Origin of the sequence: Sphingobium sp. YR768 (genome assembly GCF_900111125.1) — a bacterium.
GTDB lineage: Bacteria > Pseudomonadota > Alphaproteobacteria > Sphingomonadales > Sphingomonadaceae > Sphingobium.
This window is the reverse complement of sequence record NZ_FOGE01000010.1, coordinates 1-56639: the sequence shown is the minus strand read 5'-3', so window position 1 is coordinate 56639 and position 56639 is coordinate 1. Positions and strand designations below refer to the sequence as shown.

Annotated in this window: 55 protein-coding genes, 1 tRNA gene and 1 pseudogene (1 of these 57 running past the window's edge); 30 read left to right on the top strand and 27 right to left on the bottom strand. The window is 63.5% G+C overall.

What is annotated here, in order from left to right; genetic code table 11:
• Nucleotides 1–1370, top strand: partial view of an ATP-binding protein gene (locus BMX92_RS13040; protein WP_093017118.1) — the 3' portion only. 82 nt of this gene lie to the left of the window's left edge; 1370 of the gene's 1452 nt are visible here — the last part of the coding sequence; its start codon lies off the left edge, out of view; the stop codon is at nt 1368–1370.
• Nucleotides 1367–1837 carry a low molecular weight protein-tyrosine-phosphatase gene (locus tag BMX92_RS13035; RefSeq protein ID WP_093017116.1) on the top strand — a complete coding sequence of 157 codons (471 nt, stop codon included), beginning with the start codon at nt 1367–1369 and terminating at the stop codon, nt 1835–1837. The genes BMX92_RS13040 and BMX92_RS13035 overlap by 4 nt, the downstream gene beginning before the upstream one ends.
• Here the strand turns inward: BMX92_RS13035 and BMX92_RS13030 are convergent.
• The 4 genes from BMX92_RS13030 to BMX92_RS13015 are packed head-to-tail and all read right to left on the bottom strand — an operon-like array spanning nt 1834 to nt 6007.
• Nucleotides 1834–2637, bottom strand: coding sequence for an inositol monophosphatase family protein (locus tag BMX92_RS13030; RefSeq protein WP_093017114.1), 804 nt, complete (start codon nt 2635–2637; stop codon nt 1834–1836). The two genes, BMX92_RS13035 and BMX92_RS13030, sit on opposite strands and share 4 nt — an antisense overlap.
• Nucleotides 2624–3970, bottom strand: a complete 1347-nt coding sequence (locus tag BMX92_RS13025; RefSeq protein ID WP_093017112.1) for a TldD/PmbA family protein — start codon at nt 3968–3970, stop codon at nt 2624–2626. The genes BMX92_RS13030 and BMX92_RS13025 overlap by 14 nt, the downstream gene beginning before the upstream one ends.
• A gap of 44 nt (nt 3971–4014) precedes the next feature.
• A complete protein-coding gene (nudC, locus tag BMX92_RS13020; protein ID WP_093017110.1) occupies nt 4015–4965 on the bottom strand; it encodes an NAD(+) diphosphatase in 951 nt (316 codons plus the stop codon).
• Nucleotides 4952–6007, bottom strand: coding sequence for an A/G-specific adenine glycosylase (locus tag BMX92_RS13015; protein ID WP_093017108.1), 1056 nt, complete (start codon nt 6005–6007; stop codon nt 4952–4954). The genes nudC and BMX92_RS13015 overlap by 14 nt, the downstream gene beginning before the upstream one ends.
• A 26-nt stretch (nt 6008–6033) precedes the next feature.
• On the opposite strand from BMX92_RS13015, the gene BMX92_RS13010 reads away from it, so the two are divergent.
• The 5 genes from BMX92_RS13010 (at nt 6034) to BMX92_RS12990 (ending at nt 12770) form a co-directional block, all read left to right on the top strand.
• The gene (locus BMX92_RS13010) at nt 6034–6576 is read left to right on the top strand and encodes a DUF721 domain-containing protein (RefSeq protein WP_093017106.1); all 543 of its coding nucleotides are present in this window, start codon (nt 6034–6036) and stop codon (nt 6574–6576) included.
• 47 nt (nt 6577–6623) lie between these two features.
• Entirely contained in the window at nt 6624–7289 is a 666-nt protein-coding gene (locus tag BMX92_RS13005; protein WP_093017104.1) for a thioredoxin domain-containing protein, read from the top strand.
• Nucleotides 7290–7333: 44 nt separating this feature from the next.
• Entirely contained in the window at nt 7334–8065 is a 732-nt protein-coding gene (locus tag BMX92_RS13000; RefSeq protein ID WP_093017102.1) for a thioredoxin domain-containing protein, read from the top strand.
• Nucleotides 8066–8139: 74 nt separating this feature from the next.
• On the top strand, nt 8140–11583 hold the full coding sequence (gene smc / locus BMX92_RS12995; RefSeq protein ID WP_093017100.1) for a chromosome segregation protein SMC: 3444 nt from the start codon (nt 8140–8142) through the stop codon (nt 11581–11583).
• Nucleotides 11584–11660: 77 nt separating this feature from the next.
• A complete protein-coding gene (locus BMX92_RS12990) occupies nt 11661–12770 on the top strand; it encodes a pyridoxal phosphate-dependent aminotransferase (protein WP_256213416.1) in 1110 nt (369 codons plus the stop codon).
• Here BMX92_RS12990 and BMX92_RS12985 read toward each other — a convergent pair.
• Nucleotides 12767–14221, bottom strand: coding sequence for a phospholipase D-like domain-containing protein (locus BMX92_RS12985; protein ID WP_371262322.1), 1455 nt, complete (start codon nt 14219–14221; stop codon nt 12767–12769). The genes BMX92_RS12990 and BMX92_RS12985 overlap by 4 nt on opposite strands.
• A complete protein-coding gene (gene ubiA, locus BMX92_RS12980; protein WP_093017096.1) occupies nt 14218–15126 on the bottom strand; it encodes a 4-hydroxybenzoate octaprenyltransferase in 909 nt (302 codons plus the stop codon). The genes BMX92_RS12985 and ubiA overlap by 4 nt, the downstream gene beginning before the upstream one ends.
• A gap of 85 nt (nt 15127–15211) precedes the next feature.
• Between ubiA and BMX92_RS12975 the strand changes: the two genes are divergently transcribed.
• Entirely contained in the window at nt 15212–15958 is a 747-nt protein-coding gene (locus tag BMX92_RS12975) for a 16S rRNA (uracil(1498)-N(3))-methyltransferase (RefSeq protein ID WP_093017094.1), read from the top strand.
• Nucleotides 15959–16057: 99 nt separating this feature from the next.
• On the top strand, nt 16058–17431 hold the full coding sequence (locus BMX92_RS12970) for a glutamate--cysteine ligase (protein ID WP_093017092.1): 1374 nt from the start codon (nt 16058–16060) through the stop codon (nt 17429–17431).
• Between the two features lie 93 nt (nt 17432–17524).
• On the opposite strand, the gene BMX92_RS12965 is transcribed toward BMX92_RS12970, so the two are convergent.
• Nucleotides 17525–18826, bottom strand: coding sequence for a methyltransferase family protein (locus BMX92_RS12965; protein ID WP_093017300.1), 1302 nt, complete (start codon nt 18824–18826; stop codon nt 17525–17527).
• 155 nt (nt 18827–18981) lie between these two features.
• On the opposite strand from BMX92_RS12965, the gene BMX92_RS12960 reads away from it, so the two are divergent.
• Entirely contained in the window at nt 18982–19278 is a 297-nt protein-coding gene (locus BMX92_RS12960; RefSeq protein WP_093017090.1) for a hypothetical protein, read from the top strand.
• Here BMX92_RS12960 and BMX92_RS12955 read toward each other — a convergent pair.
• Nucleotides 19267–19914, bottom strand: a complete 648-nt coding sequence (locus BMX92_RS12955; protein ID WP_093017088.1) for a DUF1345 domain-containing protein — start codon at nt 19912–19914, stop codon at nt 19267–19269. The genes BMX92_RS12960 and BMX92_RS12955 overlap by 12 nt on opposite strands.
• Before the next feature lie 41 nt (nt 19915–19955).
• Complete coding sequence (locus BMX92_RS12950) at nt 19956–20531, bottom strand: peptidase S14 (protein WP_093017086.1); 576 nt, start codon at nt 20529–20531, stop codon at nt 19956–19958.
• Nucleotides 20532–20673: 142 nt separating this feature from the next.
• Between BMX92_RS12950 and ruvA the strand changes: the two genes are divergently transcribed.
• The 5 genes from ruvA (at nt 20674) to BMX92_RS12930 (ending at nt 24756) form a co-directional block, all read left to right on the top strand.
• Nucleotides 20674–21282, top strand: a complete 609-nt coding sequence (gene ruvA / locus BMX92_RS12945; RefSeq protein WP_093017084.1) for a Holliday junction branch migration protein RuvA — start codon at nt 20674–20676, stop codon at nt 21280–21282.
• 72 nt (nt 21283–21354) lie between these two features.
• Entirely contained in the window at nt 21355–21681 is a 327-nt protein-coding gene (locus BMX92_RS12940; protein WP_093017082.1) for a GIY-YIG nuclease family protein, read from the top strand.
• Nucleotides 21682–21709: 28 nt separating this feature from the next.
• Entirely contained in the window at nt 21710–21844 is a 135-nt protein-coding gene (locus BMX92_RS28015) for a ribbon-helix-helix domain-containing protein (RefSeq protein WP_256213415.1), read from the top strand.
• Complete coding sequence (gene ruvB, locus BMX92_RS12935) at nt 21841–22860, top strand: Holliday junction branch migration DNA helicase RuvB (RefSeq protein ID WP_093017080.1); 1020 nt, start codon at nt 21841–21843, stop codon at nt 22858–22860. The genes BMX92_RS28015 and ruvB overlap by 4 nt, the downstream gene beginning before the upstream one ends.
• A 141-nt stretch (nt 22861–23001) precedes the next feature.
• Nucleotides 23002–24756: an AMP-dependent synthetase/ligase gene (locus BMX92_RS12930; RefSeq protein WP_093017078.1), complete on the top strand. Its 1755-nt coding sequence runs from the start codon at nt 23002–23004 to the stop codon at nt 24754–24756.
• Nucleotides 24757–24760: 4 nt separating this feature from the next.
• On the opposite strand, the gene BMX92_RS12925 is transcribed toward BMX92_RS12930, so the two are convergent.
• From BMX92_RS12925 to BMX92_RS12915, 3 genes are read right to left on the bottom strand one after another with little or no spacing between them, the layout of a single operon-like run.
• Nucleotides 24761–25177, bottom strand: coding sequence for a hypothetical protein (locus BMX92_RS12925; RefSeq protein WP_093017076.1), 417 nt, complete (start codon nt 25175–25177; stop codon nt 24761–24763).
• A gap of 53 nt (nt 25178–25230) precedes the next feature.
• Nucleotides 25231–25965 (bottom strand): hydroxyacylglutathione hydrolase, encoded by a 735-nt coding sequence (gene gloB / locus BMX92_RS12920; RefSeq protein WP_093017074.1) that lies wholly within the window; start codon nt 25963–25965, stop codon nt 25231–25233.
• Nucleotides 25966–25969: 4 nt separating this feature from the next.
• The gene (locus BMX92_RS12915) at nt 25970–26404 is read right to left on the bottom strand and encodes a VOC family protein (RefSeq protein ID WP_093017298.1); all 435 of its coding nucleotides are present in this window, start codon (nt 26402–26404) and stop codon (nt 25970–25972) included.
• A gap of 104 nt (nt 26405–26508) precedes the next feature.
• On the opposite strand from BMX92_RS12915, the gene BMX92_RS12910 reads away from it, so the two are divergent.
• Nucleotides 26509–27216, top strand: a complete 708-nt coding sequence (locus tag BMX92_RS12910; RefSeq protein ID WP_093017296.1) for an SIMPL domain-containing protein — start codon at nt 26509–26511, stop codon at nt 27214–27216.
• 15 nt (nt 27217–27231) lie between these two features.
• Here BMX92_RS12910 and BMX92_RS12905 read toward each other — a convergent pair whose 3' ends face one another.
• The 3 genes from BMX92_RS12905 to BMX92_RS12895 form a co-directional block, all read right to left on the bottom strand.
• On the bottom strand, nt 27232–27474 hold the full coding sequence (locus BMX92_RS12905; RefSeq protein ID WP_093017072.1) for a hypothetical protein: 243 nt from the start codon (nt 27472–27474) through the stop codon (nt 27232–27234).
• 87 nt (nt 27475–27561) lie between these two features.
• The gene (locus tag BMX92_RS12900) at nt 27562–28455 is read right to left on the bottom strand and encodes a tetratricopeptide repeat protein (RefSeq protein ID WP_093017069.1); all 894 of its coding nucleotides are present in this window, start codon (nt 28453–28455) and stop codon (nt 27562–27564) included.
• A complete protein-coding gene (locus tag BMX92_RS12895) occupies nt 28455–29210 on the bottom strand; it encodes an alpha/beta fold hydrolase (RefSeq protein WP_093017294.1) in 756 nt (251 codons plus the stop codon). Before BMX92_RS12895 ends, BMX92_RS12900 begins: the two co-directional genes overlap by 1 nt.
• 130 nt (nt 29211–29340) lie before the next feature.
• Between BMX92_RS12895 and BMX92_RS12890 the strand changes: the two genes are divergently transcribed.
• Both BMX92_RS12890 and BMX92_RS12885 read left to right on the top strand, forming a co-directional pair.
• A tRNA-Leu gene (locus BMX92_RS12890) sits at nt 29341–29427 on the top strand.
• A gap of 162 nt (nt 29428–29589) precedes the next feature.
• Complete coding sequence (locus BMX92_RS12885) at nt 29590–30813, top strand: tyrosine-type recombinase/integrase (RefSeq protein ID WP_093017292.1); 1224 nt, start codon at nt 29590–29592, stop codon at nt 30811–30813.
• A gap of 10 nt (nt 30814–30823) precedes the next feature.
• Here the strand turns inward: BMX92_RS12885 and BMX92_RS12880 are convergent, their stop codons facing one another.
• Complete coding sequence (locus BMX92_RS12880; RefSeq protein WP_256213414.1) at nt 30824–31999, bottom strand: hypothetical protein; 1176 nt, start codon at nt 31997–31999, stop codon at nt 30824–30826.
• Nucleotides 32000–32352: 353 nt separating this feature from the next.
• Here BMX92_RS12880 and BMX92_RS12875 point away from each other — a divergent pair.
• The 3 genes and pseudogenes from BMX92_RS12875 to BMX92_RS12865 all read left to right on the top strand — a co-directional run.
• Nucleotides 32353–32625: pseudogene (locus BMX92_RS12875) on the top strand (TrbI/VirB10 family protein); the annotation flags it as partial.
• Nucleotides 32626–32634: 9 nt separating this feature from the next.
• On the top strand, nt 32635–32850 hold the full coding sequence (locus tag BMX92_RS12870) for a DUF2274 domain-containing protein (RefSeq protein ID WP_093017067.1): 216 nt from the start codon (nt 32635–32637) through the stop codon (nt 32848–32850).
• Entirely contained in the window at nt 32847–33083 is a 237-nt protein-coding gene (locus tag BMX92_RS12865; protein ID WP_093017065.1) for a helix-turn-helix domain-containing protein, read from the top strand. Before BMX92_RS12870 ends, BMX92_RS12865 begins: the two co-directional genes overlap by 4 nt.
• Here BMX92_RS12865 and BMX92_RS12860 read toward each other — a convergent pair.
• Entirely contained in the window at nt 33080–33694 is a 615-nt protein-coding gene (locus tag BMX92_RS12860) for a type IV toxin-antitoxin system AbiEi family antitoxin domain-containing protein (protein ID WP_093017063.1), read from the bottom strand. The genes BMX92_RS12865 and BMX92_RS12860 overlap by 4 nt on opposite strands.
• 183 nt (nt 33695–33877) lie before the next feature.
• On the opposite strand from BMX92_RS12860, the gene BMX92_RS12855 reads away from it, so the two are divergent.
• Together BMX92_RS12855 and BMX92_RS12850 are read left to right on the top strand one after the other, a co-directional pair.
• Nucleotides 33878–34108, top strand: a complete 231-nt coding sequence (locus BMX92_RS12855; protein WP_371262321.1) for a type II toxin-antitoxin system Y4mF family antitoxin — start codon at nt 33878–33880, stop codon at nt 34106–34108.
• Complete coding sequence (locus BMX92_RS12850) at nt 34105–35358, top strand: type II toxin-antitoxin system HipA family toxin (RefSeq protein ID WP_093017061.1); 1254 nt, start codon at nt 34105–34107, stop codon at nt 35356–35358. Before BMX92_RS12855 ends, BMX92_RS12850 begins: the two co-directional genes overlap by 4 nt.
• A gap of 749 nt (nt 35359–36107) precedes the next feature.
• Here the strand turns inward: BMX92_RS12850 and BMX92_RS12845 are convergent.
• From BMX92_RS12845 to BMX92_RS12825, 5 genes are read right to left on the bottom strand one after another with little or no spacing between them, the layout of a single operon-like run.
• Nucleotides 36108–37793, bottom strand: coding sequence for a peroxidase family protein (locus tag BMX92_RS12845; protein ID WP_093017059.1), 1686 nt, complete (start codon nt 37791–37793; stop codon nt 36108–36110).
• Between the two features lie 25 nt (nt 37794–37818).
• A complete protein-coding gene (locus BMX92_RS12840) occupies nt 37819–38562 on the bottom strand; it encodes a copper chaperone (RefSeq protein WP_143066788.1) in 744 nt (247 codons plus the stop codon).
• Entirely contained in the window at nt 38559–40058 is a 1500-nt protein-coding gene (locus BMX92_RS12835) for a tyrosinase family protein (protein ID WP_143066787.1), read from the bottom strand. The genes BMX92_RS12840 and BMX92_RS12835 overlap by 4 nt, the downstream gene beginning before the upstream one ends.
• Before the next feature lie 29 nt (nt 40059–40087).
• Entirely contained in the window at nt 40088–41395 is a 1308-nt protein-coding gene (locus BMX92_RS12830; RefSeq protein ID WP_093017053.1) for a hypothetical protein, read from the bottom strand.
• The gene (locus BMX92_RS12825; protein ID WP_093017051.1) at nt 41392–43140 is read right to left on the bottom strand and encodes a hypothetical protein; all 1749 of its coding nucleotides are present in this window, start codon (nt 43138–43140) and stop codon (nt 41392–41394) included. Before BMX92_RS12825 ends, BMX92_RS12830 begins: the two co-directional genes overlap by 4 nt.
• A gap of 541 nt (nt 43141–43681) precedes the next feature.
• Between BMX92_RS12825 and BMX92_RS12820 the strand changes: the two genes are divergently transcribed.
• From BMX92_RS12820 to BMX92_RS28405, 3 genes are all read left to right on the top strand, one after another.
• The gene (locus BMX92_RS12820) at nt 43682–44563 is read left to right on the top strand and encodes a DUF4384 domain-containing protein (RefSeq protein ID WP_143066786.1); all 882 of its coding nucleotides are present in this window, start codon (nt 43682–43684) and stop codon (nt 44561–44563) included.
• A 157-nt stretch (nt 44564–44720) separates the two neighbouring features.
• The gene (locus tag BMX92_RS12815) at nt 44721–47519 is read left to right on the top strand and encodes a CHAT domain-containing protein (protein WP_177185035.1); all 2799 of its coding nucleotides are present in this window, start codon (nt 44721–44723) and stop codon (nt 47517–47519) included.
• Nucleotides 47520–47551: 32 nt separating this feature from the next.
• The gene (locus BMX92_RS28405) at nt 47552–47665 is read left to right on the top strand and encodes a type IV secretory system conjugative DNA transfer family protein (protein WP_371262319.1); all 114 of its coding nucleotides are present in this window, start codon (nt 47552–47554) and stop codon (nt 47663–47665) included.
• Nucleotides 47666–47781: 116 nt separating this feature from the next.
• Here the strand turns inward: BMX92_RS28405 and BMX92_RS12810 are convergent, their stop codons facing one another.
• Both BMX92_RS12810 and BMX92_RS12805 read right to left on the bottom strand, forming a co-directional pair.
• On the bottom strand, nt 47782–48888 hold the full coding sequence (locus BMX92_RS12810; protein ID WP_093017045.1) for a Fic family protein: 1107 nt from the start codon (nt 48886–48888) through the stop codon (nt 47782–47784).
• A 459-nt stretch (nt 48889–49347) separates the two neighbouring features.
• On the bottom strand, nt 49348–51708 hold the full coding sequence (locus tag BMX92_RS12805; protein WP_177185034.1) for a CHAT domain-containing protein: 2361 nt from the start codon (nt 51706–51708) through the stop codon (nt 49348–49350).
• Between BMX92_RS12805 and BMX92_RS12800 the strand changes: the two genes are divergently transcribed.
• A complete protein-coding gene (locus BMX92_RS12800; protein ID WP_177185033.1) occupies nt 51692–53179 on the top strand; it encodes a hypothetical protein in 1488 nt (495 codons plus the stop codon). The two genes, BMX92_RS12805 and BMX92_RS12800, sit on opposite strands and share 17 nt — an antisense overlap.
• Here BMX92_RS12800 and BMX92_RS12795 read toward each other — a convergent pair.
• The gene (locus BMX92_RS12795) at nt 53176–53754 is read right to left on the bottom strand and encodes a hypothetical protein (RefSeq protein ID WP_093017039.1); all 579 of its coding nucleotides are present in this window, start codon (nt 53752–53754) and stop codon (nt 53176–53178) included. The two genes, BMX92_RS12800 and BMX92_RS12795, sit on opposite strands and share 4 nt — an antisense overlap.
• A gap of 61 nt (nt 53755–53815) precedes the next feature.
• A complete protein-coding gene (locus BMX92_RS12790; protein WP_093017037.1) occupies nt 53816–54061 on the bottom strand; it encodes a hypothetical protein in 246 nt (81 codons plus the stop codon).
• Between the two features lie 137 nt (nt 54062–54198).
• On the opposite strand from BMX92_RS12790, the gene BMX92_RS12785 reads away from it, so the two are divergent.
• Both BMX92_RS12785 and BMX92_RS12780 read left to right on the top strand, forming a co-directional pair.
• Nucleotides 54199–54393, top strand: a complete 195-nt coding sequence (locus BMX92_RS12785) for a helix-turn-helix domain-containing protein (protein WP_093017035.1) — start codon at nt 54199–54201, stop codon at nt 54391–54393.
• Between the two features lies 1 nt (nt 54394).
• Nucleotides 54395–54655, top strand: a complete 261-nt coding sequence (locus BMX92_RS12780) for a hypothetical protein (protein WP_093017033.1) — start codon at nt 54395–54397, stop codon at nt 54653–54655.
• Between the two features lie 339 nt (nt 54656–54994).
• Here the strand turns inward: BMX92_RS12780 and BMX92_RS12775 are convergent, their stop codons facing one another.
• Nucleotides 54995–55912 carry a rolling circle replication-associated protein gene (locus BMX92_RS12775; protein ID WP_093017031.1) on the bottom strand — a complete coding sequence of 306 codons (918 nt, stop codon included), beginning with the start codon at nt 55910–55912 and terminating at the stop codon, nt 54995–54997.
• Nucleotides 55913–56032: 120 nt separating this feature from the next.
• Between BMX92_RS12775 and BMX92_RS12770 the strand changes: the two genes are divergently transcribed.
• Nucleotides 56033–56639 (top strand): PGN_0703 family putative restriction endonuclease (locus BMX92_RS12770; protein WP_371262318.1); only part of this gene is annotated, 607 nt, incomplete at its 3' end.

The following is a 56639-nucleotide window of genomic DNA, read 5'->3' as shown; positions in this document are numbered from 1 at the left end:
TGCTCGTTCAGGGCAATTCCGGGTCGGGCAAGTCGCATCTGTTGCGCCGCCTGCTGGAGGAAAGCGCGCCGATGGTGCAGCAGGTTGTCATCGATCCCGAAGGCGATTTCGTGACGCTGGCCGACGAATATGGCCATGTGGTGATCGACGCAGGCGACTATAATGAGCGCGAGATCATCAAGATGGCGATGCGCATCCGCGAACATCGCGCGTCCGTGGTGCTCAGTCTCGAATCGCTGGAACTGGAGGCGCAGATGAAATGCGCCGCGACCTTTCTGTCGACCCTGTTCGATGCGCCGCGCGACCATTGGTATCCGGCGCTGGTGGTGGTGGACGAGGCGCAGATGTTCGCGCCCGTCTCCGCCGGCGATGTGTCGGACGAAGCGCGGAGGCTTTCACTGGCCGCCATGACCAATCTGATGTGCCGTGGCCGCAAGCGTGGGCTGGCTGGCGTGATCGCGACGCAGCGGCTGGCGAAACTGGCCAAGAATGTCGCGGCCGAAGCCTCCAACTTCCTGATGGGCCGCACCTTTCTGGACATCGACATGGCGCGTGCGGCCGACCTGCTGGGCATGGAACGGCGGCAGGCGGAGCAGATTCGCGATCTGGAGCGCGGGCGCTTTCTGGGCCTTGGTCCCGCCATCGCGCGGCGGCCGGTGGGGGTGAAGATCGGCACGGTGAAGACCGGGACGCGCGGCGGGACGCACAAGCTGATGCCGCCGCCGGTGACGACGGGCGGGGATTTTCAGGAGATGCTGTTCGCGCGGGTCGAGGAAGAGGCATTGCCGCCCCCCCCGCCGCGCGCCGAACCGACCGCGCGCCCGGCCGAGGAAATCATGCGTGCGCTGGCCGATACGCCATCGGCCAAGCCCGCCGCGCCGGAGCTGGATTTCGGCGAGAATGAACCGGTCGTCATTGCCGTGCTGGAGGATATCGTCGCCGATCTGGGCGATGCCGCGCCCAGTGTGGCGGCGCTGTATCAGGATTTCGGCGTCCGCTGCCGGATGAAGGGGCTGAAGCGATTGCCGCTGGACCTGCCTGCCTTCCGCAAGCGCTTCGCCATGGCGCAGGCGGGTATGGTCGATGCCGACGATCCGCGCTGGCAGGATGCTATCCGGGCGGCGGAACCGGTGCCGGAGGATATGCTGGCCCCCTTCCTGCTGATCGCGCGGGCAGCGCTGGACGGGCAGCCCTGCCCCGATGACAGCGCGCTGGCCCGCGCCTATGGCACATCATCGCCGGGTCGGGTGCGGCGGCTGATCGACTATATGGAGAAACTGGGCGTCATCGTCGCGCGAACCGATTTTTCGGGCAAGCGATCGATCGGCCTGCCGGGGCTGGGCCTGTCGACGGCGGCGGCCGAGGGATGAGCCAGCCGTCCATCCTGTTCGTGTGTCTGGGCAATATCTGCCGGTCGCCGCTGGCGGAAGCGGCCTTGCGGGCGGAAGCGGAGAAGGCCGGGCTGGACATCCTCGTCGATTCGGCCGGGACCGGGGACTGGCATGTCGATTGCCCGCCCGATGCGCGGGCGCAGCGGCAGGCGCTGTCCCACGGCATCGACATTTCCCATTATCGCGGACGGCAGGTGACGGCGCAGGATTTTCACCGCTTCACCCATGTCTATGCGCTGGATGCCGACAATCTGCGCAATTTGCGGCGCATCCGCCCGGCGGATGGGACGGCCGAGTTGCGCCTGTTGATGGACATGGTGCCGGGGCGCGAGGGCAGCGGCGTGACCGATCCCTATTTTGGCGACGAAGCCGGTTTTGCCGTGACCTGGGACGATGTCACCCGTGCCGCCCGCGCCATCGTCAGCAGGTTGCAGAGCGGCGCTTAGCTTCCGGGCTTGGCCAATATCTCTTTCGCACGGGGCGCCAGACGGTCGACCGCTGCGGCATGAATGCCCGGCGCGGCGCAGAGCAGGCCGAACGCCACGGGTTGGGGCCGGTTGAAGCGCAGCGGATCGCCCAGCGCGTCGGTGACGATCGCGCCTGCTTCGCTACAGATCAGCGCGGATGCGGCGACATCCCATTCATTGCCCCAGCGCACGGTGGCGACCAGATCGGCTTCGTCCGCAGCGACCATGGCCATGCGCAGGGCGATGCTGTTGGGCTTGTCCACCGCCACCAGATCGCGATCGGCCCTGGGCAACTGATCGGCGGGGACGCGGGCGCCGGGCAGGATGCTGCGGGCGCCCGCCCGCAAGGCCAGGCCATTGCGGGTCGCGCCTTCGCCCGCCTGCGCCACCCATAGTTCGTTGCGGGCAGGTGCGGCGAGAATGCCGATGCTGACCGCGCCATGCTCTACCAGCGCCACTGACACCGACCAGCCGGGGCGGCCACGCAGATAGTCGCGCGTGCCATCGATCGGGTCGACCACCCAGACGCGCGGCACGCCCAGCCTATGGACGGTATCCGCCGTTTCCTCCGACAGCCAGCCCGCTTCCGGATCGATCGCCGCCAGTCTTTCGCGCAGCATGACGTCGATCGCCAGATCGGCTTCGCACACCGGATGGCCGGGCACTTTTTCCCACTGGCGCACGCGGGTTTCCCCGCCCGCCCAGAGGGTCAGCGCATGATCGGCCGCATCCGCCACGGCGGACACGACGGCGCGTAATCGGGCGTCATCCCCCGGCAACGGTCATCCCGTCGATGCGCAGCGTCGGCACGTTCATGGCGTAGCGATATTGCAGGTCGTTGGCCGGCACCAGCGCCTTGAACATATCCTTCAAGTTACCGGCGATGGTGATTTCCGACACGGCATGGGCCACCGCGCCATTTTCGATCAGGAAGCCCGCCGCCCCCCGGCTATAGTCGCCGGTCACGCCATTGACGCCCATGCCGATCAGTTCGGTGACATAGAGGCCGCGCTTCACGTCCGCCATCAGATCGCCGGGCGAGACGCTACCCGCCTCCATATGGACATTGGTGACGCTGGCGCCGGGCGCTCCCGCCCCGCCCCGGCTGGCATGGCCGGTGGGTTCGAGGCCCAGTTGGCGCGCCGAGGCGCTGTCCATCAGCCAGCCGGTCAGCACGCCCTTGTCGATCAGCGCACGCCGCTCCACCGGCAGCCCCTCGCCATCGAAGGGGCGCGAGCGCAGGCCGCGCTGTAACAGCGGATCGTCGATGATGGTGACGCTGCTGTCGAAAATCGCTTCGCCCAGCATGTCGAGCAGGAAGCTGGACCGGCGCGCGATCGCCGGGCCGACCATACCGCCGATCAGATGGCCCATCATGCTGGAGCCGATGCGCGGATCGAAAATCACCGGCATGACGCCGCTTTCGACCTTCACCGGGTTGAGACGCGCGACCGCGCGCTGGCCGGCGCGAATGCCGATCGCCTCCGCATCGTCCAGATCTTCGAGGTGACGGACGCTGTGGCTGGCATGATCGCGCTGCATGTCGGCGCCTGCGCCCGCCAGCACGCTGGCCCAGGTCGCATGGCTGGTGCCGGCATAGGCGCCGGCAAAGCCGTGGCTGGTGGCCAGCGCGACCTGGCTGCGGCCGGTGGACGCACCGCCGCCCTCGCTGTTGGTGATGCCCGGCACGCCGCGCGCCGCTTCTTCCGCGATCAGCGCGCGTTCGCGCAGGGCGGCGGGTTCGGGCTCTTCCACATCGGCCAGATCGAGCGAGGGCGCGCGCTTCCTGAGCAGCCGGTCCTCCGGCGCCAGTCCGGCATAGGGATCTTCGGGCGCTTCGCGCGCCATGGCGATGCAGCGATCGACCAGAGTCGACAAGGTCGCCGGGTTCATGTCCGACGCGGAAATGCTGGCGGAGCGCTGGCCGACGAAAACGCGAAGGCCGATCTCCTCGCCTTCGGACCGCTCGACATCCTCCAGCGCGCCCAGCCGGACCGACACATTGGTCGACGCATTGCAGGCATAGATGGCGTCGGCCGCATCCGCGCCCGCCTTGCGCGCGGCGCTGACCAGATCCTGCGCGCGCGACTGGGCTTCTTCTAGGCTGAGCATGGAGGAGAGATAGTCCTTATTTGGGCGAAGATAAGAGCAGGGCCTTACGCGCTTGCTTCGGAGCGGACAAGCGGGGGCACTGGCGGAGGTAGGGGCGCTGGTCCTGCACCCGCCAGCCAATGGTCGAGCAGATGCCAGGCGACGGCCATGCGCGTGGGCGCAAGGAAGGGGGCGTCCGCCTCCCCCGCCATCGCCGCGCGGACGCCCGCCAGATCGCACCAGAAGGCGTCTTCAATCTCGGTCTGGTCCAGCGTCAGCCTCGGATCATCGGCCTGCGCGATGCAGGCGATCATCAGGGACGAGGGGAAGGGCCAGGGCTGGCTCATCACATAGCGGACATCGCGCACCCGGATGCCGGCTTCCTCGAACAATTCGCGCGCAACCGCTTCCTCGATCGTCTCGCCCGGTTCGACAAAGCCCGCCAGCGCCGAATAGCGTCCTTGCGGCCAGCTATGCTGACGGCCCAGCAGCACCCGCCCGCCATGTTCGGCCAGCATGATGACGACCGGGTCGGTGCGCGGGAAATGCTCCGATCCGCAGTCGGTACATTTGCGCGACCAGCCCGCCTTGACCGGATCGGTTGCGCCGCCGCAGACCGAGCAGAAGCGATGCCGGGCATGCCAGTGCACCAGACTGCGCGCCGTGCCGTAGAGCGCGACCTCCTCCGCCGGGACCTGATCGGCGATGGCGCGGCTGCGCGGTGTCGGGCTGAGGCCGGGGCCAAGATCGGCGATCAGGCGCGCAAAGATCGGTCGTCCGGAAGGGTCGACGCCCAGCAGCACATGATCCTCGACCCGCGCATCGGCGGCCAGAGGCTCCAGCACCAGATGGCCGTCCGCCTCGACCGGTTCCAGCCCGTCCAGCAGGAGCAGGCGGGCGGCAGGATCGGCAAATGTCTCCGCCAGCAGCGCGGCATTGGTGCGGATAGGGTCCACCCGGTCCAGCGTGCCGCCGACAAAGCCCGGCAGCACCTTATGCATCTCAGTCCCGTGCATCTTTTTCCTTTCTCACCGCGGCGACGGCGCGGGCGAACAGGGTGGGCAGGCCCGCCTCCTCGATCCGCGCGATCGGCCACCATTCGCCTTCCCCGGCTGGCGCGGCCTTCACATGGGCATGGTGGACGCTGAGCGCCAGCGAGAAATGGGTGAAGACATGGACGACCGGTTCTGCAATCGCGCTCCAGCGTGCGGGGACCGGCGGCATGCCATCGGGCGCGGCGCTCCATTCGGAGCTGGGAAGCGCGCGCATCCCGCCCAGCAATCCCTTGTCCGGCCGCCGGATCAGCCAGACATGATCGTCGCGCTCCATCCACCAGGCATGACCCAGGCGATGGGGCTTGGCCTTTTTCGGCGCCTTGACCGGAAAGGCAGCGGGATCGGCGGTCAGGACGGCATCGCAATCGTCCCGCAAAGGGCAGATGCCGCAGGCCGGATTGCGCGCCGTGCAGATGGTGGCGCCCAGATCCATCATCGCCTGCGCGAAATCGCCCGCGCGGGCATCGGGCGTGATCCGGTCGGCCGCCTCGCGGATCTCCGGCCGGGCAGCGGGCAGCGGCGTATCGATGGCGAAAAGCCGGGCCACCACCCGCTCGACATTGGCGTCGACCACCACCGCCCGCCGGCCAAAGGCGATCGCGGCGACGGCGGCGGCGGTATAGGCGCCCACGCCCGGCAACGCGCGCAGGCCATCCTCCGTATCGGGAAAGTCCCCCCCATGGTCGCGCACGACGGCGCGGGCACAGGCCAGCAGGTTGCGCGCGCGGGCATAATAGCCAAGCCCGGCCCAGGCGGCCATCAGATCGGCATCGGCGCTGGCGGCGAGATCCCCCACCGTCGGCCAGCGCTGGGTGAATTTCGCGAAATAGGGGCCGACCGCCGCCACCGTCGTCTGTTGCAGCATGACTTCCGACAGCCAGACCCGATAGGGATCAGCCGCATTGGCGCCGGGCGGCGCGCGCCAGGGCAGGCGGCGCGCATGGACGTCGTAATGAGCGAGCAGGTCGCTCGCGATTTTTGTTTCTCTACCCTCGACGCGCATGGCGGCCCTATGCCATTAAGCGCGCCATGACGGAACGCCCGGTCCCACCGAAAATGAAGAGTCGCAAAGTGCCGGCCGAAGAACGGCCACGCATCGGCGCGCCGCGCCGGATTTCCGACCTGATGCCCGATATCGGGCGGGCCGCCTTCCGCAAATTCGGCTTCGTCCAGTCCAGCATCGTGACCCGCTGGGCGGAAATTGTCGGGCCGCATTATGCCAGTATCAGCGCGCCCGAATCGATCCGCTTCCCGGTGGGCCAGAAGGCTGGCGGCACGCTGCAACTGACCGTCATGAGCGGCCATGCGCCGATGGTCCAGCATGTGCTGCCGGACATTGTCGAGCGGGTGAACCGCTTCTTCGGCTATGCCGCCGTCGCCAAGGTGGCGATGCGGCAGGGCGATGTGCGTCCTGCCAACGCCGAGCGCCGCCCGCCGCCACGCAACCTGAAGCCCATTCCGGTCGAACTGGGCGATTCGCTGCGCGACATTGGCGACCCGGAATTGCGCGCGGTGCTGGAATCGCTGGCGCAGGGGCTTGCCAACAGCAGCGGCTTGCCCAAGATCAACTGATATCAGTTCGGCTGTGGTTCAGCCGGCTCTTGTTACGGACCCGCCCCATGAAAAAACTCCTGTCGCTCGCCCTGATCGCCGTTCCCGCCGCCCTGATCGCCGCGCCCGCCGTCAACTGGGTCAGCCGCGTCACCATCACGCCGATCGGCGGCCATTTTATGGGCAATCCGGCGGCCCCCACGAAGCTGGTCGAATATGTAAGCTATACCTGTTCGCACTGCGCTCATTTCGTTGGTGAGGCGAGCGCACCGCTGAAAGCGGGCTATGTGAAGGGTGGCAAGGTCGCGGTCGAGGTGCGCAACGCCGTGCGCGACAAATATGACCTGACCGCCGCCCTGCTGGCCCGCTGCGGCGGCCCTGCCCGTTTCATGGGCAATCATGAAGCGTTGTTCGCCAACCAGACCGCCTGGATGGAGCAGTTGGAAACCTATGACCGCGACGCGACCAAGCCGACCGAGCAGGTGCCCGCATTGCAGGATATCGGCCAGAAGACCGGCCTTTATGCGCTGATGAACAAGCGCGGCTTCACCAATGCGCAGCTCAACGCCTGCATCGCCAGCCCGCAATCGATGAAGCAGGTTCTGGCCATGACCGACGAAGCGTGGAACAAGGTGAAGATCACCGGCACCCCCGGCTTCGTCGTCAACGGGACGCTGGTGCAGGGATCGACCTGGGCCATTCTTCAGGCCGCATTGCCCGCCGCTGCCCGCTGATCTAAACCCCCTTCCCCATAGCCATCATCGGAGCCTTGCCCGTCGTGAAAGCCCTTTCCGGTATCGCCCTTATCGCCCTGAGCCTCAGCCTGTCCGCCTGCAACAAGAGCGAGGAAGGCGCCAAGCCGACCGGTGAGCCGGTTGCCGCCGTGGCCGCGCCTGCCGGCACCAGCTGGTCCGAAACGCTCGCCGAGACGCCGGACGGCTATTATCTGATGGGCAATCCCGATGCGAAGGTGAAGCTGATCGAGTTCGGCTCCTACACCTGTAGCCATTGCAAGGCCTTCTCCGAAGAAGCGTCGGAAGAGATCAGGAAGATCGTCGACACCGGCAAGATGAGCTTCGAATTCCGCCCCTATCTGCGCGATCCGATCGACCTGTCGACCGCGCTGCTGGCCCGGTGCGGCGGCAAGGACATCTTCTATCCGCTGTCGGAACAGTTTTTCGCCAATCAGGGCGCGATGTTCGACAAGGTGCAGGGCAATGACGCGGCGTTCAAGGCGGTCGAGCAACTGCCCGCGCCGCAGCGCCCCGGCGCCATCGCCCAGATTGCCGGACTGGTCGAATTCGCCCAGCAGCGCGGCATTTCCGCCGATCAGGCCAAGCAGTGCCTGGCCGACACAGCGGCCGCGACCAAGCTGGCCAAGGGCGTGGAAGCGGCCAACAGCCAGTATAATATCGAAGGCACGCCGACCTTCGTCCTGAACGGAGTGGTGGTGCAGAATACCGCCACCTGGGCGACGTTGCAGCCCAAGCTCAAGGAAGCGGGACTCTGATTGGCGCAGGGGGGGCTGACATCAGCGCGCGCGCATAGGAAGGCCGGGGCGGCAGGCTGCCCCGGCACGATGCCGTGCAGATAAAGCGCCTCAAGCTCTCCGGCTTCAAGAGCTTCGTCGATGCGACGGAGTTGCGGATCGAACCGGGCCTGACCGGCATTGTCGGCCCCAATGGCTGCGGCAAGTCCAACCTGCTGGAAGCCATCCGCTGGGTGATGGGCGAATCCAGCGCCAAATCCATGCGCGGCGGCGGCATGGAGGATGTGATCTTCGCCGGCACCACCAGCCGGCCGCAGCGCGACTTTGCCGAAGTCTCGCTGCTGACCGTGCAGGAACAGGGCGAGCTGTTCAATGCGGTCGATGTGGGCGCGGACGGCGAACTGGAAGTCACGCGCCGCATCGAACGCGGCGCGGGCAGCGCCTATCGCGCCAATGGCCGGGATGTGCGGGCCAAGGATGTGGCGCTGGTCTTCGCCGACGCCGCGACCGGACCGCATAGCCCGGCGCTGGTCAGCCAGGGGCGCATCGCCGCCGTCATCGCCGCCAAGCCGCAGGAACGGCGCGCCATGCTGGAGGAAGCGGCGGGGATTGCCGGCCTGCATGTCCGGCGCAAGGATGCCGAGCAGAAATTGCGCGCGGCCGAGGCCAATCTGGCGCGGCTGGACGAAATATTGATCGACATGGACGCCCGGGCGTCCAGCTTGCGGCGACAGGCCAAGGCGGCCGAACGCTATATCCGCCTGTCCGACCAGATCAGGGTCGCCGAAGGGCGGGTGCTGTTTGCCCGGTGGCGGGAGGCCAATGCCAGCGCGGAAGCCGCTCGGGCGGAGGCAAAGCAGGCCGACTCCGCCGTATCGGCCGCGCAGGAGGGGCAGATGGCCGCCGCCGCCCATGCGCAGGCCGCCGTCGCCGCACTCGCCGACCGCCGCGCCGCCGCGCAAGAAGCGCGCGATGCCGCCAATGAAGCCGGCCACCGGCTCGCGGCGCTCCGGACCGAGCGGGACTCGGTGGTGCGCCGTCTGTCCGATCTGGCCCAGCAGGCGAAGCGGCTGGAAGAAGACCGGGCGCGCGAAGGGACGCTGGCCAATGATGCGGCGGATGCCATCGCCCGGCTGACCGCCGAGATCGCGACGCTGAAGGCGCGGATCGCGGACACCGAAAAGCTGCGCCCCGATTTTGCCGTGCGTATCGCTACGGCCGAAGCGGCTGCACGCGACACCGAGCTGGACCTGGCCAAGGCGATGGCGAAACAGGCGGCGGAACAGGCCGAATTGCGGGTCGCGGAGGCGGCTCTGACGGCAGCGCGCAGCCGGCTGGACCGGGCGGAACGGGATGTGGCGCGACTGGCCGCCGAAGCGGGCGCCCTGCCCGACGCGGCGCCGCTGGAAGCGCAGCGTGCCGCCGCCATCGATGCGCAGGCGCAGGCCGGGGCCGATCGCGATGCGGCCGAAACTACTATCCAGACCGCCGATCGTGATCGGCAGACAGCCGCTGAAGCGCGCGCCAGCGCCGAAGCCGCGCTGGCGTCTGCCCGCGCGGGATTGGCGGCGCTGGATAGCGAGGCGGCGGCGCTGAAGCGGGCCATCGATAGCGGCAGCGGCCAGCGCAGCCGCGCGCTGGATCATCTGAAGGCGACGCCCGGCTATGAACGCGCGCTGGCGGCCGCGCTGGGCGACGATCTGGAAGCGCCGGTCGGGGCCGAGGGCAAAAGGCGCTGGGCCGGGGCCGATGCTCTGCCCGCCGATCCGGCGCTGCCTGTCGGGACGACCGCGCTTGCCACCCATGTCAGCGCGCCGACGGAACTTGCCCGGCGTCTGGCGCAGGTTGCGGTGGCGCAGGAGGATGACGGCCAGTCCCTGGCGGTCGGGCAGCGGATCGTCACGCTGGACGGGCGGTTGCGCCGCTGGGACGGCTATATCGCGCTGGAAGGCGGCGCGGCGGCGGCCGAGCGACTAATCCGTCTTAACCGGCTGGAGGCGATTGCTGCCGCCCGCCCCGCTGCACAGGCGGAGGTGGATGGTGCCGCCACGGCGCAGGAGGAGGCCAAGGCGCGCGAGCAGGCGGCAGCGCAGACCCTGGCGGCGGGTCGGACGGCATTGTCGCAGGCCGATCAGCGGCTGCGCGCCGCGCTGCGCGCCGCTGACGAAGCGACGACGGCGCTGGAGCGACTGGCCGGGCGGCGCGAAGGGATAGAGGAACGACTGGCCGAAGCCCGGCGGGATCAGACCGCCGCGCAGGCCGAGCATGACAAGGCCGGGACGGCGCGCGCCACTGTGCCCGATGGTGCGGAAACCCGGACGCTGGTCGCTGCGCTGGTGCAGACCAGCGAGAAGGCCCGCGCCGCCGTCAGCCAGTTGCAGGCCGATCAGGCATTGGCAGACCGCGCTTTGTCCAGCGATCGCGAGCGACAGGCGGCTGCCGATGCCGAGACGAAGGGATGGCGCGCCCGCGCCGGGGAGGCCGCCAAGCGCATCGCCGCCATGGTCGACCGGGCGGAAGAGATTGCGACCGAGCACGCCGCGATCGAGGCGCAGCCCGATGCGCTGGCGCGGGCGATCACCGATCTGAGCGACCGGGGCAGCGCGCTGACCGACGCCGCCGATCACGCCCGCCACGCCGAAATGGAAGCGGAAGGCGCGCTGCGCAGTGCCGAAGGGCGGGCCGCGCAGGCGGGCGAAACGCTGGCCGCGGCACGGGAAGCCCGCGCCACCGCCGTCGCCCGTGCCGAAGCGGCCGATGAACGACGGATCGAAACCAATCGCCTGTCGGGCGAACGGTTCGAATGCCCGCCGCCGGTGCTGCCGGAGAAACTGGGCTTTTCCAGTGCGGACATGCGGCTGGCCCAGACCGAACAGGCAGAGCATGACCGGTTCGTGATCGAACGCGAGCGGATCGGCCCGGTCAATCTGGTCGCGGCGCAGGAACTGGAGGAACTGGAAGCCACGCAGGCAACCAGCCGTGCCGAAAGCGCGGAGCTGACGCAGGCGATCAATCAGTTGCGCGGGTCGATCGGCAGCCTCAATCGCGAGGGGCGGCAGCGGTTGCTGGCCGCGTTCGAGGCGGTGGACGGCCATTTCCGGCGTCTGTTCACCACATTGTTCAATGGCGGACAGGCGCATCTGGAACTGATCGACAGCGACGATCCGCTGGAAGCCGGTCTTGAAATCATGGCCCAGCCGCCGGGCAAGAAGCTGGCCGCGCTGACCCTGCTATCGGGCGGCGAGCAGGCGTTGACCGCCGTGGCGCTGATCTTCGGCCTGTTCCTGACCAATCCCGCGCCGATCTGCGTGCTGGACGAGGTCGATGCGCCGCTGGACGACGCCAATGTCGAACGCTTCTGCGACCTGCTGGACGCGATGGTGGCGCAGACCAACACCCGTTACCTGATCGTCACCCACAATGCCGTCAGCATGGCGCGCATGCACCGCCTGTTCGGCGTCACCATGGTCGAACGGGGGGTGAGCCGCTTGGTATCGGTCAACCTGCACGGCGCGGAGGCCTTGCTGGCGTCGGAATAAGGCCAGCCCGCCCCGATCGGTCCTTGTTCCTGCCGTGATGGCGCATCAGCATCGCGGCGCAACGACAAGGAATGCCCATGGTGCAACTGCCCCCCTTCGCCCTCGATCACTGGCTGTCGAGCTATGATTTCGCGACCCCGCCGATCGCTTATAATCTGGCATCAAGCACCGGCCCGCGCTGGAGCGTTGCGGACCTGTGTGCGCTGAGTGCGGAACCGTTGGCTATCGACGACATTGTCCTGAGCTACGCGCCGCCCGAAGGCAGCCGACCGTTGCGCGAAGCGATCGGCGCCTTTCACGGTGTGGAATCGGATGCGGTGATTGCCACCACCGGATCGTCGGAAGCGCTATCGATCCTCTTTTGCCTGAGTGCACAGCCGGGCGCGAATATCGTCCTGCCCGATCCGGGCTATCCTGCCTATGCGGCGGTGGCGCAGGCCTGGGGACTCTCAGCACGCAGCTATCGGCTGGAGCGGTCGGATAGGTTCGCGCAGCGCGCCGACGCGATCCTGGCGCAGGTCGATGCCGACACGGCGCTGGTCATCCTCAACACGCCGCACAATCCGACCGGCACTGTGATGCCGCGCGCCGAAATCGAGGCGCTGGCCGCCGCCCTTGCCGAACGCGGCGTGCCGTTGCTGGTGGATGAAGTCTATCACCCGCTTTATTTCGCCGCGCCGCAGACTTCGGCCGCCGGCATTCCCAATGTCATCGTCACCAGCGACCTGTCCAAGGCGCTGTCGCTGCCGGGGCTGCGCACGGGCTGGCTGATCGATGCTGACGCCGACCGGCGCGCACGGATCGTCGACGCCCGCAGCTATTTCACGATCAGCAGTTCGCCTTTGCTGGAACGGCTGGCAACGCAGGCCTTGCAGCACAGCGAAGCCATTCTCGCGCGGCTGCGTTTAGTCGCGCAGAATAATATCGCGATGCTCGACAGGCTGGTGTCGGAATCGGGCGGTCGGCTTGACTGGGTGCGGCCGGAGGGCGGGACGACCGCCTTCCCCTGGCTGGTGGACGGCCGAGACAGCCGCCCCTTTTGCCAGAGTCTCGCGGCGCAGGGCGTATTGCTCGCGCCGGGAGACTGTTTCGGCCATCCCGCCCATATGCGACTGGGCTTCGCGCAGCAGGCGGAGGGCTTCGACGTCGCGGTGGGGCGGATCGCCGAAGCGCTGGCCGCGCTTTAACCCCGCCCGAACCAGCCCTTCATCCGGCGGAACAGGCCCCGTTCGCTGACGGGTTCGAACATTTCCTCCGGCCCTTCGGGGTCCAGCACCTCATGGTCGGCGATCCATTGCTGCACCTCGTTGAGGTCGGGCGTCACATAGGGGCGCAGGGTGCGGCCGGGCTTCTGGCGCAATTCCTCGATCCCCGCGATCAGGCCGCGTTCGGCAATCACCGCCGACACCCGCTCGGCCGGCAGGTCGAGATGTTCGGCGATCAGGTCGTCACGGATCTTCAGGATCGTCGCCTGCCGCCCGTCATTGCCGGGCAGCGCGGTGTCGATGCAGACGTCGCATTCGGTGTCCAGCCGCATCGATCGGTTGTTCATGTTGGAGGAGCCGACACGGATCAGCCGGTCGTCCACGATCAATATCTTGGCATGGACATAGATGGGCACGCCGCGACTGGTGAAGGGGTGATAGATGCGAAAGCGACCATGGGTGTCGCGCGCCTTCAATGCTTCGAACAGGCGGGCGCGGGCGGAGTCCATCGCCTGCTGTTCCAGCCAACCATCAGCCTGTTCGGGATTGACGATGACGATTTCCGGGCCGTCCGGCTCGACCAGCCGCTTGGCGATCGCCTCGGCAATGCGGCGGGAGGCGAAATATTGGCTTTCGGCGTAGATGCGGTGCTTCGCCGCCGCAATCTGGTGCAGGTAAAGCTGCTCGATTTCGGTCAGTTCCTCCTGATCGTCCATCTTGGGCGCGGTGCGGGCGATGGCGACATCGACGCCCTCGAACTGCACCGGCAGATGGTCCGGCCAGCAATCCTGCACGCCGTCGACCGGCTCCAGCGGATCTCCGCCCGCCCCCACCCAGCGATTGCGCGCATGTTCGCCCAGCGCGGCAGCGACCGGTCCCATCAATGCCGTCGTCGCATCATGCCAGGGGGCATAAGGTGTGCCATCGGGATGGAGCCGCCCCGGCTCTTCATCGCGATGGTGGCGCGTGTCCCATCGGTCGCCGGTCATGTCGATGCCGCCACAGAAGGCGAAGCAATCGTCGATCACCACGATCTTCTGGTGATGGGATGCGGCCGGGGGATGATGGCCATCCAGCTTCACGGTGATGCGCGGATGCGCCATCCAGCGCAAAGTCGTCACCAGATGCGAGGGCCGCACCATCGATTTCATGGCGCCCACATCCCAGCGCAGCAGGAAGATTTCCAGTCCCGGGGTCCGTTCCACCAGCCAGGTGATGAAATCGCCGATGACGACCGGCGCGCCATCCTTCGCCTCATCTTCGCGCAGCAGGCTGATCGCCGGATCGAAATCCCAGCCGATCAGCATGATGCGGCGCGTCGCCTTCATCATGGCGGCGCGGGCCTGACGGAAATAATTGTCCGCGTCGATGATGACGCTGGCCTTTTCGGCGCGGGCTATCCGCCAGCAGTCCGTACCCGGTTGCGGCGTCAAAGCGATGCGCTCCCCACGACCAGACAGCCCAGAAACATCAGGAAACCGGAGAAACGGTTGGACCGGAATTTACGCAGCGGATCGACTCCATCTTCTTTCAGGGTGCCCACCTGCCACAGCAGATGGACGGCCATAGGCAGCAGGGCTGCCAAGGCTAACGATTGGGGGCGTATTTGCCATATTGCACAGGCCCAGAGCGTCAGTGCCAGTGCGTAACACAGCGTCACCCCGCCGCGCACATGCCGCCCCATCGACAGGGCGCTGGAGCCGATGCCGATCAGCGCGTCATCCTCCCGGTCCTGTAGCGCGTAGATGGTGTCATAGCCCACCACCCAAAAAATGCTGCCTGCATAGAGCAGAAGGCCCGGCAAAGTGAGTGCGCCCGCCACCTCGCTCCAGCCCACCAGCGCCGCCCAGGAAAAAACGAGGCCCAGCCACAGCTGCGGCCAGCCGGTGATTCGCTTCATGAACGGATAGGCGGCGACCAGCGCCAGGCTGCCCAACGCCACAATCTGGGCATAAAAAGTGAGTTGCAGCAGCACGATCAGGCCGATGAGGCACAGCGCCACCAGCCACAACCATGCCGTCCTGACCGCCATCGCCCCACTCGCCAGCGGACGCGCGGCGGTGCGCGCGACCTTCCGGTCGAGATCACGGTCGACAATGTCGTTGAAGACGCAGCCCGCGCCGCGCATCGCGATGCTGCCCAGCAGCAGCCAGCCGATCAGCGGCCAGCGCGCAAAGCCTCCACCGGCCAGCGCGACCGCCCATGCGCCGGGCCAGAAGAGCAGCCACCAGCCGATCGGCCGGTCGAATCGCGCCAGTTGCGCCAGCGTGCGGGGGGTATCCGGCAACCGCGCGAGCAGGCCGCGCGCTTCACTGTCGGGAACGATGCTTTGATTCAACTGCGACTCCGTCCGCCCTAACGCTTGTCGAAGGGCCATGCTTCTCTTTAGGGAAGAACATGTATCCGGCAAGACAAGAGACGAGATGACCGCTACCCCCGCCTGGCCCTCGCAAAGCGCCCCGCGCCTGCATGTCGAAACCCAATTGGGCGAAGGCGTCGCCGTGCCGGTAGACGGCAATCCGGCCCATTATCTGATCAGCGTCATGCGGGTGAAGCCCGATGATATCGTGCTGCTGTTCGACGGCCGATCGGGCGAATGGGCGGCGCGGGTGCGCGATATCCGCAAGCGCGATCTGGTGCTGGAATGTATCAGCCAGACGAAACCGCCCGAGCATGTCCCCGATTTCTGGCTCTGCTGCGCGCCGATCAAGAAGGGACGGATCGACCTGATCGCAGAGAAGGCGTGCGAACTGGGCGTCGCCCGGCTCCAGCCTGTGCTGACCCGTCGGGCCGTTGTGGACAAGTTGAACCTCGACCGGCTGCACGCCCATCTGGTGGAGGCGGCCGAGCAATGCGGGCGCACCGCGCTGCCCGAACTCACCGAGATGGTGAAGCTGGACATCTTGCTGAAAAGCTGGCCGGCCGGTCGCCACCTCTTTTTCGCAGATGAGACGGGCGGCGCCCCGCTGGAGGCGACGCTGCGCGCCCATCCCGGCCCCGCCGCCTTTCTGGTCGGACCGGAGGGCGGCTTTGATCCGGCTGAGCGCGAAGCTATCCGCGCCACGCCGGACGCAGTGCCGGTATCGCTCGGCCCGCGTATCCTTCGCGCGGAGACGGCTGCGATCGCAGCGACGGCAGCGTGGATGACGATCAATGGCGATTGGGAATAGTTTCATTTCGCCATGTTATTGCGCTCTTGATAGGCGCAACTTATCTGTCGGCCGCGCGCTCTTATTTGACGCGCGTTGGGGAAGCACTAAGGGCGGGGCATGAGCACTAGAACCGACTCCGGGGATCATGATCCCGTCATCGAAAGCCGCGACCAGTTGATCGCGGCCTTTTCCAAGGGCGAAAAGCCCAAGGAACGCTGGCGGATCGGTACCGAGCATGAGAAATTCGTCTATAGCCGCAAGGATCATCACGCCCCGGCCTATGAGGAAAAAGGCGGCATCCACACGCTGCTGATCGGCCTGACCCGCTATGGCTGGAGCCCGGTGTTCGAGGGCGAGAATATCATCGCCCTGTCCGGCGCCGATGGCACGATCAGCCTGGAGCCGGCCGGGCAACTGGAACTGTCCGGCGCGCCGCTCGACAATCTGCACCAGACCTGCGCCGAAACCGGCCGCCATCTTGAGCAGGTGAAATATGTCGGCGACATGCTGGGCCTGGGCTTTCTGGGCCTGGGCATGTGGCCGGACAAGAGCCGCGAAGAGCTGCCCATCATGCCCAAGGGCCGTTATGACATCATGCTGCGGCACATGCCGCGCGTGGGGTCGATGGGCCTGGACATGATGCTGCGCACCTGCACCATCCAGACCAACCTCGACTATGGCAGCGAGGCGGACATGGCGCAGAAGTTCCGCGTGTCTCTGGCGCTTCAGCCGCTGGCGACGGCGCTGTTCGCCAATTCGCCCTTCACCGACGGCAAGCCTAACGGCTTCCTCTCCTATCGCAGCCATATCTGGTCGGACACCGATCCGCACCGCACCGGCATGCTGCCCTTCGTGTTCGAGGATGGTTTCGGATACGAGCGCTATGCCGACTATGCGCTCGATGTGCCGATGTACTTCGTTTATCGCGACGGCGGCTATATCGATGCGGCGGGTCTGAGCTTCCGCGACTTCCTTGACGGCAAGCTGTCCGTCCTGCCGGGCGAGAAGCCGACCGAGAAGGATTGGGAGGATCACCTCTCCACCGCCTTCCCCGAAGTGCGGATGAAGAGCTTCCTGGAAATGCGCGGCGCCGATGGCGGGCCGTGGAACCGCATTTGTGCGCTGCCGGCCTTGTGGGTCGGCCTGCTCTATGATCAAGGCGCGCTCGATGCGGCCTGGGACGTGGTCAAGGACTGGAGCATGGAAGAACGGCAGCTGTTGCGCGATAGCGTGCCCAAGCTGGGCCTCGACGCGCCGATCGGCGGTGGCGCCAAGCTGCGCGACATTGCGAAGGAAGTGGTGGACATTGCCCGGTCGGGCCTTGCCGCACGCAATCGCCTCAACGGCGCGGGCGACAATGAGACCGGCTATCTGTCCTTCCTCGACGAAGTGGTCGCTTCGGGCAAGACCAACGCCGAACGGCTGCTGGAACGCTATCATGGCGAATGGGGCGGCGACCTGAGCCGCGTCTATGGCGAGGAAAGTTTCTAGGCAGTGCTGTTTTCCGGCGAAGGCCGGAATCCAGTTCCACCCTCTATATAAAGCGCCACGGCGGAACTGGACTCGGGCCTTCGCCGGAGCACTTTATTCCGCTGGCTGCGTCGTGACCGCCATCGTCGCGCGCTTCTTCCCGGTCGCCCAGGCGAAGAAGCGCGGGACGGGCGCGTTGCGCTCCATCCAGTCGCTATAGGCGCGGTAATCGGGGTCAGCGCCCAGATGCTGCTCCTCGGTCTTCGCCCGCCAATAATAGACCGCGTTGGTCAGGGCCAGCATCGCGCAATTGCGCACCATGTCCGTCAGCGATCCACTGACCGTCAGGAAGGGCAGCGCGGAAAACCACCAGAACAGGTTTTTAGACAGATAGGCCGGGTGACGCGTCCAGCGATAGGGACCATGGGTCAATATGCCGCGATGGGTGAGGTTGGAAAAGCGGATGCCGAACGCCACCGTCGCCCAGGCGTAAATGCCCGTCAGCAGCACCAGCCAGCCGCCCAGCAGCCATTGCAGGGCGCTCGATCCCTGCGTCCAATAATCCCATTCCGCGCCGCCGGCATGATAATCGAGCGGGCCGCCGCCGCCCATCAGCACGAAGGGCGGGTAGCACATCAAAGCCGCCAGCCAACCGCCCAATAAGGGGTTGGCGGTGCGGATGTGGGAATCGAGAGGCTTGAAGGTCAATATATAGCCGACCGTCGCCAGACAGACGTCGATCATGAACATGACCGCGATCAGGAAACCGGCCAGCGCCACCGGATTGGACAGCGCATGGTCGATCCGCCATTCCACCACGCTGGCGAAATTGCCCGGCACGATCGACACCATGAAGGCGAGGAAAAAGCCCTTCACCGCCCAGGCGCGGGCATGGTGGGCAACCTGCGCCATGTCGGGCGCGCCGGCCGCGCCGCCGATCACCCATTGCCCGAAACTGTAGCAGGCATCCTTCGGGTCGGTCAGTCGCCGGTCGATCCAGAGCATATAGGGGATGGACGCCGCCAGCAGCCAGGGCGCGGCGGCCATGAACAGGTCCATCGAGAAGCGATAGCTGCCGCTCCAGTACCAGCGCGCGATGCAGTAGAAGATGGCGATGGCAAGCCATGTCGCCCACAGCCCGGCGATCTTGACGATGCTGGTGTCGAGCACGTCACGCAGCGGGCGTGGGGCAGCCTGCCAGTCGATGCCGGTCGAAGCGTTGCGATGCACCTTGTCGACGATCAGCGACCAGAGCACCATCGGCAGGCCACAGGCGACCACGGCGGCCAGCCCGGCATTGGGACCGTTCATGCCATAATGGCGCGCCACCAGCGTCCATACGGCAAGGCCCATCAGGCCAGCGATGCCGACGCCATGGCTGACGGCGGACTTGGGACAGGGATCGGCCTTGCTCATCGTCATCAGCCTTTAGCAAAGATTCGTAATCAAGCCATGAAGGCAGGAGAGGGCCTGACGTCGGCGATTCGTCGCAAAAGCGGTGAAGCCCGGTGAACCGAAGTAATTTCAGATCGTTATGCAGACCGAGCGGGCCCGATAAGAGGAAAAAGTCCATGTCCATCGCCGTGCAGTTTCCCGATGGCAGCGTCCGTGAGGTTCCCGGGCAATTGCGACAGGTCGATGATCCCGCCGATGGGCCGCCTTCTTTCGAGCAGATTCCGCTCAACTGCGATTCGCGCTGGCATTTCTATCGCAAGGGCCGGATCTGGCGCGCGCGGCCACGCCATGGCCATGTGGCAACCTTCCGCCAGCCCGAGGAAGCCTGGTGGGAAAGTCTTGCCGTTTTGCGCGACGATGCCGATGATGAAGCTGGCCATGACGGGCCGGGGCGCTGGGAATCAGCCGCCTGATCCGCCCAGCACATTGATGGTGAAGGCCAGGATGCCGAGGTTGAACAGGAAGGCGGCGAGGCACTGGAACAACACCGTCTGGCGCATCACCGTCGACCCTATCGACACGTCGGACGTCTGGAATGTCATGCCCAGCGTGAAGGCGAAATAGAGGAAATCCCAATAGCCCGGCTCCTCCGTATCCGGGAAATCCAGCCCACCCCTGTCCTTCCCGCTCTGACCCTTCCCGCCCGATCCGGGCAGGTAGAAGATATGGGCATAATGCATGGCGTAGACGAGGTTGGAAAAGAGCCAGGCGATCAGCAAGGTCGCGAGCAGCAGCGCGATGCTGATCGCGTCCGGCCCGCCATGCTGGCTGGTCGCCACGCCCACCGCGACCAGGATCACCAGACTGACGATGCCGGTCAGCAGCAGCATGAGGCCGCGATTGGCGTCGTTCGTCAGCGCCTTGCGCCGCATCGACGCGGGGTCGGCATCGATCAGCGGGATCACCGACAGCATGAACGCGATCGCCGCGCCATCGAAGCCCGCCATCACCGCTTCGTGCCAGGGCAGGAGAAGGAGCAGCGGACCGATCAGGACGAGCAGCGCCAGGAACATGCCATAGCGCCAGGGGAAGAGCGTGGGGGAGCGCATGGCGGCTATCAAAGGCGCATGCGGCTCCCCTGGCAAGGCTTTTACAATACGCCCGCGATCAGACCGAGCGCCTGCGCCTCATTGGCTTCCAGATACCAGTTTTCCGGGGCCTTTTGCAGCAGTTCCTCCATCGTCACCTGCGATCCCAGGATCAGATTCTCAAACCCCTCATTCTGGATCGCGATCGACGATTCGATCTCGTTCAGAGTCGCCTTGAGCGTTGCGATGCAGCTGGAAAGCGGGCCGGCCAGCTGGATCGACTTGGTGATGATCCGTTCGTGAATCATCAGCCGCGTGCCGCGCGTCAGATAGCGATTCTCGGTCGCGAAGAAGCTCATGAAGGTGGCGCCGGCCGAATAGACCGCCGTGCGGCCCATGAACACCAGCCGCCGTTCGGGATAGAGGTCCGAATGGAAGCGGATATCCTCGCCCATCAGCCGGGCGACTTCCGGATCGCCGCCCAGCGTGGACAGTTCCACCACCACCAGCCCGGTCTGCGGCGCGGTGGACAGGCAATTCTTGAAATGCAGATACATGCCATGGTCGACCACGCCCGACAGCATGATCGAGGGGAATTCGAAATCTTTCGGCGAAAGCACGGGGGCAGTCATCAACATACGGCCATCCTCTTGTTTGGCAAAGTCGCGCTGCACTACGCATGGGATGGGAAAAGGTGCCGCGCTTTTGACTGGCGTGGCGCGCGACAGGCTGTAAAGAACAGATCATGACCAAAGGGCAGCGTGCCAAGGGGCAAGGCAGATGATCGCGAAACTCAAGGGCTTGCTGGACAGCACCGGCATCGATCATGCGATCATCGATGTGGGTGGCGTGGGCTATCTGGTCGGCGCGTCCTCGCGTACGCTCGCGGCGCTGGGTCCGGTAGGCGAAGCGGTGACGATCCACACCGAAATGCTGGTGTCGGACGACGCCATCCGCCTGGTCGGCTTCGCCCGCGCCGAGGAACGCGACTGGTATCGGCTGCTGACCCATGTGCAGGGCGTGGGATCGCGCGTGGCGCTGGCGATTCTCTCCGCGCTGGAGCCGCACGACCTGCACCGCGCCATCGCGGCTGGAGACAAGGCGATGGTGGCGCGCGCGAACGGAGTCGGCCCGAAACTCGCCCAGCGCATCGTCAATGAACTCAAGGACAAGATCGGCGCGGTCGCGACCGGCGGCCCGATTGGCGTGGGCGGCATTGCCGTATTGCCGACCGGCGGCTTCGCGGCGGACGCCCTGTCCGCGCTCCAGAATCTGGGCTTCAAGCCCCATGAAGCCAGCCTTGCCGTCGCCGCGGCCGAAGAAGAACTGGGCGATGGCGCCAGCCTCGACGCACTGGTGCGGCTGGCGCTGCGGAAGGCGGCGAAGTGAGGTTTCTGCCTACTCGTCATGCTGAACTTGTTTCAGCATCCATTATGCCACCATCACCGGAGCGAGGGGCGGATGAAGGAACCGTACGTCTACATCCTTGCCAGTCAGCCCTATGGTACGCTCTATATCGGCGTCACATCAGACCTTCTCGCCCGTCTGATGCAGCATCGCACCGATGCGCTGCCGGGCTTCACGCGGCAATATGGCGTGCATATGCTCGTCCGCTACGAACCATGCGATACGATGGAGCAGGCGATAGGGCGGGAGAAGCAACTCAAGCGCTGGCATCGGCAATGGAAGATCAACCTGATCGAATCCGAAAATACGCACTGGGCCGATCTGGCGGTAGGGTTGGGCTTGCCGCCTCTCAGTCAGGCGGTGCCGCGCGATGGATGCTGAAACAAGTTCAGCATGACGGGATGAAGTGATGGACGAGCAGAATGAGATCGAATGGCTGAAAGCGATGATTGCGGAAGGCGAGGCCTCTGGCGTTCTGGATGCCGAGCCTGGAGATATTCTGGCCGAAATCATGGCTAAGTTGCCGGCATCGGATTGCCCATGACTGACGACCGCCTCCTCACCCCTGCCCGCCGTCCCGAGGATGTCGACGCGGCGTTGCGACCCAAGTCGCTCGACGAGTTCGTCGGGCAGCAGGCTGCGCGCGAAAATCTGCGCATCTTCATTCAGGCGGCGAAGTCGCGGGGCGATGCGCTGGACCATGTGCTGTTCTTTGGCCCTCCCGGCCTCGGCAAGACCACGCTGGCGCAGATCGTGGCCAAGGAAATGGGTGTGGGCTTCCGCGCCACATCCGGCCCGGTCATCGCCAAGTCGGGGGATCTGGCCGCTTTGCTCACCAATCTGGATGAGGGCGACGTGCTGTTCGTCGATGAAATCCATCGCCTCAATCCGGCGGTCGAGGAAGTTCTCTATCCCGCGATGGAGGATCGCGCGCTCGACCTGATGATCGGGGAAGGGCCGTCGGCGCGCTCCGTGCGGATCGACCTGCCGCGCTTCACGCTGGTCGGCGCGACGACGCGGCAGGGGCTGCTCACCACGCCGCTGCGCGATCGCTTCGGCATTCCGGTGCGGCTGCAATTCTACACGGTCGAGGAACTGGAACTGGTGGTGCGTCGCGCCGCCCGGCTGCTGGACCTGCCCATCACCCCCGACGGCGCGATCGAGATCGCCCGCCGGTCGCGCGGTACGCCGCGTATCGCCGGGCGACTGCTGCGCCGGGTGCGCGACTTCGCCAATGTCGCGGGCGCGCCCACCGTCGATGCGAAGGTTGCCGATGCTTCGCTGCGCCGGCTGGAGGTCGACCAGCTTGGCCTCGACCTGATGGACCGGCGCTATCTGATGATGATCGCCGATATCTATCGCGGCGGTCCGGTGGGGGTCGAAACGCTGGCGGCAGGCCTGTCCGAAGCGCGCGACACGATCGAGGAAGTGATCGAACCTTACCTCATCCAGCTTGGCCTGATCGCCCGCACCGCGCGGGGGCGCTGCCTCAACGGGCCGGGCTGGAAGCATCTGGGCCTCAATCCGCCCGCAGGCGCGCAGGACGGTCTTTTCGATTAAAGGAAACCATCGGAAAAGCATGGTCGTTACGGCAAGGCGCTATTATAGCCTTGCCGATCATGCAGGCGCACGTCAGAGGCGCCGGAAAACCGCAGGAGTCGAGCCTTGAGGGCCATCGAGAAATTTCCCAGCCTCGTCACCATGTTCTTCGTTCGCGCGCAGGAGCAGGGCGATACGCCCTTCCTGTGGCGCAAGAGCGGCGGAGAATGGCAATCGCTGAGCTGGACCGAGGTTGCGCGGCAGGTCGCCGCCCTCGCCGCCGCGCTGAAGGCGCAGGGGCTGAAGCCCGGCGATCCGGTGATGCTGGTCAGCGAGAATCGCCCGGAATTCTGCATCGCGGACCTCGCCATCATGGCGGCGGGCTGCATCACCGTGCCGACCTACACCACCAACACCACGCGCGATCACCAGCATATCCTGACCGACAGCGGCGCGCGCGCCGTGATCGTGTCGACCGCCAAGCTGGCGCAGGCGCTGATGCCGGCGGTGGTGCGCTCGCAAGCCGCCTTCGTCATCGGCATGGAGCCTCTGCGCGGGGCGCAGGGCACATGCGCCTGCCATGTGTGGAGCGACCTGATCGCCGCCCATGCCAGCGATCCGGCGGCCGATGTGGATGCCGTTGCCGCCAGCCAGAGCGCGACCCGTAACGATCAGGCCTGCATCATCTACACCAGCGGCACCGGTGGCGCCCCGCGCGGGGTGATGCAGCATCATGGCGCGATCCTGGCCAATGTGGAGGGCGCGGGTAAGGTCGTGGCGGAAGATTTCGGCTGGGACGACGAAGTCTTCCTCTCCTTCCTGCCGCTGTCCCACGCCTATGAGCATAGCGGCGGCCAGTTCCTGCCGATGCTGCTGGGCGGACAAATCTATTATTCGGAAGGGCTGGAGAAGCTCGCCTCCAATATCGAGGAGACGCGGCCGACGATCATGGTCGTCGTCCCCCGCCTGTTCGAAGTGCTGCGGACCCGCATCATCAAGTCGATCGAGAAGCAGGGCAAGTTCCCGGCCTATCTGCTCAATCAGGCGCTGCGCATCGCGGCGAAGGAGCAGGCGGGCAAGGGATCGATCCTGGACCTGCCGATGAAGGCGCTGCTCGCCCGCACCCTCATCCCCAAGGTGCGCGCGCGTTTCGGCGGCCGGATGAAGGCGCTGGTGTCCGGCGGCGCGCCGCTCAATCCCGATGTCGGTCTGTTCTTCCACGCGATGGGCCTGACCCTGCTTCAGGGCTATGGCCAGACCGAGGCGGGGCCAGTAGTGAGCTGCAATCGCCCCGCCGCCGGCATCGCCATGGATACGGTCGGCCCGCCGCTCGACGGCGTGGAGGTGAAGATCGCCGAGGATGGCGAAATATTGGTGCGCGGCGAACTGGTCATGCACGGCTATTGGCGCAATCCCACGGAAACGGAAAAGGTGCTGAAGGATGGCTGGCTGCATACCGGCGACATTGGCGAGATCGACGCGCGCGGCCGCATCCGCATCACCGACCGCAAGAAGGACCTGATCGTCAACGACAAGGGCGACAATGTCTCCCCGCAGAAGGTGGAGGGGATGCTGACGCTCCAGCCCGAAATCGGCCAGGCGATGGTCCATGGCGACCGGCGCCCCTATCTGGTCGGCCTGATCGTGCCGGACGCCGAATGGACCCGCGAATGGGCGATCGAACAGGGCGTGGCGCTGGACAGCGTGGCCGCCAACCCGGCCTATCAGTCGGCGTTACGCGCGGCGGTCGACCGGGTGAATGACGATCTGTCGGTGATCGAGCGGGTCCGCCGCTTCATTCTGGCGGACGAAGCCTTCTCGATCGAGAATGAACAGATGACGCCCTCCATGAAGATCCGGCGCCATGTGATCCGCAAACTTTATGCGGATCGTCTGGATGCGCTGTACAAGGGATGAGGCGTCAGGGCTTGGGCGTGCGATAGGGGATGAAATCCCCCAGCGCGCAGGCGCCTGATGTCATGCCGGTTTGCAGATTGGCCGTGGTGGTGAAATCGCCGCGGCACAATTGCGAGCCGAAGCTGCGCACGATCATCGTGTCGCCGAAGGTCAGGCCGTTGCAACTGCCGATCAGGTCGTTCCTGTAGACCAGCTTCTTGCTGACCCGGTAAAGCAGCACATTATTGCTGATCACCGTCAGGTTGGTCTGCGGCTCCCGGTTGATGCAGCTGACCTTCTCGCCGGCCACCTTGCCCGCCAGCGCCTTGTCCAGGTCCGCCGTCTGCTTGGGTGTCAGGGGTTTGGGTTCATAGCTGCCGGTGCAGCCCCCCAAAGTGCCGGCCGCTGCCAACAGGGGTGCCATCATCATCCACGCACGCATTGCGACTCTCCGCCTCATCATGCCGACAGGACGGCAGTATAGGATAAAAACCGTCAGGCCGCATCCTTCGCGGCGCGGCGGGCGGCCAGTTGCGCCACGTCGACCGCGCGCATGAAGATGTTGGTCGCCCGCTCCTGTCCGATGCTGGTCGGCACGGTCGCTTCGCCCCGCGCCCGCGCCGCTTCCACCGCAGCGACCCGCCGCGCCAACGCGACATTGTCCGGCTCGACACCCAGCGCAAAGCGGCCGTTGGAGAGCGTATATTCATGCGCGCAATAGACGATCGTGTCGTCCGGCAGGGCAGCCAGACGCGCCATATTGGCGAACATCTGCGCCGCCGTTCCTTCGAACAGGCGCCCGCAGCCCATGGCGAACAGCGTATCGCCGACGAAGACGATATGATCCTCCGCCAGATGATAGGCGATATGCCCGGCGGTATGGGCCGGCACCGCCATCACGGTGGCGACATGATCGCCGATGCGAACGCTGTCGCCCTCCCCCACCGTCCGGTCGAGCGTGCCGATCTTCCCAGCCTCGGCCGCCGGGCCGGTGATGATGCAGCCGCCCCAGGCTTTGGCGGCCGCCTTGATCGCCGCATTGCCGCCGACATGATCGCCATGCCAATGGGTGTTCCAGATCTGGTCGATCGTCCAGCCCCGCATCGCAGCCGCCTCCAGCACCGGCTCCGCCACTGCCGGATCGACCACGACCGTCTGACCACTGGCATCATCATGCAGCAGCCAGACATAATTGTCGTTGAGAACGGGGATGCGGACGACCTCCAGCATTGGCTTACCAGCTGCCGATATTGGGCATCGATACCCAGGGTTCGGCCGGTTCCAGCCGCCCGTCCTGCAACAATTCGATCGAGATATCGTCGGGGGTGCGGACGAAGGCCATATGCCCGTCGCGCGGCGGCCGGTTGATCGTCACGCCCGCATCCATCAGCGTCTGGCAGGTGTCGTAGATATTTTCGACCTGATAGGCGATATGGCCGAAATTGCGCCCGCCATCATAGATTTCGGCCGGGCTACCATCTGCCGCCGGCCAGTTATAGGTCAGTTCGACCTGCGCATCCTCATCACCCGGCGCCGCCAGATAAACCAGCGTGAAACGGCCCTGTTCGCTATCGAACCGCTTCACTTCCTTCAGGCCCAGCAATTCGAAGAAATGCTTGGTCTTGTCCACGTCAGTCACGCGGATCATGCTGTGCAGAAATTTGGGCAAGTCTGATTCTCCGTTCGTCGCCATAAAGCAACGGTTCATCTATGGATTGGCAGATATGTCCCCAAGATAAGGTCGCGCATCACCGGACGGAAGAGGAAAGCAGCATGATGTTGGATGGGCGAGACAAGGTTTTTCTGGGAGCGGCGGCGTTGCTTGCCCTGGGCGTGGTGAGCGGCGGCTATCTGCTGGGGGACGGGCTGAAGCGCGCCAAGGCAGCCGACCGGTCGGTCACGGTCCGGGGGCTGGCCGAAAAAGATGTGACGGCCGACCTCGCCACCTGGTCGATCAGCTATTCGGCCACCGGTTTCGACCTGCCCAGCGTGCGCACCGAAATCGACAATAATACCAGGGAATTGCAGGCATATTTCAAGAGCCTTGGCTTCCGGCCGGACGACCTGAAGCCGGTCGGCGCGGGGGTGAACCAATATCTCAACAATGGCGTCAACACGATCACCATCACCCAGCGGATGCTGCTGCGCACGACGGATATCGCCCGCGCGCAGAAGGCCGTCGCCCAGCAATTCGACCTCGTCCGCCGCGGCGTGACGCTGCAAGAGGGATCAGGGATGCGCTACAGCTTCACCAGGCTGAACGACGTCAAGCCGCAGATGGTCGCCGCCGCCACCAGGGATGCCCGCGCCGCCGCCGAACAATTCGCCCAAGATAGCGGCGCGGGCGTGGGCGGCATCAAGAGCGCGACCCAGGGCTATTTCTCGATCGACGCCCGCGACGGCGAAGGCGGCGACGGCGGCAGCGACACGCCGTACAAGAAGGTGCGCGTCGTCACGACCGTCGACTTCTACCTGAAATAGAAAGGCGGCGCGGGGTCAGCAGCGGCCCCGGCGGCGGTCCTTGCGCGAACAATCGCTCTTGTCGCCGATGATCGCGCCCGCCGTGCCGCCGATGATCGCGCCTTCGGTGGTGCCAAGGCCGGTCGCGCTGCCGACCACCGCGCCGCCCGCACCGCCGATCAACCCGCCGCGCGTCGCCCCGCGCGAACAGGCGCTGGTGGCCATCGCACCCGTGACCAATAGTCCGATCGCCACTATATTTTTGATCTTGCTGTCCATCTCGCCGTCTCCTTCATCCGGCCCGCCGCATCCGACGAACGGGCCAGAGGAAAGGGCGTTCCGTGACAAAGTCTTGCTGGCGGATCGCTAGCCCGCCGGTTTGTCCGCCGGCAACCGCGACAGGTTATCGCTGGCCGCCTTGCCCGACGGCGAATCCGGGGATAGGCGAACGGCCCGCTGCCAGGCCGATCGGGCAATATCCGCATGATCGCTGAGCACCGCGACATTGCCCTCCTCCAGCGCGACGGAGGCGTCGTCGGGCGACAGTTGCACGGCCCGTGCGATATGCGCCTGCGCCAGCTTCAGATCGCCCGACCGGCGCGCCAGCGTGGCCGACAGCAACCAGCCCAAGGGGTCTTTGGGCGCCTGCACCAGCGCCACGTCCAGCGAATCGCGCGCCGCATCGACTTCGCCCAGCGCCACCAGCGCCCGCGCCCGGTCCAGATGCACCTCCCCCTTCTCCAGCCCATCGGGCAGGCCGCGTGCCAGCGCGGCGTCGAAATCGGTCCGCGCCTTGGCGACATCGCCGCCGGCCAGCGCCGCATTGCCCGCCTGCGCCCACAGGCGCGCGCTTTGCGCCATCTCATTGCCGCGCTCAGCTTCCTCCGCCGCCTGTTCGAAGGCGACGACAGCCGGAGTCCAGCGCTCGGCGCGGGCATAGGCGAAGCCCATGCAATGGCGCGCATAGAAGCTGCCGCCGTCGATCCGCCATTTCTGCGCGAAACTGACGCCCTCGTCCGGCGACTGGGTCGCGGCGTCGAGGCACGCCTGGAAAGGACCGGCGAATTTGGCGGGGACCGGAATCCGGCCATCGTCCCGCTCGGGCGTGCCAGCCGCCGCCTTGGCCTTCGCTGTTTCCGCAGCGGCGGCATTGTCGGCAGCGGCGGCGCGTTCTTCCTGCTTGCGCTGGCGGCTGTGGCGCATCACCGCCTCAATCTCGGGATCGAGGGTCTGGAGCAGGATCGGCAGGAAAAAGGGCATCAGAGACTGTCCAACAGGCTGGCGACGGTATCGATCAACAGCGCGATGTCGCCGTCGCGCGACAGGCGATGGTCGCCGTCCTTAATCAGCAGCGTCTGCACGTCGGATGAACGCAGGCGAGCAGCAGTGCGCAGGGCAATGTCCCACGGCACATCGGAGTCGGCCTGTCCATGGAGCAGCCGCACCGGGCCATCAAAGCTGATCTCGCCCTCCAGCAGGCGCAGCGCTTGTCCCGATTCCCAGAAGCCCAATGTGGTCACATAGGGTTGGTCGCCATAGGGGGTTGGCTCCTCGATCCGCCCCTCGGTCGCCAGCAGCGCCTTGTCCGCGTCGGTAAAGCCCCATTGGGTGAAGTCGGGCGCGGCGGCAATGCCGACGATGGCTGCGACCCGATCCGGCCGCGCCAGCGCGACCAGCAAGGCCAGCCAGCCACCCATCGACGATCCGACCAGCACCACCGGCCCCGGCTTCAACTGGTCGATCAGCAGCAGCACGTCGTCCCGCCAGCTTGCCAACGTGCCATCGGCAAAGCGCCCCTCGCTGGCGCCGTTGCCGGCATAATCGAGCCGCAGCATGGCCCGGCCCTGCCCCTGCGCCCATTGATGCAACGCCACCGCCTTGCCGCCTTCCATATCGGACATATAGCCCGGCAGGAAAATCAGGGTCGGGCCATCACCGCTGCTGAAGCGATAGGCCAGGCGCAGGCCATCAGGTCGGGCAAGGAATTGGAGCGGCGGGGCATCGGCGGCGGTCATCGATCGGGTCATCCTGTTGTAGACGCCATGCTTTGCCCCAAAACCGGCTTTTTTGCGAAACCCAAAAAATAATACAGACAATGCGTTGACAGCATTTGAGGTCGCCGTTAGAGGCGCACTCCTACCCCGTGCCCAGATGGCGGAATTGGTAGACGCACCAGCTTCAGGTGCTGGCGATCGCAAGGTCGTGGAGGTTCGAGTCCTCTTCTGGGCACCATTTGTTCTTCCGGCGACGTCCGGGAACATCCGAAAAGCGGCTGATTTCAGCCGCTTTTTGTGTTATATCCGTCCGGTCAAATCAGGGCTGATCCGGCACCAATCGGGAACAAATATGGTACCCTGCATGGTATCGAAGGCCCCTTATGGACGGGCCGATACCATGGGAAAACTCTTCGCGACGACCGTCACGAGCGCCAAGCCGAGGGAGCGCGAATACAAGCTCACCGACGGCGCCGGCCTCTATCTCCTCGTCAAGCCGAACGGCACGAAGCTCTGGCGTCTCAACTACGCCTATCTCGGCAAGCAGCGCACGCTCTCCTTCGGCGCGTGGCCTGACGTCGGTCTCGCCGATGCGCGCGAGCGGCGCGACGAAGCCCGCAAGCTGATCGCCGCCGGCCTCGATCCCTCGTACGAAGCCAAGCTCGCCGAGGCACGCGCGATGCTGTCCGAGGAAAACAGCTTCAAGCTGGTCGCCGAGGAATGGGTTGCCAAGCAGGAACGCGAAGGGATGGCGGAGATTACCCTGAGCAAAATCCGCTGGCTGCTTGCCAAGGCCTATCCCAGGATCGGCAACCGCCCCGTCGCCAAGATCACCGCCCAGGAAGTGCTTGCCGTGCTCCGTTCGATCGAGGCAACCGGACGATACGAAAGCGCGCGGCGGATGCGCAGCGTGCTGAGCCGCGTGTTCCGCTACGCCATCGCCACCACGCGGGCCGAAACCGATCCGGCGCGTGACCTGCGCGGCGCGCTGACCGTTCCCAAGGCAAAGCATCTCGCTGCCATCACCACGCCCAAGGGCGCGGGTGAGCTCATGCGCGCGATCGAGGGCTATACCGGCCATGCCATCACCCTGTTTGGGCTTAGGCTGTCGGCCCATCTGTTCGTACGCCCGGGCGAACTGCGCCAGGCCGAGTGGAGCGAATTCGACTTTGACCGCTCGGTCTGGAACATCCCCGAGCAGAAGATGAAGATGCGACGGCCGCACCGCGTGCCGCTGTCCACGCAGGTGATCGCGCTCTTCGAGCAGCTCTGGGAGCTGACGGGCACAGGACGATATTGCTTTCCCTCTTTCCGCTCGCCGCGTCGCCCGATGTCCGAGAACACGGTCAACGCGGCCCTTCGCGCGCTCGGGTTCGGCCAGGAGGAAATGACGGCGCACGGCTTCCGGGCGATGGCGGCGACGCTGCTCAACGAAACGGGCAAGTTCAATCCCGACGCCATCGAACGCCAACTCGCGCATATGGAGACCAACGCCATCCGGCGTGCCTACACGCGCGGCGAATATTGGGACGAGCGCGTGCGGATGATGCAGTACTGGTCGGATCAGCTCGACGAGATGCGCGAGGGCGCGAGGGTTCTGAAGCCCAATTTCCGACGCGCCTGAGGCTCCCAACCTAGCGATCACGGTAAGTCCTCTCCGTCACTTCAGCGATCGACCGGAAGACAGCGGACGAGCCCTGTGTGAGGGGATCATGGGCCTGCACATGCCCTTGAGCCCATTGCAGCCACTCGGCGGCCGTCCTACCGCCAATCTCCAATGAAGAGTCCGAGATCGCGGCACGCAGCGCCATGAGAAAATCTCGCGCCAGTCCCGCTTCGCGCCATCTGCCGGCCTGCTCGAGGAAGCATCGGAAGCGGTCGCGATCGAGCTTGAGCTGCTGCGCCAACATCTGGCGCTTCCGTTCCTCTGTCTCCCGCAGTCGTTGCCGCTCTTCGGCCATTTCCCGGGCTGCGGCCATCATCGGGAATGCCGCAAGCACGGTCGCCAGCATGTCGCCCACCTTGTCCTCGATCATGCCCTTCGGGCCGTCCTGCCAGATGCGTGGCAAATCGCCGGGCAACCAACGCCTGATCTCGAAGACCAGCACATCCGTCTCGACCAGCTCTCGCCTGTATTGCCTGCCGGAGCCATGCCACCGTCTCTCTTCGGCGGCGAGGGGCTGGCGCACTTCCTTGAGCCGGGGCCTGAGTTGAAATGCGATCTCGTCCCGTCCGCACCGCGCAACGGGACCATGCCGGTCTGTCTCGGCAATGACGATCTTCTCCGCCTCCAGGGCTTTGAACAGGGCGTCCAATATTCTGAGGCGACGCCGTTCGATGGGCTTGAAAGGCGCAGCCCGGACCGGCCGATTGGGCCAGATGTCATAGACCAGCCGGCCCCGGGCGATCGCCTCCCTTCGATTTGCAAGCCAGCCGGCAATGATGGGATGCGGATCCGAGAGCCGCTCCGCCACGCGCACCGGTTTGCCATTATGGCGGGCCGCCGCAAGAGCAGCGTCTCCCTCCATTGCCGTGCCTCCAGCCGACTGGGGCGTAATTTCTATCGTCTCGTCCATGCTGGCTTTCGCGGGCGGCAGGACCGGCATGGCGATCTCCCTGCCGACCGCGACCTTGTTCCAGTGGCCAGGCCGAGGACGCGGGATATCGAAACGGTCGCAGAGTTTGGCGAGACTTTGGTCCGAGATGCCGAAGCATCCTGCGAGGTGGCGGAGAGGTTCGGCCCAGACCAGGGCGTGAAGTTCGGTACGGGACAGCAGCACAGGGACCAACGGCGTGGTGGGCATATCCATCGGACAGTCTTTCACTCCAAAGCCACATGCATGAGGACGCCGGAAGCTGCCGATCCGCAGCTCAAAACCGTTTCTCCATCATTCCATGACGCTCGGATTCAGAGATACCCGACAAGAAAAATTCATCGGCAGTGACGCTGCTCGATTTGACGGATATTATGCGTGTTCAGAGCCTTAAATCGGCTTGTCCCGCAGAGCCGGGCTTGCGTCTTGGATGAGCTGCGATAAGCTGAAGGCGCGCCATCGATGCATGGCGCCGAGGCGTGAGAACCTCGTGCGAGATGAAATGGATCCGCCATCGTGCGGCCGGGTGGCCGACGCGCATGTCCAAGCCGTTCGCGGCCAAAGGCGTTGGCGCATGTGCTCGTGTGGATTTCCACACCTAGACGCTGCTCAAGGGCGTCGCGATCTCGACCTTGCTCGGCGTGGGCTCGAACGTGACCTTCTCCGGCGAGAGCGATCTCGTCCAGGCGATCCGGGAATCGACGCAGCAGAACGTGTCACGCGCCGGCGACCAGATCACATCCCGCAATCTGCAGATCCAACCGACCATCACCATCCGGCCCGGCGCGCCCGTCGGGCTCATCGTACATCGCGATCTCATTCTCGCGCCGTGGCGCGGTTAGGAGGAACACATGCCGGAACTCAAGCTTCCCAAGCTGCCGGATAGGACGCCGATCAAACTGCCGATCACCGTCACACCCGACCTGCACCAGATGCTGCAGGACTATGCCGCGCTCTACGCCGCAGCCTATGGGCGTGAAGAACCGATCGCTGAACTCATCCCCGCGATGCTGACGGCTTTTCTCGAAAGCGATCGCGGGTTCGCGCGTTCGCGGATTAGATCATGACCCGCGGGCTGAGCAACAGCGAGCGTCGGAAGCAAGCGCTCGAGGCGATAGCCGAGCAGGATGCACTGCCGATGGAACCGCTCACCGTGCGGATCAAGACGGCGGTCAAGGTGACGGGTATCGGCCGTTCGACCCTCTATGAATTTATCCAATCCGGCGAGATCGAAACTGTCAAGATCGGGCGATCCACGTTCATCCCCTACCGATGCATCAAGCGATTGGTCGAGCGCTAGCAGGTGAGAGCTTCGAGATAAGGCCGCATGATACGCCATGCGCCGCCGGCGATGGCCGCTTGCGCGATCACGCTCGGGGTCGCTCTTCGCCGGGCAAGGGCCGCGCGCAGCCCCTCCACCGCAATGGAGCGTTCGACCAGCCTGGAGTTTCGAAACAGATCGGCGAGCGTTTTCGGAACCGAGTAGACCGGGACGCTGACGCCCGAGATGATGTGATGTTCGACGCCTTGATGGAGATATTTCTCGCTGAGCCGAATAATCCGCGTGGGAGGATAGAAAGCGACGGGTGACCAGTCTCCGCGGCCGATCGCAAGCCACACTCTGCGCGGCATCTGGTCGGTGAGTTCGTGGAATGCGAGCGCCGAAACCATGGCGATCACGCCCTTGGGGATTTTCTTCGCGGTCTCCGCGAGTGTGTGCGCGGCATCAATCGGTGCGTCCGGGTGCTGGTAGAGTCCGCGCGCTACACGCTCGATCTCGCCGGCCTTCACCGCGCGTGCAATCGTTTCCGAGGCTATCCCGGCGTTGCGAAGCTCTCGAGCACGCAGAAGAACACTGCGTCGCAGTAGGCTGGTCAGGCAATCACGCTGGCTTGCGGGGTTAGTGGTCATGTGACAAATCCTCGGATTATAATAAATTATGTCATAGGTTTTGTCACATGGCGTTTTCCGGGCTGATTTCGTAGAGTTGCTAGGAAATTCCCGATCGGGAATAATTCAGCCCTTCGAAGATCCGGTCATCAGATAATTTCCCGATCGGGAATAATCGCCTTGTTTAGGCGGGTCGGATGATTTATGTTCCCGCTCGGGAATATGGATAGCAACGCACTTGGCAGGATCGTTCGGGAAGAACGCAAGGCGCAAGGGTTGCGGCAGCAAGAGCTCGCCGCAGCTTGCGGTGTCGGAGTGCGCTTCATCGTCGATCTGGAGGCAGGCAAGCCGACGCTGCAATTGGGCAAGGCATTGCAGGTTCTTGCGACCCTCGGCTGCGATGTTTCCATTGCAACGCCGGCACGCATCAAATGAGCAAGCAGCTTTCCATATGGTGGGGCGGTAAGGTCGCCGGATTCCTGCACCTCAACGACTATGGCGACATGGGGTTCAGCTACGCATCCGAATGGCTCGAAGACGCCGACGCGCCAGCGCTGTCTTTCTCGTTGCCAAAGCAGGTGGAGCCGTTTGGCAGACGGGTATGTCATTCCTTCTTCGGCGGTATCCTGCCGGAAGAGGGGCAGCGTAGCGCGATCGCCAGGGCATTAGGCATTTCGGCCGGAAATGAATTTCAGTTGCTGGAGCATCTCGGCGGCGAAGTCGCCGGGGCACTGATGCTGTTGCCGGAAGGTCAGCTTCCACCAGCACCTGCGAGCGTAGCGCCTGACATTCTTGATGATGAGCATTTGCTGCAATTGCTGCAGCATCTGCCGATGCGGCCTATGCTCGCCGGTGAAGGCGGTCTGCGCCTATCCCTGGCGGGCGCGCAGTCCAAGCTGCCCGTCCTGCTGATCGACGATCATATCGCGCTCCCGGCACCGGGGCAGCCCACCAGCCATATTCTCAAGCCACCGATCGCGCGGTTCGAGCAGACGACCGAGAACGAATATTACTGCATGACCTTGGCCCGAGAGATCGGGCTGGACGTGGCATCGGTCACCATGCGGAGGGTCCAGGATCAATCCTTCCTGCTGATCGAGCGTTACGACCGAACTCGGGATGCCGACGGCCGATTGGTTCGCCTTCATCAGGAAGATTTTGCCCAGGCGTTGGGCGTCCCGTCACAGCGCAAATATGCCAGCGAAGGCGGCCCCACGTTCAAGGACAGCTTCGCTCTGCTACGCCAGGCCGCCACCCGCCCCGCGCGCGACATATTGAAGCTGGCGGATGCGGCCATCTTCAATCTGATCATCGGCAATGCCGATGCGCACGCCAAGAATTTCAGCCTGCTGCACATCGATGGGGCAATCCGGCTGGCGCCGCTCTATGACCTACTTGCCACAGTCGCCTATCGCGATCTGTCGCCCAAGCTGGCGATGAAAATTGCGAAGAAGGCAACGCTGGAAGAGATCGGGTCGCGCCACTGGGATCAGTTCGCGGAGGACGTCAATATTGGTGCCCCTTATCTCCGGCGTCGCATACGGCAGTTGTGCGAAGCGACCTTGGCGCAATTAGACGCGCCCGACAGCAGCCTGAAACAGAGGCTGCCAGGCAGTGAGAACTTTGCCAGGTTTGCCGATCTGATTGCCGATCGGGCCAGGCGCTTGCTCATCAAGGCGGGATGACCCGGCCGGCCCCTGGGCTTGGGTCGAGTTGCCTGGGGCGTTCGGATTTTAGGTTATCGTGCTGCGCGGAAATTAGGTTTTCGTGCCGATCAACGCCTGGAGCGAATCACGCCGCTGACGGACTCAATTTCGCGCTTGAACATGCGCCGAGGGACTCGAACCTCCGAAGCAAAAAGTCCCAGGGTATCGATTATGGTATAGATCGATGGCGTCCATAGTAAGATACTGAATTATAGGGATAAATATTGCGTTTTCGAGTCCTCTTCTGGGAATCCAAGGACGTCCGGTGGTGTTCGCACACGTCCAGCGAAAGAGATTTCGCGGCAGCTTTGGTGACCTTGACCGCTGCTGTCGGGGCGCCCAAGCGTTGTTTTGAGATGTCGACCGGTACGCCCACTAGGCGATAACGTCGGCGTCACGGACGACCGTCAGTGCTGGCCTGCTGGCCGGGAGCCATCGTTCAGCTATCGCCCATCTTCATCGCGCTCGGTGGCGTAGGAGGCCGGCCGGACGCGAGTGAGCACTGCGGCAATGCTGAGAGTCACGATCTGTACCGCGATCTGTGCCATCCGCAATCCGGAGAAGCTCGGGTGCTCAGCTGATCGGGATCATTCTTCCCTCGCGATCGACACGCTACCCTGCGCCGTCCGGCAGACGGCAAAAACACATCCAACCGTTTCAGGCGGCGGCCATGCTCGGTGGTCGAATAAATTTCGAAACCAGCTTCTCCGCTCATCGATCCCCAGCCGTCAACGGAGCGCAAAGCTCGGTTTCACAGTGATACCCGACGAAGCGTTACGGGCCATCAGTCCTGCAATGCCGCCTCCGCCATCTGCCAGTGTAGCCAGTCCACCTGAAAACGCGGCTTCATAAACCTGATCTGCCAACAGGGGGTTGGTCAGGATGTGTGTGAAGGCATCCACGGCGACCATGGTCGTGACCAAAGGCGGCAGAACAGCGTCGGGTCGGCTCTTATCGCGCGCCTGCGCAATCAGGCCGACCGGCAGTTCGACCCTTTCCACAGTGCCATACAATTCGGTCAACTCCGCCGCTGCCTTGGCATCACCGCCAACCAGTTCCATCATCGATGCCGGGGGGCGTTCGCCGAAGCGCTCACAATATTCGACAAAAGGCCGCAACGCGAAGGTGCGACTCATGTCGAGCGTCGCTAGTTCGGCTTTTTCGAGAAAATAGGGGGTATTGTGCAGCTGGACGCGGCCGGCCGGCTGGATTGAGGCTGCATTGATGCACTGTTCGACCCCATGGCGTTCAAGCAGGCCGTTGTTGAAGCGATATCCCTTGTGGTCATAGCTTTGGCCGCCGACAGCGAAATGGTCGGGAACCAGGCTGTGCCAACGGTAAAGCAGGTTGAACTCAAGCGAAATCCGATTGGTGCGGTACCAGCGCTCGTGCTCGCCAAAATGCCTCTCCAACTTGAAGCGGGCAATGCCGGCAATGTGGTTGATGTAGTCCTCGACAACGATCTGCAGAACATTGCGGATCATGATCAGCCGCGCCGTTTCGAACAAGCGGTCATCGTCCCATTCGGGGTGCATTGTCGCCAAGCGCCCAGCGACGTAATTGTGCTCGCGTACGCACATGGTCGAAATTGCAGTATACAGGATCGTCGAATTGCCGCGCTCCAGACCTGTCGCATACATATGGGTCCAGCGCGCGCCACCGGGTTCGAGCGTTTCGCCGAGGCTTAGGCCTAGAGCGTCGCGTAGCCCAGCACCGGGAATCTGATTGTTCGCAATCGCTCGTTTCGCCCGGATATAGCCGATCTCGTGAAACTGTTCGCGCACGTCGCCATTCGGCGTTGTTAGCCGCGGCAGCATATTGTTTTCCAGCAGCATCCTGCCAAGTCTGCGTTCACGCAAGCGGTGGGTGGTCCAACCGTCAAGACCGTAGATCTGGCAATAGTCGATTTCGTGGTTCGAAGTGTTCTGCCGGCGGTCCAGCGGATTGGTTCTCAGGAATGAGTCGGTAAACCACTGGGCAAAGAAGCAGAAAAGCGCGGACGTATTGTCGCTCGGGACAAATTGCCCTTCCTTCCGCAGGAGGAGCCTTTGGAAGACTTCCTCCTTCGCAGGCAGGCTGTCGATGTAGGATCCCTCGACCGGCGGCAGGTGTCTTCCTGTATATCGGCGATTTACGAGGCCGGTCCAACTCACATAGACCGATGGTGTGAACTTCGACTTGGCAGTCAACCTGGATGCCGGGTCGTCCGCCGAAAGGAGTGACGCAGTTTTCGATGTACCACCTTCTTTTGGTTTACCGGCACTCGCGCCGGTCCAAAGCGAAAAGGGGTGCGGACGAGCGTGGCGCTCCTTCTTGATCACGAGGTTGATCAAAAGGCGCTGAGTCCAATGCGGAAAAACCTTTTGAACAATTGGAAGGACATATCGCACGGCGAATTGGAAGATGGCTGACATCAGAATTTCTCCACAATCGACATTCTTACGCAGCACTTGGTCGAGGCAAAGCGCTGGGTTTCCAGTCTGAGCATGCGTGCCGCAATCGCATCACCAAACGAGTCAGGCGGACGGGCCGGCCGTCGACATAGCGCTCGTAACCGAGCGCCAGTGTCAGTGCGGCCATCACCGTAACGTCCTCCGATATCAGGCATAGAAACATGACCAGCCAACATGATTGGATACACCATCGCGCCGAACCGATCCCGTAGCGCAAAGCATCCCCAAAAAGGGCAACGGTCGTGCCGCCCAGCGCAGGGCGAACATGGCACCGGGAGAGCGCCCGCCATTTCGCTCCGCTCTCCTGCCAGGCACAGATCAGCACTACGCCCAGAAGCGTGGAGAGCCCGGGGCCAAGTGCCTGACGCGCCAACCAGGCCACGATCATCAGCGGAACGAATGCCAAGATCCAGAGCGCACAATATCCGAGCAGGAACAGCATTTGCGCCGCGCCACCGAAGCGGACCGCGCGATTGCCGATATGCGCCAATGGAACGACCAGCATCGGCAACATCATAGTGACGACCATCAGCAAGGAATGTCGCACCATGAGGTCCGGTGGGTGGAGCGCCAGAAGAAGCCGCAGGCTCTCCGCGCGAGGAAGCGAAAACAGCGGTGCGCCGCAAATCCGCGACAGATCGGGCAAGGCAGGCATGACGGCCAAGGCTATCCATCCCGCTAATGATGCCACCAGCGGCCAGTGCAGAAACTGTCCGGCGGCTCCGGTCACGCGGTCTCGCGCACCAGGCTGATCCGTCCGACATGCGCCGCGTTGTCGGGCGTATCCGCGTTTTCGGGCACGAAATCGACCGAGATCGCACCGGGCTTTGTGATGGCTACGCCTTCCTCCCGGACCAGACCGGTCACATCGAAAACGAAGGTAAGCCCGCTGCCGCCATGGCTGTCCGCGGGATCGCTGGCACGCTCGACCCCGAACAGGTTGAGCATGCCGACGAAGTGGTGCTCGTCGGTTTCCGGGTCGCCGTCGTCGGGCAGATTGACATAGACCGCATAGGAAAGACCGCGCCGGGTGCCGGTGATATTTTCCAGATTGAGCAGATAGCGCTCCGCCTTGGGCTTCGCGCCCAGGAACCCTTTGAGACCGGGGGCTCCGGTTTTCTTGGGCGCAGCGAAGGCGACCCGGGCCTTTTGCCGCCCACTGCCAAGCGACACACCTGGCGTGGTCGCTCCCAGAACTTCGATCTGCCGGTTCTTGCCGAACATCGCCATTATCCCCGTGGAGGCTGGCGCCGCCTTGGCGAAGCCATGAAGATGGCCGGGTATCGCCACGCCAGGCAGCGGATCGCTGACATCTTCATAGCTGAAATCGAGCGGCTGCACATTGGTGTCGGCCATCTGGGACGAGGTGAACATCCATTCGTGCCCGGTCTGGTCATAGAGGCGGAATTTCTTGGTCTTCGGGCCATTGAGCCACTTCGGATCGGCAGGATTCTTGTGCAGGCTGTCGCGCTTGCGCCAGACCTCCCACAGCCGGTCGATGTTGCAGTGATGGAGCCAGAACAGCGGGTCGAGGCCGGCATGGTCGAAATCCGACATGAAGCCGTCCGCGCCGCCGACTTGGCCGTGAACATAGTTGTGAATGCCGCCCTCGAGCGCGCCGAGCGCACCCGGACCGTGAAAGAAGTCGGTTTCTGGGCCACCGAACCCAGTCCCGCCTCCACCGCCGCTTCCCCCGAAATCGGGAGTCTTCAGTATCTTGTCGAGCGCAACGCCCTTGGCCGTGATGCCGACATTGCCGGTAATGAACCCCGGATTGCGCTCGGCGACATACAGCGGATTATCCTCGCCGGTCGGCAAGGTCTGCACCCGGAATTCCTCGCGGATCAGTCGCCAATTTGGCTTGGACAAGTCCCAATAGGGCAAGGCCCAGGTCTTGGCGGCAGTCTTTGCCTCGACAGTTCCGATCGCGGCGATCGCCGCGCGCACGATGCGTTCGAAAGCCGAGAGATAACCGCGATGCCAAGGCAGAAAATACCAGCTGCCATGCTGGCACTGGGCAAGGTAACGGTCGATCGTGGCATTGCCGATCGGCGGATCGCCGGGTTCGAGATTGCCCGGGCCGAACCCGTGCACCCCGGCTTGCCAGCGCCAGCTGGTGGGATCGTTGAGGGGACGCAGCTGCATCACTGCGATGCCGCGGGCATACCACAGGATGGCCGGATCCCACTTGGGCAGCGCCGAAAGGTTCTTGCGGACGAATGGCATGGCTTCTCCCTCTTTTTTCTGACCACCCGTCACACGAGCGGGATTTCGATCACCTCGTATAATCCAGTCGGTCCGAGATCCTCGGTATCGTGAAGCGTCGACTGAGCCTTCAACTCGGTCATCAGTGTCCGGCGCGGTACCTCGGTGTTGTCCTTTTCATGGCCGTGCTTGTCCTTGCGCGTCGATACGACCGAGGTGAGCCGGTCCGCCTTTGATTTCGGGCCCTTCTTTTTGAACCGATTCCACATCGATTTCGGCGTCGCATTGAGGCTGCCGTGGTGACCGACCTTGTAGAGATCGACATCGTCGAGCAGCGCGGCGAGCGGGGATTGCAGGGCATAGGCCCAGTTCTCCCATTGCGCGTCGCCTGGAAACAGCAGTGTTTTCGTTCCTGCTCGCAGCACCAGAATGACACTGGTGTTGTTCATCTGGTCGTCCAGTGCGCGCACGATGCCGAGCGCAACTTCCGCACTCGTCTCGTCGATCCGGTGCTGCAGCCAGCGATATTCGACCGGCATGCGCTTGCCGCTGAATGCCGGGGCGCCGGGGAACAGCGCGGTTCCTGAGCCAATGTCCGCCGCCTGGCCCATGCGGCGTGCGGCGAGCTGCCAGAATTCGTCCTTATTACGCGCGACCTGTTTGCGGATGGTTTCGGTCTGGCGCAGCGTCGGCGGGCCGAGCACATCGACTGTCACCCCGGGCAGTTCGCCAGACAGGTCGAGCTTGCAGCCATGGAACACATATTCAGTGCGCTTGCCCATGATCTTTAGGTTGTTGACTGCGGAAGCATTGGAGAGATTGTCCTCTCCGATAAAGCGCATCTGCGCGGCCAGGCTCGGCGAGATCGCTTTCGCTTTCTCGGCATTGTCGACGAAGCGCAGCGCGTTGCGAGCCGTTTCCTCGATCGCCTTGAGCGTCCTGGCGTGTCGGCGGAAGGCCGGCTTTGCCGCGCTCCCCCCAGGCCCTTCCCAATCGACCGGGGCTTCAGCCGCTTCGGTCCATGGCTGGATTACCACCGAAGGCTTGAGCCCGGCGATGATATCACCGGTTCCCGTACCCCTTGCATTGGTCGCAAACCCGCTGACATGATCGGCATGGCGATGGGTGGCGACGACGATATCGAGTCCGGAGCCTCCGGATTCGGTGCATTTCGTCTCGATGTCGCGGGCGATCCGCACCATCTGGTCCTTGGGGGCATCGACCGGAAGGCTTGTGGTGCCAAAGTCGATTAGCATGTGCCGCCGCGTACCGTCGGTATAGGTCAGGCGCAGCAGGAAACAGTCGCCGAACCCCACCTGATAGGCGAAGAGGGTCGCGCTGAGCGGTGTCGCGGTCATTGCGGCACCCCCCTTTCCATTCGCTCAAGATGGTCAAGCGCGAAGCGCATGCGTGACGGCGATCCGCTCTGGCCGACCTGGCCGGTATCGATCAGGTAGCGGGCACGGGCCTGCTGCCGCTCGGGATCGTCAATCGGGTTGGCAATATGATATTTCACCTGACCATATTGGTCGAAGACGAGCACGCCGCCGCCGAAGGCCGTGTAGCGATCGCGCGAGCTCAGTCCTTCGGGCCGTTCCGCACCGAGCAGCGATTCGAACTCGGCGCCGAAGATATCGACCCGCTGGTAATACTGGCAGATCGTTTCATGGAGTAGGATGCCATCGGGGCCAGCACGCACGGCCGGTTCGATGGTTAGCACCTCGGCATAGGCCCGCGAATTGACGCCCAGGCGATCACGGTTTTCCCAGATGAAACGGAACATCTCGTCCTTGCTGCGGGTCAGTTCGCCGAAGTTGGATCGGGCGTATTCCAGCTCGCGGCCATAGGCGCAGGGGGACCAGCAGCCCTCGTTGTCGCAGCCTTTCGCGGGCAACGAAATTCCGTAACGGCCGAAGACATCGCGTATCCGCTTGCGGTAGCCATGCTCGTCATCGGGCACCAGTTCCCGGTCTGCGGTGAGCAGGGCCGCCAGATACTGCGAGAAATCGATATCGACCGGCGGACAATAGTCGAGCGCGCGGATCGCCATGTTGATCAGATGGCCCGCAACCTTGGCGCCTTCCTCGACCACCGCCATGAGATTGTAATAGCGGCTTTCAAATTTGCCGAGCTGGCGGATCCGGTCGAGCCACATCTCGACAAAAGCGTTCATCATGGCCGCGACGATCACTTCACCACGGTCGTGCTCGTCGCTGCCTTCGCGGAGCGTCTGCGCTTCTTCAACCTTCATCGTTACCGAACGCCGCAGCGCGTCGCGCTTGCCGTCCTCCATCGCCGCGCCGAATTGCTTCGCCATGCCCAGGAGGATCGACTTCTTTATCCGGTCGAGCGTGAATTTGCTGGCCGAGACGAGCGCGATCCGCGTTCCATCGCGCCAGAATTCCCCGTCTTCGCCGATGGCCGCGGCAACGACGGGTTCGAGCGAAAAGACCGAAAGCAGCGCGACAATGTCGGCGAAACCTTCATGGAAGGCGCCCTGATCGGGACCGGAAGGGTCGGTAAAGCGCGTACGCAACCCGTCGAGCAGGGCATGGGTGGTCTCATGCGCAACGATATCGTGGCTTAGGCAGGCAAAGACCGGTTGCCCCTTTGCGTCGCGGATATAGCCGAACATCAAGGCCCAGTCGGGCTCCGAATAGAAGGCATTGGCCTGCTCGAACGCGTGCGGCGCGATGTGCAACTGATGCCCGCCGAAGCTCCACGCCACGCGTCGGCCCAGCGCCCTTTCGAAAATGCCCAACGTGCGCATGGCTATCGCATAGACGTTTTGTGAGTGAAAATTAGGATCGGCGATCAGCCGTGTCTGATAGGTCTTGTCGAGCAGGGTCTCGCCCCTTTGCGGCGCGAACGGATCGACCAGCGCGCCTTTGCTGTCCTGATAATGCTTCTGCGCCTTGTACAGCTTGCGTTCGCTACTGTTGTAGTCGACCACCTTGACCCGATAGCCGGTCGGCCCCCAGGTCAGTTTTTCCGCGGGCACGGAAACTTGCACCATCGCCATCGGGCCGGAAGCTCCGCCAATCCGCAATCCCGGATCCTTGGCGATTATGGTGAGCTTACGCGTAGGCGGAACATCGGGCATGACGAATCCTTCGAAGACTTGCCGAATGTTTTATTGGATTGTTGCGCCCGACCTGCCTCACTCTATTGGCAAGGAACATGAAACGCCAACGAAATATTGTTCATTTCCAAGATTAATGCCAACCTCCCATGACGCTGATTCACGAGGGGGATTCACAAAGCGACGAAACTCTAACTCGATGGTTGCCGGTTGGAGAGCATGTAAATGGGTGCAACGATCGGATTGCGGAACGACTTTGACGCAGCGGGTTTGAGGCGACTGGCGCGCGCGGCTAGGAGCGCGAACAAAGGTCGTCGGCTGCTGGCCTCGGCGGAAATTTACGATGGCAGGAGCTGTATCGATGCGGCGCGTAAAGAGCCCACCTTGTAAGTTTCAGCATTTTTTCCTTACTAGACCAAGGTTAGGAATTGCAGCACTTTGACAAGTAGTTTGGGCAGATCCAGACACGAGGGAAGGCGTCTTGGTGAGAAGCAGCCGGTCGAGCACTTCGAGAACGGGCAATAGCCAACTCGTGCGCTACGGAGTGCCGACAGCAGCGCTTGTGCTCGTCGTTGCGCTACTCGTCTATGTGCTTGTCTCGAAGCGCGACAGCTGTTCGTCGGAGCTTCTGATCGCCGGCGAGAAGCTCGACTTCGATGCCGCGCTCGACAAATTGAAGCTCAACGGCACCGCATCGCCCGCCGCCCAGCAGACGATCACAGACCGCCTTCAGTTCTACATCGAAAGTTCTGCCCGCCTTTGCCGCAGGCTCGCCGCCGGCGAGATCAGCCGCGAGGATTATCTCAAACGTGCCGACGAGGCCAACGCCTGGTACATGAACATCCGAGAATTGGCCGAGCACGGAAAACTGAGGGAAGTAACACCGGACGCCTCGGTCGCGCTCGAAACCGCACCGAAGGTCGCGGCGAATGCGTCGCCCGAATCTCTCGCCACGTTGACGCTCACGAACAGTGACGGCGCAATTCTGCCCGATGGCGCGACCGTGCACACTGGCGACAGGATCGCGCTCACCGTGAGCGTTCCCAGACCCAGCTACGTCTACGTTCTCGACCTCGGGACTAGTGGGACAGTTGGCCGCGCATTTCCTGTCGCAGGCGTATCGGAACTGCCGACGTCAGGAACAATCCGCATTCCGGGCGATCCGACGAAGTGGCTGAAGGTCGGCGGACCTCCGGGGGTTGAAAAGCTCATGATCTTCGTTTCCGACAAACCGGACCCTGAATTGGAGAGAGTTTCCGCTCTCGCCAGCGGGCCGCAGACCGGCGCTGGAGCGGCTCGAGCCGCGCGGCAGGTCGCCGTCGTGCGTGACCTTTTCGCCGAGCCGGAACCTCCACGCCCGCCCGCCGCCAAGCCAATTTCAGTCGAGCTGCGCAGCCGCTTCGGCAAAGCATCCATCACGATTGCGCTGCACAATGCTGGCTAGCGTTCTGGCCCTCACTCTCGCGGCTGCTCCGGCAGCAGGTGTTCCAGGTGTTGCCGTTCCGGCGAATTCTACCCCGGCCGAGCCCGCTGCTGGCGATGTCGATCCTGATCCCAGCCCGATGGTCCAGTGCGGAAAACCGGCTGCGAGCATAGCCGAAATGCAGGAACGTCTGCAGCGTAGTCCAACTGAGCCCGAACTCAATCTGTTCGGCCGCGAACTGCGTCCCGACGACGGAGCCAAGTGTAGCGGCGTGCAGATATTCGGCCTGATACAGGTATATGGCCAATATTCTTTGTTCGGCCGAACGGCCGACGCGGCCCGGATCGCGGCGGTAATCCTGCGTTTTCGCGAGAAGGCCCTCGCCGACACTCCTTCCGCGGCGAACCGGATCGCGGTCGCCGATGCGAAGCTACAGCTGGCCCAGACCCGCATGAAGCTTGGCGAGATCGAGGCCTACCGCGATGTTCTGTCCGACACGCTCGCCCATACGCCCGTCGACCCGAAGGATATGCAATATCGCATAAATCTGGCCAATCTCGCCATTGTTGCCATGACTCTAGGCGAATACGCCACCGCGCGCGACCTTGCCCAGCGCGGCCTCTCGCTCCTGGAACCCGAGCTTGGCCCGACCGGCTTTTACGCTGACGAAAGCCCTACGCAGATCGAGGCCAGCGAGCGCTGCAGTCGCTTGGTCGCTGAGCAAACGACCGTGATGCAGCGCATTGCCGGTCGGCCCGCCGGCCAACCTCCTCCGGACACGGAAGAGGCCGAGCTCAACGCGGTTCAGGAGAAACTAGCACCCTGCCTGACCGAGCAGATGTTCGAGATGAAGCGCGGAATTGCCCGGTCCAACCACGGTCAGAGTCTGCGATTGCTGGCGGAAAGCTCGCTCGCTCTCGGCGACGACACAGCTGCGGAAGCAGCGCTGCGTCAGCTCGTCGCGGCGCCGAAAGACTATGGCGAAGCCTCTGGCCAAGTCGAACTCGATTTAGGCAAATTACAGCGTCGAAAGGGCGTGGCGGGATGGCAGGCGTTGATCGAAATAGCCCGGCGAAAAGCGAAACGTGACTCGGGCATTCGCGATCCGCTTGCTTCCTGGACCGGTCAGACACTACCCTTCGAACAAGTCATCGGTGATCGCAACAAGGCGGGGCTGACAAGCTACGTTCTGCAACGCGCCGGCGAAACCGATTTGCTACTCGGTCGCCCCGCCGTGGCGCTTACCTTCTTCAAGGGCGCCGAGCCCGCCACCGCCAGTGCACTCCTCAAAGACGGCCTAGTATCGCCGCGCACACGCTATCTCACCGGCCTTGCCTTGTTGGCAGACGCTCGCCCTGTCGAGGCCTTGCCTTATCTCGAGGAGGCAAGCCGCGAGTTTGATGCGTTCACACCGACCTCGCGCGACGCGCGCAGCATGGCGATGAACCGCAACGAGGGCGCGCTCGACGCACACCTTGCGTTGCTCGAGGTGGCGCTAGCCGCGGGAAATAGCGAGGCCGCCGACCGCGCACTGCTGCGTGCCGGGCGTTCGCAACTGAGCCGATCGCTGGCGAGCAGCGCCATGCGCAGTGGCGGCGACAGCGGAACCGCGGGCGCGCTCGAAGCAGCACGTCTAGCGACGCAGGCTGACCAAGCGCTGGCGAATGCGGTCGCACGTGGTGCACCCGAAAAGGAGCTCCAGACGCTGGCGCAGACAGCCGCCAAGGGCCATGAGACTGCCGCGGCCAAGGTTGCTGAAGCGTCGCAAACCCAGTCACAGCTCCAGCTCTTCGGCCTCGCTCCGATAAGCACCACCGCGGCAATTCGTGCGCAGCTCCCTGCTGGCGCCGCGATCCTCATCTTCGCAGTCGGCAGTGATCGTGGTTTTGCTGCCCTGCTCACCCACGACGCCCTTCAGATCGAGCGGCTCCAGCTTGTCCGTGCCGATATCGCGGCCGCGGTCGGACGTCTCCGCGCCAGCACCGAATTTCGCGTGACGGCACAAGGCGCAACGACGCGCCCTTTTGCGGAACGCGATTCCGCGCTGCTTTATCGCACACTAGTCGCTCCGTTCGCATCGCGCCTGACCACGCTCAAACGGCTCTATATCAGCCGAACGGCTCCCCTCGACGGCTTGCCCTTTGCTGCACTCCGCGAGTCCACAAGCGCGAAATGGCTGATCGATCAAGCCGCACTTTCACTGGTCCTCGATCCCTCGGGCCTTGCGAAAGCGCCGGCATCGGCAGGCAAGAGTCAGCCTTCGGTACTCGCCATAGGCGATCCCCGCGTCACAGCGCAGAGCTTTTTCCGCGATCTCACAATCGATGGGGCCAAGCCATTTACACCCGTCCCGGTTAGGCCTGCAGCCGCTGCGGAAGGTCAGACGCTCCCCGGCGCTCTTGGAGAACTGACCGCCATTACTTCCGCCTCGGGCGGTCGCTCGGTCATCCTGTCGGGCGCCCAGGCGACCGAAGCTCGGTTTCGTGCAGAAGCTGTGAAGTCATACGACATCATCGCGATTGCCTCCCACGCCGTCACCGAGAGCGTGACCTATAAGACGCCTCGCCCGGCGATAGTGTTCACGCCTGGCCCAGGCCGGAGCACCAGTAACGACGGCCTGCTTCACCCCGACGAGATCGAGGGCCTCAACATCAAGGCGGACACGGTAATTCTATCCGCCTGTGAGACCGCTAGCGGCAATGGCCAGCCGGGCGCTGAAGCGCTCTCCGGCTTGGCGCAGGCCTTCCTCTATGCCGGATCTCGCACCATCCTCGCGACACAGTGGAAGGTCGAGAGCCTCTCGGCTGCCTCACTCATGTCGCAAACTGCGGTGACGCTGTCATCGACGCCGGACGTGGCAGAACGCCTGCGTCGATCAATGCGAACGCTGAAGGTACGCAAAGGATACGCGCATCCGGCTTATTGGGCTCCTTTCGTGGTCGTCGAACGCACGATATCCTCAAAGCAGGGCGGGTGAGAGGGAGGGGGCTCGTCTCGGCAAGACTCAGCATGACGGCCGCCGGAACGCCTATCAAGGCCAGCGGCCCAGAGCATGTCATGGCCTTCGCGCCGACGCGCTCGGGCAAGGGTGTTGGGCTTGTTGTACCGACGTTGCTCAGTTAGACCGGCTCGGTGGTCATTCACGACATAAAGGTGAGAGCCGGCTACTGACCGCCGGTTGGCGCGGGCGCTTCAGCCAGACTCCGACCGGGAATGTCCGACATGCGAGGCGATATTGGTCATTCGCCAAGGCTCAAGTAATATCTTGTGTGCTTCAGTTCCCCTTCCTTGCGAAGGGCTTCCAACTCGACCAGTTCCGTGAGATCGCGAGTGGCCGTCGCTGGCGCTGCGTCGGTAATCGTCCGGTAGTTTGCCGCGCTCAACCCGCCCCTGAAACCATCCGGTCCTTCGGCGAAAATGCGGAGCAGGGCCTTCTCTTGCCGTGCGTTGATCTGTCCGCGGAGGCGGTCGAGCAGCTTGGCCTTGGCCAGAAGGAAATGAACCCGATCAAGTGTGCGCTGTTGGGCTGCAAGTGCGATGTCGGAGAACCATTCGAGCCAATCGTCGATTCGGTTGGACAAACTCGCGCGTTGGAGTTGCGTGTAATAGTCCTTGCGATTGCGCTGGACTGTCTCTGCAAGGGCCGTGATCGCGGGCGCATCAAGCCCTTGGGCCAGAGCCTTTTCCGCAATCGCGCGGCCGAGGCGCCCATTGCCATCTTCGAAGGGGTGAATGGACTCGAACCATAGATGAGCAACACCGGCTCGCGTTAGTACGCTCACCGGTGAAGGGCCGGCCGGCCTTGTATCGTTGAACCAGGCAATGAATGCGTCCATCTCGCCTGGCACCGCTTGCGATGGTGGAGCCTCGAAATGCACTTTGGGCGCGTGCAAGGCTCCCGAGACGATCTGCATGGGATCGGTATGGGTTCGATATCGGCCTATGTCGGCGAGGTCCCGCCTGCCGTTCAGGAGCAAGGCATGCCAATGGAACAACATGGTGTCGCTGATCGGCTTGCCATAGCTGTGGAAGAGGTTCGCCATGAGTTCTGCAGCGCCTGCCTCGGCGGCATTGGCGCGGCGGTGATCGGCCTTGATCCCCAGATGCTTCGCAACAGACGACTGTACGCTCGCGCGATCAAGGATCTCCCCCTCGATGGCAGAGCTATCGACGGCTTCCTGTGCCAAGAGTTCGATGGAAAGGTTCTGGCGATCATCGGAATCGAGATGAGCCATGACACCGACCAGGATACCGGCACCCTTCAGAAACTTGTCCTCACGGGTCCTCAGGCGCGTCGCATCGTAGGCGAAGTTAGGCCAGTCGGGTTGTTGCCAGTTCCAACGCATGATCGATAGCGCCCCTTTCTATCGATCAAATATCAGAATTATTTGATTTATAAAGGATGTTCGTATCGCTCAGAACAAGCGCCCGATCGTATGGGTCGGTCAAGGAGGACCCCAATGCAAAGGGGGCGACGAATCGGCGATGTAAGCTGACGATCTGGAGCCTTTAGGACTCGAACCATTCCGATAAAAAGTCCCAGGGTATCGTTGAGGGTATCGCCTCATGACACCTCTCAAGAAATGGCGGTTTTCTGCGCCGGAATAGGTCGTTTTTCGAGTCCTCTTCTGCGAATCCATGGGCGTCCATCGACGTCCGGGGCTGTCGGATCGGGTAAATCTTGAAGCGGCTCGCGTCCCACCTCCTGGAGATCCGTTTCGGAGCCGCGATCAGTCCAGCTAGTTGAGCCAACCGTTATCTGGCCGAGTTTGGAGATGTCGCTAATGCCTCACGCGATCGAGCCGCTATGGCGCTCCGAAGAGGCTGAAGGCCGCCCAGTAGGCAGGGGCGGACCACTTCTCTCCCATGCGACCTGCTAGGAAATCCGCCTTTGTCTGCTGAAGCGCGATCGCTGCGCTCGCACCGTGATCCATCTTATCGAGAAAGCGCATCATGAACGTCGCAGAGCTCTGGTCGCCGACCGACCAGTGGGTGAGCAATGTCCTGGCGCTGCCAGATGCAAATAGCGCAAACGGCAGACCCATTGCTCCTTCACCGTCCAGCCAATCGCCGACACCGGACTCGCAAGCAGACACTACGATGAGATCGGCGCTGGTACGCAGGGACATAAGTTCCGACGCCCGAACAAACCCGTCGCTGTCAGGATGTTGCCCGTCCCCCATCAGGATGATCGCATTGCGTTCGGAAGATGCCGGGTCAACGACCGCATGCGTGGAGAAGATGATCAGCTTGTAGCGCATAAGCGCGCCGTGCTCGTCAAGCTGACGGAGCCTCGCCTCCGTCGCGTCGGTGCCAGTGAAGACGGTCTTCCCCGGGGTCAGCCGATATCGGCGAGCAAGATCCGACACCTCGGTCTTGGAGCCCGGTAGAGCACTCCATGCCTGTAGGGGAGACCCAGCCGGCACACGGTCGAAGGCCGGTGCTCCAATGACCATAACCGCGTCCCCTCTCAGCGACTGGTGCGCTTTCAGTCGATCGGTAAGGTCGATCAGGAGGCCGAGCGACGGCGCGTAGGAGACGACGGTGCGCGCAGCGATCGGCGCCCCATTGACGAAGAGTGTGTCGAACGGGATTGCCGCGAGCGGACCATCAGGGACGACGATCCAGCGTGTTGATTTCTGGACCTCCGGCGGAAGGTCCGAAAGCAGGCCATGCGCCAGGGCGTCGCGTATCGGCCCAACATCGTTCACGAGCTCTGCATCGTCGGGAATTGCCTCGTCGATCCTGCGCAGGCGAAACGAACCATCCTTCCATGCAAACACTGCCCGGTCCGCCAGCGGGTCGGCTGCGGTGCCCGCAAGGGCCGGGGCAGACAGCATCGCCACATAGGATCTTGCCGTCTCCGCCAATCCCGGGATGGCGGAATTTGCACTTCCCATCGTCCCGTCAGGGCTGATCCAGAGCAACAGAACCCGGTCACCCAGCACGATATAGTCGAGCAACGCACTGCCGTCGCCCATGGCCAGGCGGAGGCGCGAGCGATCTATCGGCTGAAACTTGGACGAGAATTGAAGCTGGGGGTGCTGCGATTGAAGCGCCGCTTCTGCGTGACCAACACGAGCGGCGGCAGCATCGATTGCAACTGCGTGCTGCATGCGGTCCGCGTCATTCATCTGGCTTGTGTCGGCAGTCGCCAGACGACCGAGCGCGCGCCGTGCCGCACCGAGTTCCTCCGTACCGGTAAGATCCCCGGCCGATCGCAGGGCCTCCGAGGAGGTCGTCAATTCGAGCAAGGTGCGCGATCGCGCCGCATCGGCATACGCAAACGCGCTGTTCCGGCCTGCCTGCGCTTCCAGAAACGCCATCAGCTTGTAGGTCTGGGCGGACTGGCTGAAATAGCTTCGGCGCTGCTCCTCCGTTGCCGTCGCCCTTACCCGTGTGCGCTCCATCGATGTGATCAGAGAAGCATAGGTCTCTCTGGCCCCCGCGAGATCTCCAGCAGACATCATGATGCCGGCGAGTTCGCGCCGGGACAGGATAGTGTCTGGATGATCCGGCCCTAGCATTCGGGACCGGATCGCAACGGCTTCGAGTACTTTCTCCTTCGCTTCGTGATATTCACCGGCCTGATCCAGTGACGTTCCAAGATTATGAAGCGATGCGGCCACGGCCAGCTCGTTTGGTGGCGAGAGCGCTCTCCTCGCAGTGAGCACTTGGCGATGAAGTGAGATCCCCTCCGCAAGCGCCGCCGATCCATCATTGGAGAGATAGGCAGCAAGGGCCGATTTCGCGGACAGGGTTTCAAGCCCGCTTTCGCCGAACATTCGCGTCCGCTCGGCGACGACATCTCGTTGCGCCTTGGTGGCGTCCGCAAAATGCCTTTGCGCGGCTTCGACCTCGGCAAGGTTGTTGAGCAGCGTCACGCGGTTCGCTCTGCTGAGGGTCGGATCGGCATCATAGATCGCGATCAACGCGCGATAGATTGGTTCGGCATCCGCAGGTCTGTTGAGCTCGCGGTAGAGGACCGCCCTGGTCACATCCAAATCATGGACCAATGGGGTGTCGCGGATCTGCGGGGACCGCGCCCTGGCGTCCGACAGGATGTCGAGGGCCTCGCCGTACTGCCCGAGCGCATTAAGAGCCTTTGCGAGACGAAGCCCCGCTTCGGCCGTGAGCCTCAACGTTCCCATGTCGCTGGCTGACACCAACCCCAATCTGCGCGAATTGGCAGGAGCAGCCGTGCGCCGTTCCCCGAACGCATCCGCATATGCTGAAAACATCCTGATCCCCCGCAACCGCGGGCAGTATGATCGCTTCACGTCTGCCATTGAGCGCGATCTTGGCCCGACGGCGAATATCCCGCAGTTGAGCGCCGACATGATGACGCAGGCGCGGTCGGCAGCATCCGACCTCTACGACACGGCTTATCGCCAACCGATCCCCGGCACGCCGGAACTGGACGCAGTTTTGGGAACGCCGTTCGGGCGGCAGGCGCTTGGTCGGGCTCGCACCATCGCGGCCAATGAGCGCCGATCTCCTGATGAACTTGGGTTCGCCCTTGATGCTGAGGGCAATGTCGTGCTGAATCCGCAGCCCAATGATGCGATTGCCCGTCATCTCGACGCCCGCGCTGCATTGGATGAGGCGCAGAATGCGTACCGGGCGGCGCGGCAGAGCCCCAGCGCTGATGTTGGTCGCGCGCGAGATCAGGTCGAGGCGGCCCGCGCACAGCTTCGGGCAACGGAGCAAGCCTTGCGGGCTTCACCCGATCCCAGCACCGCCGCCAGCGTCCCTGCTTATACCACGCAGACGCTCGACTATGTGAAGCGCGGCATGGACGACGTCTTGGAGGACAAGCGCAATCCCTTAACGGGCCGCCTCGTTCTGGATGAAGCGGGCCGCGCGCAAAACGGCGTTCGCGGCCAATTGCTCAGCGAAGTAGATCGGCTGAACCCAGACTATGCTGCTGCCCGCTCCGCCTATGCAGGGCCGATGGCGTCACGTGATGCTCTGGCGCGTGGTGGTGATGCCTATTCTCTGCACCCCGATGAATTGGCCATGCAGGTCGGCGATCAGACACCTGAGCATCTGGCTCAGATGCAGCTCGGCTATCGCGGTGCCATGGTCAATCATGCCGGTCGTGTCCGGGACAACAGCAATCCATGGGAAGCGACGCTCGGTTCCCCGGTCGCCCGTGATCGGCTGTCCTCGATCTATCCGGAAACCCCCGGCGTTGACCGACTGCTGCGCGTCCGCGAGTTGGAGGGCGGTCTTCAGCAGACGACCAACGCTATTCTTGGAAACTCCCGCACAGCTCGCAACCAGATCGCGGATCAGTCTTTCCTCGAAAATCCGATGATGGAGGGCGCTCTCCATGCTGGGGCTGCGCTGGCGACGCACGGCGCTTCGGTTCCGGGAACGGCTGCCCGCCTTGCGGGGGCAGGACTAAAGAGCCGGCTGGCGCTGGGTATGGGTAAGCGCGCCAAGGCGAAAGCTGATGCACTTGCGCCGATCTTGCTCAATCCAGATCCAGCCGCTGGGCTGTCTGCTATCGATGACATCCTCGCCCGGAACTTGGCTTATCAGGCGTTCATTCAGGCATCGCGTCCGAAGCGGCTGGGCATGTTCGGTGCCGGGGTCGGAAGCCAGGCTGCGGTCGCGCCGCTCAGTTATTAGGCCAACACTATGCTGTCAGGCACCTTGCGAAACTCGCCGGCTGCCATCTCAAATGCATCGGTGATTTCCTCACCCTGCATCAGCAGCGTAATGAGGTTTTCGCGGCGCTCGACAATGCGGCCATCATAGACAGATCGGTTCTGCTGGTAGTATTCGGACATGAGCTTGATGGCTTCTTGGCGGTCACGTTTCGGCTTTTTCGTGATCGCCTGCTTTTGCCGCTGCACTTCGAGGCTGAATTCATCGGTAACGCCAAACCAGTTGAAGTTTGCGACCCTTTCACGTTCTAGGGTGACGTTCCCGTCATATCCGGTGCCGGGCGCCCCGGTCGCTCCGCTGACTATCAGGCAACCCAAGTCGGGATAATTCTTTGACCGGGTGAAGACGCGGATGACGTCTAACCGGCGTCCCACGTTCAAAGGCACAGCACGCGCCAAAATTTCATTGCCGGGATGCAGCGCCTGAACCTCTATCAGGAATGCCTTATACGACCGTGTTTCGTTGCGTCGCCCAAGTTCGACAAGCGGAGGATAGAAAAGCGTCGCCAGTTCCAGGTCAACCGTTGTGAAATTCATATCGCCTCCCTTGTTGATCCCGATCCTATAGCGGCACGAAGGGTAAGGAAGGCTGAATCTGCTAGCGCACCATCACGGTCCATCCAACTGCCAAGCCAATGCCAACAACGCCTAGAAATGCCAGCCAGAACATTTGCTCCGCTCGCTTTACGCGCAGATCGGGGACATAGACGCCGCGCCAATTGCGGCGGGCGACCTGTACACGATCGCCACCACGCCAACCGCGATAACGGTCCAGCAACGGGCAGACGATACCGCGATAGACCGCGATCCCGACCGACACAGCGATGATTGGCTTCAGGTCCATGGCGCCGACATTACACGCGCTGCACCGACGAACCAAGTCCGCCGCGCCTTGCATCCTTCCAACATTTGCCGCTCGACCCGCCTGAGAGCCCTTTGGGAGCTTCCTCCATATGCGTCCTCAATCATGGAGTGACGCCGATGACGACAATCAAGCCTGCCGCCCTCACCATCGATGAGTTTAGCCAATGGGCGCGAATGGGGAAAACCCGAACCTATGAGGAGATCGGCAAGGGAGCGCTTCGAGCGATCAAGGTCGGACGGCGCACGCTCGTTCCCATGGATGCTGCCGAAGCGTGGCTTGCGGCTCAGCCTGCCTATCGCGGGGAGGCGTGACATGCGCTTTACCCATGATGCCGAACTGGATGAGCCCGGCGACGGCCCGCAGATGAAGGCGGCGATTGCATGGTGCCGGAAGGCGAAGATACCGGTGTATCGACCTTCGCCAACGCAGCTAAAATTCGAAAACCTGAATTTCTTCCCGACCACGGGTACGCTGCACTACGATAATCAGAGAAAGCTAGATCTTCGCGGCCTGGCTGGGCTGCAAACCCTGCTTGAACGTATCTGGGGCTCGAAGTTGCCGCCGATCGATTGAAACGCTGGGGCACTTGCCGTTCGATCAGGTGTCGGACGGCTGTGGCCAGCGCTATTTATATCAACACCTTCATCATCTTCTCCTTCACCTTAATTATGCCTTCCCCCTCTATGCCCTTCCCCTTTATCCCTTTCCATCAATCCTCCTTCGCCTGCCTGAAATCCAATTATTTTGATGTGCGAATGGCTTGATGTGATGAACCACGCAGCCGGAAAATCGCACAGGCGGCGGGTGGTCTGTTTGTCGTTATTTATCAGATGGTTATTTCGGCCCATTTCCGTTTCTTGATTTTGGGCATTCCGTTTCTTGATTTCGACGCTTCCGTTTTCTGGTTTTGCCTCAAATGGTCGGCATCACTATGTCATCCCGATTGGCATAGAACCATTGCAGATAGCGATCATCGAACGGCGGCCCGTTCATGCTAATCAGCACGCTGGGGAAGTTGTTGACCGCCCTCCATCGACGTCGCGTGGCGTCATCAAGGATGCGAGAAACCCCCATTCGTTTCACAGAGATCTCGCCTTGCGGCTTGAAATTGATGAACGTCCAGTTCGAGACCCTTCGTGAGGCCGCTGGATTTGCGCGATTAATCAAGATCAAGCTGCTGTCCAAACCTTTCATGAGGTAAGCGAACAACTTCCACTGTGCGACAATGTCCCGCCCCCTACGCGGCTGGATCAGCATCGTGCGCTCACCATGCCGGTGGATAAGAGGGCCTTTCACGATCCGGGCGAGCGTGGCGTTCGCATAGGTGTAGAACTCTGCGGTCAGGTGCGGAGGGATGCGCAGAGCGATGTGCGAATGCAGACCCCGGCGACTCCCGCGCTCCAGAACCCAATAGAAGGCGGCAGGCTCATCATGCCGTTCGAACCATCGACGGATAGCATCCAGAAATGCCTTTTGCCGGTCGGCTACGACCAGATCAGAGTGGATGCCTTGCAGAGACCAGGTAATGTGAATGGCGGAGTCTAGCACGAGGCCCACGCAGTTGGCGAAAGCAATGGCTTCATAGCCCTTAACGAACTGCCGCCATCTTAGGGACCACGAGACGCCCCATTTGGCCCATGTACGCAAGAAATCCAGTTTGCTGGTACCGTAGATCGCCCCTTGGAGGCGGGCATACGGTCCAGAGCCTATCACGCCCTCGAAATGTTCGTTATCGTGGGCAAGGTCTATTCCTCCCTCGTGACAGTGGCGCAGCCATTCCTCTTGGTCGGCGAAATCGTCACGGGTGAGAGGGCGTTCTTCCTTATCCATGGCCCGGTTGTGGCGCGACAGGCCTAAAACATCGTAAAACAGGATGGCCGTGCGTTACGTCCTGCTGCCTCCAAATGAATTCTCCTCGTCTGCAATTCCTGCCGACATGGAGAACCTACCTTGAAACGAACGCACCTACCCATCGTCCCTGATGCGGTCCTGACCCGCTACCGGGTGAACGAGCCCAACGACAACCGCTTCCGATCCTGCGCCCGACTGCTCCAGAGCCTTTGGCGCGCTGGCAGTGAACTGCGCATCGGGCGGCATGTTTCGCCCAATGGCGACAAGCGCTGGCTCGGCTCCCGGATCAGCGACACCGCGGCACGGCGCGGCGGCAACTTCATGTCACCGGAAATCGCCCGGCTGGTCTGGCTGGAACACGCTTATCGCGAGCCTTGGGCAACATCGGATGAACAACGCCTGTGGACCAACCTCCTGTCCAGCCATCCGCTCGTTTTCAATGCGATGGGCCCGTTGCGGCTGGACGACTGCCTGGCGACGAACATGCTCCGGGCGATGTTCCCCGATCTGGCTGATGCCACGGCGGAGACCGTACTGTTCGAGCATTCGCCGGGGCGGGGGTCGGACGACCTGACCGGCGACAACACGGCATGGGACGCGGCAATCACCTATGAGCGCTGCCGACACCAAGGCAGCTGGTGCCGACGCAGATATGCTCACGCGCCCTTTGCCACCCAGATCCACGATGATCACCGGCATTGCGGCC

Bases quoted from the DNA above. Each gene is read 5' to 3' on its own strand.
- BMX92_RS12960 (WP_093017090.1), top strand. From the start codon at position 18,982: ATGTCCATCGCCGTGCAGTTTCCCGATGGCAGCGTCCGTGAGGTTCCC.
- BMX92_RS28015 (WP_256213415.1), top strand. From the start codon at position 21,710: ATGGACGAGCAGAATGAGATCGAATGGCTGAAAGCGATGATTGCGGAA.
- BMX92_RS12815 (WP_177185035.1), top strand. From the start codon at position 44,721: ATGCAGGAACGTCTGCAGCGTAGTCCAACTGAGCCCGAACTCAATCTG.
- gloB (WP_093017074.1), bottom strand. From the start codon at position 25,965: ATGCTGGAGGTCGTCCGCATCCCCGTTCTCAACGACAATTATGTCTGG.
- BMX92_RS12845 (WP_093017059.1), bottom strand. From the start codon at position 37,793: ATGTCAGCCATCTTCCAATTCGCCGTGCGATATGTCCTTCCAATTGTT.
- BMX92_RS12850 (WP_093017061.1), top strand. From the start codon at position 34,105: ATGAGCAAGCAGCTTTCCATATGGTGGGGCGGTAAGGTCGCCGGATTC.
- BMX92_RS12965 (WP_093017300.1), bottom strand. From the start codon at position 18,826: ATGAGCAAGGCCGATCCCTGTCCCAAGTCCGCCGTCAGCCATGGCGTC.
- BMX92_RS12870 (WP_093017067.1), top strand. From the start codon at position 32,635: ATGCCGGAACTCAAGCTTCCCAAGCTGCCGGATAGGACGCCGATCAAA.
- BMX92_RS12970 (WP_093017092.1), top strand. From the start codon at position 16,058: ATGAGCACTAGAACCGACTCCGGGGATCATGATCCCGTCATCGAAAGC.
- BMX92_RS13035 (WP_093017116.1), top strand. From the start codon at position 1,367: ATGAGCCAGCCGTCCATCCTGTTCGTGTGTCTGGGCAATATCTGCCGG.
- BMX92_RS12830 (WP_093017053.1), bottom strand. From the start codon at position 41,395: ATGACCGCGACACCGCTCAGCGCGACCCTCTTCGCCTATCAGGTGGGG.
- BMX92_RS12885 (WP_093017292.1), top strand. From the start codon at position 29,590: ATGGGAAAACTCTTCGCGACGACCGTCACGAGCGCCAAGCCGAGGGAG.
- BMX92_RS13005 (WP_093017104.1), top strand. From the start codon at position 6,624: ATGAAAAAACTCCTGTCGCTCGCCCTGATCGCCGTTCCCGCCGCCCTG.
- BMX92_RS12955 (WP_093017088.1), bottom strand. From the start codon at position 19,914: ATGCGCTCCCCCACGCTCTTCCCCTGGCGCTATGGCATGTTCCTGGCG.
- BMX92_RS12835 (WP_143066787.1), bottom strand. From the start codon at position 40,058: ATGCCATTCGTCCGCAAGAACCTTTCGGCGCTGCCCAAGTGGGATCCG.
- BMX92_RS12825 (WP_093017051.1), bottom strand. From the start codon at position 43,140: ATGCCCGATGTTCCGCCTACGCGTAAGCTCACCATAATCGCCAAGGAT.
- BMX92_RS12810 (WP_093017045.1), bottom strand. From the start codon at position 48,888: ATGCGTTGGAACTGGCAACAACCCGACTGGCCTAACTTCGCCTACGAT.
- BMX92_RS13025 (WP_093017112.1), bottom strand. From the start codon at position 3,970: ATGCTCAGCCTAGAAGAAGCCCAGTCGCGCGCGCAGGATCTGGTCAGC.
- BMX92_RS12975 (WP_093017094.1), top strand. From the start codon at position 15,212: ATGACCGCTACCCCCGCCTGGCCCTCGCAAAGCGCCCCGCGCCTGCAT.
- BMX92_RS12905 (WP_093017072.1), bottom strand. From the start codon at position 27,474: ATGGACAGCAAGATCAAAAATATAGTGGCGATCGGACTATTGGTCACG.
- ruvB (WP_093017080.1), top strand. From the start codon at position 21,841: ATGACTGACGACCGCCTCCTCACCCCTGCCCGCCGTCCCGAGGATGTC.
- BMX92_RS12940 (WP_093017082.1), top strand. From the start codon at position 21,355: ATGAAGGAACCGTACGTCTACATCCTTGCCAGTCAGCCCTATGGTACG.
- BMX92_RS12860 (WP_093017063.1), bottom strand. From the start codon at position 33,694: ATGACCACTAACCCCGCAAGCCAGCGTGATTGCCTGACCAGCCTACTG.
- BMX92_RS13010 (WP_093017106.1), top strand. From the start codon at position 6,034: ATGACGGAACGCCCGGTCCCACCGAAAATGAAGAGTCGCAAAGTGCCG.
- BMX92_RS12785 (WP_093017035.1), top strand. From the start codon at position 54,199: ATGACGACAATCAAGCCTGCCGCCCTCACCATCGATGAGTTTAGCCAA.
- BMX92_RS12775 (WP_093017031.1), bottom strand. From the start codon at position 55,912: ATGGATAAGGAAGAACGCCCTCTCACCCGTGACGATTTCGCCGACCAA.
- BMX92_RS12800 (WP_177185033.1), top strand. From the start codon at position 51,692: ATGTCGCTGGCTGACACCAACCCCAATCTGCGCGAATTGGCAGGAGCA.
- BMX92_RS12895 (WP_093017294.1), bottom strand. From the start codon at position 29,210: ATGACCGCCGCCGATGCCCCGCCGCTCCAATTCCTTGCCCGACCTGAT.
- BMX92_RS28405 (WP_371262319.1), top strand. From the start codon at position 47,552: ATGACGGCCGCCGGAACGCCTATCAAGGCCAGCGGCCCAGAGCATGTC.
- ruvA (WP_093017084.1), top strand. From the start codon at position 20,674: ATGATCGCGAAACTCAAGGGCTTGCTGGACAGCACCGGCATCGATCAT.
- BMX92_RS12950 (WP_093017086.1), bottom strand. From the start codon at position 20,531: ATGTTGATGACTGCCCCCGTGCTTTCGCCGAAAGATTTCGAATTCCCC.
- BMX92_RS12990 (WP_256213416.1), top strand. From the start codon at position 11,661: ATGGTGCAACTGCCCCCCTTCGCCCTCGATCACTGGCTGTCGAGCTAT.
- BMX92_RS12930 (WP_093017078.1), top strand. From the start codon at position 23,002: ATGTTCTTCGTTCGCGCGCAGGAGCAGGGCGATACGCCCTTCCTGTGG.
- BMX92_RS12880 (WP_256213414.1), bottom strand. From the start codon at position 31,999: ATGGATATGCCCACCACGCCGTTGGTCCCTGTGCTGCTGTCCCGTACC.
- BMX92_RS12910 (WP_093017296.1), top strand. From the start codon at position 26,509: ATGATGTTGGATGGGCGAGACAAGGTTTTTCTGGGAGCGGCGGCGTTG.
- BMX92_RS12900 (WP_093017069.1), bottom strand. From the start codon at position 28,455: ATGCCCTTTTTCCTGCCGATCCTGCTCCAGACCCTCGATCCCGAGATT.
- nudC (WP_093017110.1), bottom strand. From the start codon at position 4,965: ATGCACGGGACTGAGATGCATAAGGTGCTGCCGGGCTTTGTCGGCGGC.
- BMX92_RS12855 (WP_371262321.1), top strand. From the start codon at position 33,878: ATGTTCCCGCTCGGGAATATGGATAGCAACGCACTTGGCAGGATCGTT.
- BMX92_RS12790 (WP_093017037.1), bottom strand. From the start codon at position 54,061: ATGGACCTGAAGCCAATCATCGCTGTGTCGGTCGGGATCGCGGTCTAT.
- BMX92_RS12795 (WP_093017039.1), bottom strand. From the start codon at position 53,754: ATGAATTTCACAACGGTTGACCTGGAACTGGCGACGCTTTTCTATCCT.
- BMX92_RS12865 (WP_093017065.1), top strand. From the start codon at position 32,847: ATGACCCGCGGGCTGAGCAACAGCGAGCGTCGGAAGCAAGCGCTCGAG.
- BMX92_RS12925 (WP_093017076.1), bottom strand. From the start codon at position 25,177: ATGCGTGCGTGGATGATGATGGCACCCCTGTTGGCAGCGGCCGGCACT.
- BMX92_RS12780 (WP_093017033.1), top strand. From the start codon at position 54,395: ATGCGCTTTACCCATGATGCCGAACTGGATGAGCCCGGCGACGGCCCG.
- BMX92_RS13015 (WP_093017108.1), bottom strand. From the start codon at position 6,007: ATGCGCGTCGAGGGTAGAGAAACAAAAATCGCGAGCGACCTGCTCGCT.